Source organism: Nocardioides sp. (assembly GCF_035503875.1).
Lineage (GTDB): Bacteria > Actinomycetota > Actinomycetes > Propionibacteriales > Nocardioidaceae > Nocardioides.
This window is the reverse complement of the sequence record NZ_DATJTA010000079.1, coordinates 1-56,445: the sequence shown is the minus strand read 5'-3', so window position 1 is coordinate 56,445 and position 56,445 is coordinate 1. Positions and strand designations below refer to the sequence as shown.

Here is a 56,445-nt window from a genome sequence, read left to right as displayed (position 1 = left end):
ACGCGGTCCACGACGACGCCCTGGGGCTGCTCGCCTCGGGCACGAACGCGACCTTGACCTACGGCCCCGACGGGGAGCGCCGGGGCGAGGGGATGCGGGCCTTCGTGTGGGCGTTCGCCCCGCACCCGCGGATGCTGGTCTTCGGCGCCATCGACTTCGCCGCGGCGGTCGCGCGGGTGGGGAGCTTCCTGGGCTACCGGGTGACCGTCTGCGACGCGCGCCCGGTGTTCGCGACCGCGAGCCGCTTCCCCGAGGCCGACGAGGTCGTCGTCGACTGGCCGCACCGCTATCTCACCGCGCAGCTGGAGGCCGGCGCGATCGACCCGCGCACGGTGATCACGGTGCTCACCCACGACCCGAAGTTCGACGTACCCCTGCTGGAGGTGGCGCTGCGGCTCCCCGAGGTGGCGTACGTCGGCGCGATGGGCTCGCGTCGTACCCACGACGACCGGATGGCCCGGCTGAAGGAGGCCGGGCTGACCGACGACGAGCTCGCCCGGCTCGCGAGCCCGATCGGCCTGGACCTCGGCGCCCGGACTCCCGAGGAGACCGCGATCAGCATCGCCGCCGAGATCATCGCCGGCCGCTGGGGTGGCACCGGGGAGCGGCTCGGGCACACCCAGGGCCGGATCCACCGGGAGGGTCCGCTCGCATGAGGCGCGTCGGTCGAGGTACGACGCTCGCCGCGCTGATCCTGCTCGCCCCGCTGGTCGCCTGCAGCGACGACGGTTCCGACGAGCCGGCCGCCCCGCCGTCGACGTCGTCGGGAGAGGCCAGCGGATCCACGAGCCCGTCTCCGGGCCCCACCCAGCCCCCCACCCCCACCGAGCAGAACGAGACGCTGCCACCCGTCACCGACAGGACCTCCCTCCCGCAGCTGATGCGCGAGGAGTTCCGCGGCAGCCGGATCCGGTTCACGGCGCTCGAGGGCGAGACCGCGTCGTACACGCGGCACCGGGTGGTCTACCGCAGCGGCGACGTCCGGGTCTCCGGCGTGCTGCTGCGCCCCAAGGGGAGGGGGCCGTTCCCCGGGATCGTGCTCAACCACGGCTACATCGACCCGGCGATCTACGTCCCCGGTCAGGGCCTGGCGCGCGAGCAGGACTGGCTGGCGGACGCCGGCTTCGTGGTCCTGCACACCGACTACCGGGGCCACGCCGACTCCGACCCGGCCACGCCGCTGGAGCGCGAGAGCCGGCTCGGCTACACCCGCGACGCGCTCAACGCCGTGCAGTCCCTCAAGCGCGAGCCGTACGTCGATCCCGACAAGATGGCCATGCTCGGACGCTCGATGGGCGGCGGGGTCACCCTCAACGCGCTGGTCGCGCAGCCGGGGATCGTCGACGCGGCGGTGGTGTACGCCAGCGTGAGCTCGCGCTACCTCGACAACCTGCGGCACTTCACGGCCCGCAGCCGGCCCGAGGCGGTCGACGCCGTCTTCGAGCGGTTCGGCACCCCGCAGGAGGAGCCCGGGTTCTACCGCGGCCTGTCCTCGCGGACCTACTTCGACCGGATCACCGAGCCGGTGCTCATGCACCACGGCACCGACGACGAGCAGTGCCCGTTCCCGTGGGCGCGGACGACCCAGCGACTGCTCACCGAGGCGGGCGTCGAGAGCCGCCTGGAGGTCTACCCCGGGGAGCGGCACTCGTTCACCCCGCAGTGGCAGGCCTCCATCGAGGAGACGGTGCGGTTCCTGCGTCGCCGTCTCGACGTCTGAAGATCCGCGTTTGCCGGGCGGCGTCCCGGGAACGTTCCTGACGTTCGCACCAGCAGGACGGGCCCGCTGGTCGCGCGATCACGGAGAGCAGGCGATGACCGACATCCAGATGTCCGACGAGGTCGCGGCGCAGATCAAGGACCGGTTCAACAACCTGAGCAACGAGTTCGCCAACGAGAAGGTCTTCATCTCCTCCGAGGCCGGGCGGATCAGCTCCGGGTGCGGGGAGTTCTCCGGATCCGTCGACGGCGGGACCGCGATCTTCGAGCTCGGCTGGCGCGACGTGATGGACGTCGGCACCACCGCCGCGGGCCTGATCGCCGGCAACACCAACGCGCTGCACGTCGACCTGACCGCCATGGACCAGGACCTCTCCTGGTCGATCTCGATCTGAGGACTCTCCGATGGCCGACGACCACTTCACCCTCGACATCCAGCCCGACGTGCTGCGCGGCGTCGAGACCCGTCTCGGCACCCTCGCCGACCACCTGAAGACCAAGGGGACGACGGTCGCGGGCACGCCGGGCGAGATCGGCAACCAGTGGACCGGCATGGCCGCCGACACGATCAAGACCGAGATGACCGGTCTCGGCGAGCTGATGAAGGGGTTCTCGACCAAGGTCGAGGCGATCTCCGGCGCCGTCGGCAGCCTGGCGAAGGACTACGAGGACGCCCTCGAGCAGCTGCCCAGCCTCAACCAGCGCTACCAGCAGGCCCAGACCGACTACGACACGGCGATGACCCAGGCCGACAACGCCCACGCCGAGCGCCGCAGCGACGCCACCGAGGACGGCGAGCCGCTCACCGAGGACCAGCGTCAGCAGCTCGAGAGCCAGCGCCAGGGCGACTACGACGCGGCCTTCGAGGACCGCCGCCAGACCTGGCACGAGCTGGAGACGAGCTTCGGCTACCTCAAGCAGTGGCTCGGCTACCAGACCCGCGCCCTGTCCACGACGCTGGAGGAGCAGACCCCGGTCGAGGTCCCGGAGAGCGCGCTGGAGGACCTGGAGAAGGGCAAGCTCCCCGTCCACCCGTTCGACCACTCCGAGCTGCTCGCCGGGATGACCCTGGTCCGCCAGTACGAGAACGCCGAGATCGCGGCGACTGAGCAGGAGGCCCAGGACGACGTCGAGGAGCTCCAGGAGCTGCTCGAGGACGTCGACCTCTCCGACAGCGAGGCCGTGCGCGACGCGCTCGCCGAGCTCGAGGGCAAGGCCGACGACCCGGTCTACGCCGAGGCCTTCGCGAAGGCCGGCGGCCCCGACCTGGTCAACCGCGTCTACGACGTCGCGCAGTACTACATCAACACCGGCGAGAGCGACGAGGACGACTGGACCGAGTCCCTCCAGGTCTTCAACGACGTCATCGCCTCCGGCCTCGGCGAGTACTCCGACGTCGACCTGGCCGCCTACACCCGCCACTTCGCCAACACCGAGCAGGCGTCCCGGCTGGCCGCCATCACCGGCTCGGACTACGCCGACGACCGGCTCCCGGGGATCGCGCTCGCGCTCAGCTGGTACATGCGCTACGACGTCCCGATCGACAACGACGGGTCGATCGACATCGGCCGGCACATGCAGTCGCAGGCCTACCCCGACGGCTACGAGGCGATGTTGCAGTCGTTCACCGACAGCACCGACCCCGAGACCCTGGCCCGGGTCCTCAACAACGCCAACCCCGAGGACCGCGAGGCGCTGCTCGACGAGCTCGCGAACCTGCACACCTACGACCACCGCGCGGTCATCGACCCGGACGGCTACCAGGTCCGGATGGACATGCTGAAGGAGCTGCTGGAGACCTCCCGCGACAACAACTTCCCGGAGACCTTCGAACAGGTCCTGCAGACCATCCAGGACCGCCAGGACGACATCGACCTGAGCCAGTACGACCTGGAGCTGGACGAGTTCTTCACCGACCCCGACACCATCGACTACCTGGCCCAGTCCAGCAGCGAGGTCGACCAGGAGCTCATCGCCGAGATGTTCAAGGACCATCTCGGCGACGAGGACGTCCAGGCGATGCTCGAGGAGCTGATCGCCCGCAACGGCGAGGCCGGGGTGCTTGACGAGGCCACCGCCCGCAACGTCGGCTACCTCCTCGGCCTGGCCGACGCCGCCGAGGTGAACCTCAACGTCGGCGAGGCGATGCAGCCGATGATCGACAAGGCCGTCGAGTCGCTGCTGAAGCTGACCGGGAAGGCGGCCGGCCCCGCGGGGGTCGCGATCGACATCCTCGAGGCGTTCAACGAGCAGTACGCCGAGGCCGCCGAGAACCGGGAGAACTTCGGAGACGACTGGAGCGAGAACCAGGTCCACGAGAACCTCGCCTGGATCATCTACCTCCAGAACCACGGCGCTCCGGACTCCTACCAGCAGTGGCTGGCCGATGCCGACGCGCAGAACTCCGTGTCCGACAGCGATCCGCTCAGCACCGCCAGCCAGTACCTCAACTGGTTGGAGGACCCCGCGAACGGTGACCAGGCGACCGCGGAGGAGATCCGGCGGATCCAGGAGATCATCAACCAGACCCGCGACATCGCATGAGGCTCCTGCGCCTGGTCCCCGTCGCGCTGGTGCTCGGGCTCGCGACCGCCTGCTCCGGAGGCGTCGAGGCGCTGCCCGACGACGAGGCGTTCACCTCCTGCCTGGAGTCGGCGGGCGTCGACCCCGACTCGGCGGACGACGAGGACGGTCGCCGCGACGCGTTCTCCGAGCCGGCGGCGCTGGACTGCGTGCTCGACCTCGACGACCTCGACGAGCGCCGGGCGGTGCTGGGCGGGGTGTTCACCGACGAGCACCTGTGGCCGGTCCTCCAGGACTGGGTCGCCACCCGCACCGAGACCGCCGAGGTCGTCGCCCGCGAGAGCGGCGAGCTGCTGGCCGCGACCGACGACGGCGACGACGACGAGCAGGGCGAGGGCTGGGCGAAGGAGCAGGTGCACGAGAACCTGGCGCTGGTGATCTTCGAGCAGGCCGGCGGGCCGCCCGCGTCGTACCAGACCTGGCTCGACGACCCCGACGCCCAGCAGTCGGTCTCCGACAGCGACCCGCTGAGCGCCGGCAGCCAGTACCTCAACTGGCTGGAGGACCCGGCGAACGGCGACCAGCAGACCGCGCAGGAGATCCGGCGCCTGCAGGACACGATCCGCGAGACCCGGGAGGGTTAAGCCACTCCCGGCGCTCGTGACGCGTGTCACAGGCCCGGCTACAGTGCCGGTAGACCGGACCCGGGGGAGTCGCGATGGCCGCCAACGACCTGCGCAGCAGGCGGTACGACGCCGTCCGGGCCTGGAGCGCCTTCGTCGAGCACGGTGACGGCGCCGAGCCGCTCGTCCGGCCGGAGATCCTGAGCAGCTGGACCCGCTCCGAGGCCGCGGTCTCGCCCGACGTCACCGAGGCCCCGCTCGCCGACGAGTCCGAGACCGCCTCGATCTGGCGGGGCTCGCCCCTGCAGGTCGCGGTGGAGAGCGTGGAGGCCGAGCTGCGCCGTACCGCCGAGGACGGCGACCTCGTCGTGGCCGTCACCGATCCCCAGACCCGGATCCTGTGGACGTACGGCGGCCGGGTCATGCGGCGCAAGGCCGAGACGGTCAACTTCGTCCCGGGTGGGCGCTGGGACGACCAGTCGGTCGGCACCAACGCCCTCGACCTGGCGACCCGCCTCGACGCGCCGGCGATGGTGTTCAGCGCCGAGCACTACGCCTCGATCGTCCACAACTGGGTCTGCTGGGCGGCGCCGGTGCACGATCCCGTGACCGGGGCCGAGCTGGGCGTCCTGGACCTGTCGACGACCTGGGACCGCACCCACCCGATCGGGCTCGCGACCGCCCGGGTGATGGCGCGACTGATCGAGTCGGCGGTGCCGCGCTCCTCGGCCGCCGGCGCACCCGACGACACCGGCGACCCGGGCCTGGTGATGACGCTCCTCGGCACGGTCGAGACCCGCCTCGACGGCCACCGCCTGCTGCTCAACCGGCGCCAGTCGGAGATCCTCGCGCTGCTCGCGATGCACCCCGAGGGGTTGTCGCTGGAGCAGCTGCACGCGTGCGTGTACGGCGACCAGCAGGTCACCTTCTCGACGCTGAAGGCCGAGGTGTCCCACCTGCGCGCGGCCCTCGGCGGCCAGCTCTCCTCGCGCCCCTACCGGCTGCTGATGCCGGTCGCCACCGACGTCGACCACGTCCTCGGCCTGCTGCGCCGCGGCCGCGTCGCTGCCGCCGTCGAGGCGTACGGCGGCGACCTGCTCCCCGGCACCAACAGCCCCGCGCTCGGCGAGCTCGCCGAGTACGTCGCCGTCGCGGTCCGCGAGGCGCTGCTGACCGACCCGCAGCCCGACGCCGTCGTCCGCTACAGCGAGCGCGCGCCGTACGACGCGGAGGTGCTGGAGGTCTGCCTCGCCCACCTCGCCGGCCGCCCGCACCCCGCCGTACCCCTGCTCAAGGGACGCCTCGCCGTCGCCCGCCGCTGACCCCCGGGTTTCGAGGCTCGCTCCGCTCGCACCTCAACCAGCGTCGGGTCGGCGGCTGTTTGACGCTGGTTGAGGTGTGAAGGACGAAGTCCTGAGCCTCGAAACCCGTCTTGTCGAGAGTCGGCGTGGTTCGGGGCTCGCTCCGCTCGCGCCTCGACCAGCGTCGGGGCCGCCGGTGGTCGAGCAGCGAAGGACGGAGTCCTGAGCGCCCGTCGGGGCCGCCGGTGGTCGAGCAGCGAAGGACGAAGTCCTGAGCGCCCGTCGAGACCCCAGGAGGTCGCTGGCGGCGGGGGTCTCGACGGACGTTCGTCGCTGGCGCTCCTCACTGCTCGACCAGCGTTCGGGCTCGACCAACGCAGCACCAACCATCGCTCCCTAGTGTGACCTGCACCACACTGCGATGGGAGACTCGATGACCCGGATCAACCTCACGGTCGACGGCGCGAAGGTCGCCGACGACGTCGAACCGCGGATGCTGCTGGTGCAGTACCTCCGCGAGCGTCTCGGGAAGACCGGCACCGTGATCGGCTGCGACACCAGCAACTGCGGCGCCTGCACAGTCCACCTCGACGGCACCAGCGTGAAGTCGTGCAACGTGCTCGCGGTCCAGGCGGACGGCGCCGAGGTGACCACCGTCGAGGGGCTCGCGCAGAACGGCACGCTGCACCCGGTGCAGGAGGCGTTCCGGGAGTGCCACGGCCTCCAGTGCGGCTTCTGCACGCCGGGGATGATCATGCAGAGCATCGACCTGCTGAACGAGAACCCGCAGCCCTCCGAGGAGGAGATCCGGCTCGGGCTCGAGGGCAACCTGTGCCGCTGCACCGGCTACCACAACATCGTGAAGGCTGTTCAGCACGCCGCCGGGAGCGCGTCGTGACCGCCGTCCAGGACGCGCCGGCCGACGAGACCCGCAGCGAGATCGGTCGCGACCGGCGGCGCAAGGAGGACCAGCGGCTGATCACCGGCCGGACCCGCTGGACCGACAACATCGCCCTGCCCGGGATGCTGCACCTCGCGATGGTGCGCAGCCCGTTCGCGCACGCCACGATCACCAGCATCGACACCAGCGCCGCCAAGGCGGCCACCAACGTCGTCGACGTCGTGACCGGTGAGGACCTCGGCGACGCCCAGGGCGTGCTCATCAACGCCTGGCCGATCACGCCCGATCAGAAGACGCCGACCCACCTGCCGGTCGCGACCGGACGGGTCGCGTTCGCGGGCGAGATCGTGGCGGTCGTGGTCGCCCGCTCGGCCGCCGAGGCCCGGGACGCGGCCGAGCTCGTCGACGTCGAGTACGACGAGCTGCCGGCGGCTCTCGACCTGAAGGAGGCGGCGGACGACGGCGTACTCGCCCATCCCGACCTCGGCACCAACAAGTCGGCGCTGTGGGTCTTCGACTCCGGCGAGGCCGGCACCGGCGGCGACGTCGAAGCGGCGATCGCCGCGGCCCGGACCGACGGGATCGTCATCGAGCGGGAGTACCGCCAGCAGCGGCTGATCCCCGCCTTCATGGAGCCCCGCTCGACCGTGGTCGACCCGACGGGCGAGCAGCTGACCGTGTGGTCGGCGACCCAGATCCCGCACATCCTGCGTTTCGCGCTCGCTGCCACGACCGGCATCCCGGAGTCCAAACTGCGGGTGATCGCCCCCGACGTCGGCGGCGGCTTCGGCGGCAAGCTCCAGACCACGCCGGAGGAGTGGATCACGGTCGCGATGGCCCGACGGCTCGGCAAGCCGGTGAAGTACACCGAGACCCGCAGCGAGTCGCTGATGAGCGCCCACCACGGGCGCGACCAGTGGCAGCGGCTCACCCTGGCGGCCGACAGGCAGGGCAACGTCAAGGCGCTGAAGGTCGACCTGCTGGCCGACCTCGGGGCGTACGTGTCGCTCGTCGGCGGCGGCGTACCGGTGCTCGGGGCGTTCATGTTCAACGCCATCTACAAGTTCCCGGCGTACCGCTTCGCCGTCCAGACCGTGCTCACCAACAAGACCTGGACCGACGCCTACCGCGGCGCGGGCCGGCCCGAGGCCACGTTCGCGATCGAGCGGCTGATGGACGAGCTGGCCGCCGAGCTCGGCGAGGACCCGCTGGCGGTGCGCGAGCGGAACTGGATCAAGCACGAGGAGTTCCCGTTCACCACGGTCGCCGGACTGGAGTACGACTCCGGCAACTACGAGGCGGCGACCGCGCGGGCCAAGGAGATGTTCGGGTACGACGAACTGCGGGCCGAGCAGCGCCGCCGCCGCGAGTCCGGCGACCCGGTCCAGCTCGGCATCGGCGTCTCGACGTTCACCGAGATGTGCGGCCTGGCGCCCTCCCGCGTCCTCGGCTCCCTGGACTACGGGGCCGGCGGTTGGGAGCACGCGAGCGTGCGGATGCTGGCCACCGGCAAGGTCGAGGTCGTCACGGGCGCGAGTGCGCACGGGCAGGGCCACGAGACGGCGTTCAGCCAGATCGTCGCCGACCGGCTCGGCGTGCCGTTCGAGGACGTCGAGGTCCTGCACGGCGACACCCAGGTGGCGCCCAAGGGCCTGGACACCTACGGCTCCCGCTCGCTGGTCGTCGGTGGCGAGGCGCTGGTCAAGGCGACCGACAAGGTGCTCGAGAAGGCCAAGGTCGTCGCGGCCCACATGCTCGAGGCGTCCGCGGACGACCTGGAGTTCGGGGGCGGGCGGTTCACGGTCCGCGGCACCGACCAGGGGGTGGCGATCCAGGAGATCGCGACCGCCGTCTTCGCCGCCCATGACCTGCCGGACGGGATGGAGCCGTCGCTGGACAGCGACGCGACGTACGACCCCGTCAACTTCAACTACCCGCACGGCACCCACCTGTGCGCGATGGAGGTCGACACCGAGACGGGCGCGCTGAAGATGCGCAAGTACGTCTGCTGCGACGACATCGGCAACGTCATCAACCCGCTGATCGTCTCGGGTCAGGTGCACGGCGGGCTGGTGCAGGGCATCGCCCAGGCGCTGTGGGAGGAGGCGGTGTACGACGACTCCGGCACGCTGGTCAGTGGCTCCTTCGTCGACTACCTGCTGCCCACCGCGGCCGACACGATCAGCTTCGAGGTCGACCACACGACGACACCGTCGCTGACCAACACGCTCGGCACCAAGGGCGTGGGCGAGGCGGGCACCATCGCCTCCACGCCGGCCGTCGTGAACGCCGTGGTCGACGCCGTACGCCACCTCGGGGTCGACGACATCAGGATGCCCTGCACCCCCGAGCGGGTGTGGCGGGCGATCAACGGCGCCGGCGACGGTGGTGCCACCACGGAGGACGCGATGCCCCACTTCGACCCGGAAGGAGGCCAGGCATGATCCCGGCCCCGTTCGACTACGTCGCCCCGACCTCGGTCGAGGAGGCGCTCACCGCGCTCTCCCAGCACGGCGACGACGCCAAGATCATCGCCGGCGGGCAGAGCCTGCTGCCGGTGCTGCGGATGCGGCTCAACGCGCCCGAGATGGTCATCGACCTCGGCCGGATCCCGTCGCTGCGCGGCGTGCGCGAGGACGGCGACGCGATCGTGATCGGGGCGATGACCCCGCACTCCGTCGTCGGGGCCGACCCGCTGGTGGCCCAGCACGCGGCCCTCATCTCCGCAGCGGTGGAACACCTCGCCGACGCGCAGGTGCGGCACCGGGGGACCTTCGGCGGGGCGTTGGCGCACGCCGACCCGGCGGGGGACCTCGGTGCCCCGGCGCTGGCGCTCGAGGCGACGTTCGTGATCGCCGGGCCGGGCGGCACCCGGACCGTGGCCGCGGACGATTTCTTCGTCGACCTCTTCGAGACCGCCATCGGCGACGACGAGATCCTCACCGAGGTCCGGATCCCCAAGCGCACCGGCTGGGGCGCGCACTACGAGAAGTTCGTCCGGGTGGCCCACCAGTGGCCGATCGTGGCCGTCGCGGCGGCGGTCCGGGTCGAGAGTGGCAGGATCGCCGAGGCCCGGGTCGGGCTGACCAACATGGGCTCGACGCCGCTGCGGGCTCGGGCGGTCGAGGAGGCCCTGACGGGACAGCCGCTGTCGGAGGACGCCGTACGCACGGCGGCCGAGCGGGCGGCCGAGGGCACGAACCCGCCCTCGGACCTCAACGGCGACGCGGACTACCGCCGGCACCTGGCCCGGGTGTTGACCCGGCGGGCGGTGCTGGCCGCGGCGGGCGCCTGATGGACCTCCAGCACCGGTTCAGCGTCCCCACATCGGTCGAGGAGACCTGGGCGCACTTCAACGACATCGCCTCGGTGGCGGAGTGCTTCCCGGGCGCCACGGTCACCTCGGTCGAGGCCGACACCTTCGCGGGGTCGGTGAAGGTGAAGCTCGGTCCGATCGCGCTGGTCTACAACGGATCCGGAAAGTTCGTGGAGAAGGACGAGGCGGCGCACCGGTTCGTCGTCGAGGCCAAGGGCAAGGACAAGCGGGGCAACGGCACGGCCGGCGCCACCGTCACCCTCTCGATGGCGGCCGGCGACGCCGGGACCGACGTCGAGGTGCTCACCGACCTCGCCATCACCGGCAAGCCGGCCCAGTTCGGCCGTGGCGTCATGCAGGACGTCTCCGACAAGCTGCTCGGGCAGTTCGTCGCGTGCCTGGAGCAGCGGCTCTCGGGCGACACGGCGACTCCGGCTGACGCGGACAGCGGTGAGCAGGCAACCGAACCCGTCGCGGAGACGGTTCCCAGCCCACCGCCCGCCCCGAGCGGCGGTGAGCAGGCAACCGAACCCGCGCCGCGGACGGTTGGCAGCTCACCGCCCTCCCGGGCGCACGCCGCGGACTCGGTCGACCTGGGGGCGGCCGTCGTACCGGTGCTGCTCAAGTCGTACGGCAACGTCATCGCGGCGGTCGTGATCGGGATCATCCTGGGCTGGGTGCTCGGGCGGCGCCGGGGATAGCGGTCGATCCGGCTCAGCGCCGGTCGCGCCGGACCCGGCGGCGTACCTGGAGCATCCGCAGCGTGGCGGCCAGGATCGCGATCACCATGCCGGCGGCAGCGGCGATCAGCAGGGCGGCGGCGAGTGGTGCCGATCCGTTCCAGCCGAAGTACGACACCTGCACCGACTGGGTGTTCTGCACGATGAAGACCACGAGCAGGACGAGGAGTACGGCGGCCGCGACGACCGCGAGCCAGACGCCGCTCGTGCGCGACCCGCGCAGGGGGTCGCGCCCGGGCGGCGCGTCGGCCGGGGTCTCAGGTCCTGCGGTTCCCGGCTCGGTGGACACGGGATCGGTCGGCTCGCTCATGCTCCCCGGTGCCCGACGGCACCGGGGAGCACACGCTCCAGGGGTCAGGCGACGGCGGCGGAGAGCCGCTCGAACTCCTCGTCGCTCAGCTGCAGCCCGGCGGCGGCGGTGTTCGACTCCAGGTGGGCGACCCGCGACGTGCCGGGGATCGGCAGCATCACCGGGGAGCGCCGCAGCAGCCACGCCAGCGCCAGCTGCGACGGCGTCGCGCCGTGCTCGCGGGCCGCGTCGGCCAGCGGGCCGTCGTCCTTCGACAGCGCGCCGGTCGCGAGCGGGAACCACGGGATGAAGCCGATGCCCTCCGCCTCGCAGTGGTCGAGCAGGGCCTCGGCCGAGCGGTCGGCGAGGTTGTAGAGGTTCTGCACCGAGACGATCGGCGCGACCTTCTGGGCCGCCTGCAGCTGCTCGACGTCGACCTCGGAGAGTCCGAGGTGGCGGATCTTGCCCTCCTGCCGGAGCGCGTCGAGCTCGCCGACCTGGTCCTCCAGCGGCACGGTCGCGTCGATGCGGTGCAGCTGGAACAGGTCGATGCGCTCCAGACCGAGCCGGCGCAGGCTGGTCTCCACCTGCTGGCGCAGGTACTCCGGGCGCCCGCAGGGGATCCAGACGTCAGGTCCGGTCCGCAGCAGGCCGGCCTTCGTCGCGACGACCACGTCGTCGGCGTACGGGTGCAGCGCCTCGCGGATGACCTCCTCGGAGTAGAACGGGCCGTAGGAGTCGGCGGTGTCGATGAAGGTGATGCCCAGCTCGACCGCCCGGCGCAGGACGGCGACGGCCTCGGCGTGGTCGCGCGGCGGACCCCACACGCCGGGACCGGTCAGCTGCATCGCGCCGTACCCGAGACGGACGACGGGCAGGTCGCCACCCAGGCGGAAGGTGCCGCTGGCGGCGGCGAGGTTGTCGGTGGAAGTGGTGGTCACTCAGATCTCCTGTTCGGAGCGGTCGCCCGCCCAGAGGGTGTGGAAGGTGCCGTCGCGGTCGACCCGACGATAGGTGTGCGCCCCGAAGTCGTCGCGGAGGGCCTGGATCAGGGCGGCGGGCAGGCGCTCGCGGCGCAGCCCGTCGAAGTACGACAGCGAGGAGCCGAACGCCGGCACGGGTACGCCGCCGCGGGCTGCGGTCGCGACCACCTCGCGCCAGGCGTCGACCCCGTCCTTCACCGCGTCGGCGAAGTACGCCGTGGTCAGCAGGGTGGTGAGGTCGGGCTCGTCGGCGTACGCGTCCTTGATCCGGTCCAGGAACTGCGCGCGGATGATGCAGCCGCCGCGCCAGATGGTCGCGATCGACCCGAGGTCGATGTCCCAGCCGTGCTCCTCGGCGCCGGCGGCGATCTGGTCGAAGCCCTGGGCGTAGGCGACCACCTTGGAGGCGTAGAGCGCGGCCCGCACCTGGTCGACGAAGGTGTCGCGGTCGACCTCGACGCGCTGCTCGTCGGGGTCGGTGGTGAAGACCTGTCGCGCCGCCGCGCGCTGCTCGGCGTGGCCGGAGAGGCTGCGCGCGAAGGTCGCCTCGGCGATGCCGGTCACGGGTACGCCGAGGTCGAGCGCGCTCTGCACGGTCCAGCGACCCGTGCCCTTCTGCTCGGCCTCGTCGACGACGACGTCGACGAACGGCTGCCCGCCCGCGTCGGTGTGGCGCAGCACGTCGGCGGTCATCTCGATGAGGAACGACTCCAGGTCGCCGCGGTTCCACTCCTCGAAGACGTCCGCGATCCCGGCCGGGTCGAGACCGGCGATGCTGCGCAGCAGGTCGTACGCCTCGGCGATGAGCTGCATGTCGGCGTACTCGATGCCGTTGTGCACCATCTTCACGAAGTGGCCGGCCGCGTCCGGGCCGACGTGCGTGGCGCAGGGCGTCCCGTCGACCTGCGCGGCGATCGAGGTGACGATCGGACCGAGCCGCTCGTAGGCGTGGTCGGAGCCGCCGACCATGATCGAGGGGCCGTTGAGGGCGCCCTCCTCGCCGCCGGAGACGCCCATCCCGACGAAGTGCAGGCCGCGCTCGCTCAGCGCCTGCTCGCGGCGGAGGGTGTCGGCGAAGTGCGCGTTGCCGGCGTCGACGACGATGTCGCCCTCGTCGAGCAGCGGGACCAGCTCGTCGATGACGGCGTCGGTCGCCTCGCCGGCCTTCACCATCACGATGATCGCGCGTGGCTTCTCGATGCTCCGGACGAAGTCCTCGAGCGACTCGCTCGGCACGAAGGTCCCCTCGTCGCCGAACTCCTCGACGAGGGCCTGCGTCCGCGCCGCGGTGCGGTTGTGGATGGCGACGGTGTGGCCGTGCCGAGCGATGTTGCGCGCCAGGTTGCGCCCCATCACCGCGAGGCCGGTCAGTCCGATGGTTGCGGTCGGTTGCCCCATGGGTCCAGACAACTACGGCGGGCCAAATGGTCGTCCCGGGGTGTGTCGCTTCATCACGGTATGCAGACCAGCTGACACCTCCCACGGTGGGTACGCCGAGGTAGGCGCAGGCTCGTCTGCATACCGTGATGAACCTGCACCCCCGAGACACCCCCTCAGAACACGTTCAGCGGCCGGAACTGCACCGAGATCCGCGGACCCGCGTGCGCGACCTTGGGTACGGCGTGCTCCCAGGTGCGCTGGCAGGACCCGCCCATCACGACCAGGTCGCCGTGCGCCATCTCGACCACCACGCCGTCCCCGCCGTTGCGCGGCCGCAGGTGCAGCTTGCGGGGGTCTCCGAGCGACACGATGGCGACCATCGTGTCGTGGCTCCTGCCGCGGCCGATGGTGTCGCCGTGCCAGGCGACGCTGTCGCGGCCGTCGCGGTAGTAGCAGCACCCGGCGGTGCGGAACGGCTCGCCGAGCTCGGGGAGGTAGTGCGCGCTGAGCGCGTCGCGCGCCTCCTCCAGCACGGGGTGGGGGAGCGGGTCGCCGATCATGTAGGTGTGCACGAGGCGGGGGACGTCGACGACGCGGTCGTACATCTGGCGGCGCTCGGCGCGCCACGGGACGTCGGCGACCAGCCGCGCGAACACGTCGTCGGCCTCGGGCACCCAGGCGCGCAGGACGTCGACCCAGGCGCCGCGGGTCAGCGCGCGGCGCTCGATGCCGGAGAGGTCGGCGACCCCGGCGGAGGCCGCCTGGAACAGCGAGCTCTGGAAGTCCATGCGCCTCATGCTATCGAACAGACTTTCGATCCGCGAGTGTGAAGATCCGGGAACCTTCGGGGTCGATCCGGTGGCGCACTGTCGGTGCGACACGGGAGCATCTGCACATGAGCGCCACGCCCGAGACCTCGACGATCGCCTGCCGGGTCCGCAACCTCACCAAGACCTACGGCACCGGACAGGCCGAGGTGCGGGCCCTCGACGACGTCACGGTCGACATCCACGACGGCGAGTTCACCGCGGTGATGGGGCCGAGCGGCTCGGGCAAGTCCACGCTCATGCACTGCCTGGCGGCCCTCGACCGGCCCGACGGCGGCCAGGTCTTCGTCGGCGACCAGGAGCTCAGCGCCCTCGACGACAAGGCCCTGACGAGGCTGCGGCGCGACGAGATCGGCTTCGTCTTCCAGTCGTTCAACCTGGTGCCGACGTTGAGCGCCGAGGAGAACCTCCTGCTCCCGCTGGCCATCGCGGGCCGCAAGCCCGACCCGGAGTGGTACGCCGCCATCGTCGACACCGTCGGCATCCGGGACCGGCTGCGGCACAAGCCCAACGAGCTCTCGGGCGGCCAGCAGCAGCGGGTGGCGGTCGCGCGGGCGCTGGTCAGCCGCCCGCAGATCGTCTTCGCCGACGAGCCGACCGGCAACCTCGACTCGCACTCCGGGGCCGAGGTGCTCGACCTGCTCCGCCGCAGCGCCGACGCGGGCCAGACCATCGTGATGGTGACCCACGACCCGGTCGCGGCCTCGTACACCGACCGGGTGCTCTTCCTCGCCGACGGCCGGGTCGTCGACGAGCTCCGCTCGCCGACCCGCGAGCAGGTCCTCGAGATCATGACCCGGATGACCGCCTGATGCTCCGCGCCGCCCTCAAGAGCCTGCTCGGGCGCAAGGTGCGCCTGCTCATGAGCACCTTCGCCATCGTGCTCGGCGTCGCGTTCGTCGCCGGGACGCTGGTCTTCTCCGACACCCTGAGCCGCAGCTTCACGGCCCTGTTCGCCTCGACGGTTGGGGACGTCGTCGTCCGTCCCGAGGGCGCGATGACCGCCATGGGCGACTTGTCCACGCAGACGGTGCCCGCGAGCCTCGTCGACCGGTTGGCGCAGGTCGACGGTGCCGCACGTGCGGACGGCAACGTCTCGGCGACGAACGTCGTCGTGCTGGACACCGACGACAAGGTCGTCGGCGGCTTCGGGCCGCCGTCGCTCGGCTCGAACTGGACCGGCGCGCCCGCCGGCCACGACCTGGCGGGTCTGGTCATCACCGAGGGGCGCGCGCCCGCCGGGCCGACCGAGGTGGTGCTCGACGACAGCACGGCCGAGAAGGCCGGCTACGCGCTCGGAGACGCCGTCTCGCTGAACACCGCGGGTGCCGTCGCGACCCTCGAGCCGACCCTGGTCGGGATCGCCGGCTTCCCGGAGGGCGGCTCGCTGAACGGCGCGACGCTCGCGGTCTTCGACACCGCGACCGCGCAGGACCTCTTCCTCGCCGGGGCGGACGCGTACTCCGACCTCTGGGTGACCGCCGAGGACGGCGTGTCCCAGGAGGAGCTGCGCGACCGGGTCGAGTCGGAGCTACCGGACGGCCTGGAGGCGGTGACCGGCGACGAGGCCGCCGACGAGGCGGCCTCCGACCTGCTCGAGGCGATCTCGTTCCTGACGACCTTCCTGCTGGTCTTCGCCGGCATCGCGCTGGTCGTCGGCGCCTTCCTGATCGTCAACACCTTCTCGATCCTGGTCGCCCAGCGCAGCCGTGAGCTCGCGCTGCTGCGTGCCCTGGGGGCCTCCAAGCGGCAGGTGCTCGGCTCGGTGCAGCTCGAGGCGCTGGTGCTCGGGCTGCTCGGTGCGACGCTCGGCCTGGGCCTCGGCGTACTGCTGGCGATGGTGCTGCGCGCCCTGTTCGCCCAGATCGGCCTCGACCTGTCCGGCCAGCCGCTGATCTTCGCGCCGCGCACCGTCGTGGCGTCGTACGCCATCGGGGTGCTGGTCACGATGGCCGCCGCGCTGCTCCCCGCGCTGCGCACCACCCGGATCGCGCCGGTGCAGGCGCTCCGCGACGACGTCGTGCTGCCGGAGTCGTCCATCCAGCGCCGGCTGCAGGTCGGCGTCGTGCTGGTCGTCCTCGGTGCGGTGTCGCTCTTCGCCGGGCTGGGGGACGTCGTCGAGGTGCCGCACGGCGGCTGGTTCGTCGGCGCCGGCGTACTCGCGATCCTGCTCGGCGTCGCCGCGGCCAGCCCGGTCATCAGCCGCCCGTTCCTCGCCCTGGCCCGCTTCGTCTTCGCCCGGCTGTTCGGCACGGTCGGCAACCTCGCCGGCCAGAACTCCCTGCGCAACCCGCGGCGTACGACGGCGACGGCCTCCGCGCTCATGATCGGCCTCGCCCTGGCCTGCACGATGGCGATCGTCGGTGACTCGGCCAAGGCCTCGGTCGACAAGTCCATCGAGGAGAACTTCGTCGGCGACTACGTCGTGAGCAACGTCGTCGCCGGGTCCTTCTCGCCCGAGGTCGCCGAGCGGCTCGCCGCGGTCGACGGCGTCGACCAGGTGGTGCGCCAGCGCTACACCGGCGGCCTGATCGACGGCTCGCCGCAGGGCCTGGTCGGCATCGACCCCGACGGCGTCGAGTTCCTCGAGCTGCGCTCGGCGGCCGGCGACGTCACGGCCCTGCGCGACGACACCGTGCTGCTGCAGGAGACGTACGCCGACGACGAGGGCCTCGAGGTCGGCGACGACCTGGAGATCGAGATGCCCACCGGTGACCAGAGCTGGGAGGTCGTCGGCATCTACGAGGACAACCCGGTGCTGTTCTTCCCGGTCGTCACCACGGTCGACACCCTGCTGGCGACGGGCGCGCAGGACAAGGACAACGCGCTGATCATCGACGCCGACGAGTCCGCGACCGGCGTCGGGCAGCGGCTGGAGGACGCGATCGCCGACCTGCCGATCGTCACCGTCAAGAACCAGGCCGAGTTCGCGGAGGAGCAGCGCGAGCCGATCGACCAGTTCGTGCTCCTGATCTTCGCGCTGCTCGCCCTGGCCCTGGTGATCGCCGTGCTCGGCATCGTCAACACCCTGGCTCTCTCCGTCATCGAGCGCACCCGCGAGGTCGGGCTGCTGCGTGCCATCGGGCTCTCACGCCGCCAGCTGCGCTGGATGATCACCCTCGAGTCGGTCGTGATCTCGGTGCTCGGGGCGGTGCTGGGCGTGCTGCTGGGCGTGTTCTTCGGCATCGTGCTGATGTACGCCCTGCGCGACGAGGGGCTGGAGGTGATCAGCGTGCCGGCCGGCCAGCTGGCGATCTTCCTGGCCCTCTCGGTGGCCATCGGCGTGCTCGCCGCGGTGCTCCCCGCACGCCGCGCGGCGCGTCTCGACGTCCTGCGGGCCATCGCGACGGAGTAGGGATGTGGCCGCCGTCGCGCGGCCAGATCAGCGATTCGGCTGACGGAAGGTGTCTAGTCCATCTACCCTCCCGCTTGTGGAGGAAGTACTCGTACCGGATGGGCGGTCGCTCAAGCACGTCCAGGTGCGGGAGTACGTCCGGTCCCTGGTGACGGGCAGTGCCCCCGGGTCGCCCGCCCCGTCGGAGCGCGAGCTGGTGCACCGTTTCGGCGTCGCCCGGATGACGGTGCGCCAGGCGATGGACGCCCTGGTCGTCGAGGGACTGCTGGAGCGGATCCCCGGCCGTGGCACCTTCGTCGCGCGCCCGCGGCGTACCGCCAGCCGGATCACCAGCTACACCGAGGAGATGGCGCGGCGCGGCATGCTCGCCGAGTCGCAGACCCTCCTCGCGCGCCGTGAGCAGGCCGGTCCCGGTGTCGCCCGCGCGCTCAGCCTCACCGAGGGCGACGCGGTCATCCACTGGCGCCGGCTGCGCCGCGCCGACGGCGTACCGATGTGCCTGGAGGACGCGTACCTCAACGAGGTGCTGCTGCCCGGGTTCCTGCAGGGCGGCATGCCGACCAGCCTGTACGACGCCCTCGAGTCGCGCGGGCTGCGGCCTTCGTGGGCCGAGGACTCCATCAACGCCGACGGCGCCACTCCGGAGGAGTGCTCGCTGCTCGAGATCGAGCCGGGCGCCGCGGTCCTGAGGCACTCGCGACGGGCGGTCTCCGGCGACAAGATCGTCGAGGTCTCGCGCACGGTCTACCGCGCGGACCGGTTCACCCTGTGGGTGCAGCTCGGCCAGGACGGCTGAGCGACCGCCGTCTAGAGCCGACCGAGGGCCGCGACCGGCTCGCCGGTGTCCTCGCACACCCAGACCGGATCCGGACCGCCGAGGTCGGGCTGGATGTAGAGGGTGTGCACCGGCCCCTCCTCGCAGATCGAGCACACCGGCCAGCGACCGGACGACTCGAAGAGCGCGTCCTGGACGTCCTGGGCGACCAGCCCGGCGACGTACACCTCGCCCTCGGGCCACTGCTCGGCCCACCACTTCCGGGCCGAGACGGCGTCCTCGAGGGCACTGACGGCGGCGGCGGTCGCCTGCCCGCGGGCCGACAGGTCAGCGAGCACCCGAGCCCGCGCATCGAACAGCAGCGCGTTGTCCACAGGCCCATTGTGCTCGGGTTTCAAAGGGCGGCCGGGCCGGGCACGCGTCGGGCGCCGGCCGCGACGGGTGGCCGCGGGTCTCGGGAGGTCAGGATGGGCGTGTACGACGCGGGCGGAGAGCTGTTCGTCGAGCAGTGGGTGGATCTGCGGCGGCTGCCGCTGGTGATGGACGACGTGGCGGAGCAGGCCGAGCGGATCGTGGCGCACGCGACGACCTGGGTGGCCGACCGATCCGGGTTCGAGCCGAGTCCCGTGTGCCTGCTCCGTCCGCTGGCCGGCGCGATGGACGTGATCGCGGCGGCGTTCGAGGCGCTGGGGGAGGAGTTCGCCGAGTCGTGGGCGGGCGTCCGGGCGGGGGTCGTGCTCGCCGAGCGCGAGCTCGCCGCCTCGGAGGAGCGCGCCGTCGAGGCGAGCGCCGCGATCGCCCGCGCCCTGATCGGGGTGGCCTGATGCCGCTGCCCACCCTGGACCCCATCCCGCTGGACGCCCCCGAGAAGGGGGAGGCCCAGCTCGCGCACGACACGACCTTCACGGCCTGGGACGGCGCGTTCACCAGCATGCGCGACGTCGTGAACCAGGGCATCGACGCCCTCAACCAGGTCGGCGCCGGGCTGCCGCGGCTGCCCGAGGAGAGCCTGGAGACGTTGCTGATCCTGCCCCTCACCGGCGACTACGCGGCGATCCGGCGCAACGCGAACGCCTGCGGCGACGTGCGCGACGCGCTGCACACCTGGGGCGACAACATCCTGCGGATCTCGCTCGGCGTCGGTCCCGGCTGGAGCGGGCAGGCCGCCGCGGCGTACCTGCTCCGCGTCAACGCCTTCGGCCTGGCCGCCCGGGCGGTCGGCGAGACGGTCGGGCTCGGGGCCGCCGTGTTCGACCAGATCGCCCGGGTCTCCGAGCGGATCGGGATCCAGGTCGAGCGACTGGTCGTCGAGCTCGGCAAGACGCTGGCCCGGCTCGGTCGGCGGCTGCTGTCGAAGGTCGCCGGTCCGGCCGGCTGGGCGGCGTTCGCCGGGGAGCTGCTGCTGAAGGGACTGGTCGCCGTCACCGACATCATCGACGACGTACGACGGGTGCTGGAGCTGATCGAGGCGCTCCGGGACCTGCGCGATGTGGTGACCACCTGGGTCGGCGAGCAGCGGGAGCGCCTGGAGCTCTTCCGCGAGCTGCCTTCCCTGCTGCGGTCGTGAGCGACCTCGACGGCGCCCTGGACCGCGCCGCGGTCGTCACCGAGCGAGCCGCGGACGCGTCACGCCGGTCTCCCGTCGACCCCGCCATCCGCGTCGCGCTCGCCGAGGCGGCAGCCGCGCCGGAGGCGACCGGCGAGCGCGCGATCGCCGAACGGGTCCGCCTCGGCCTGCTCGACTGGGACGACCTCTGGCGCGGCCCGCAGGGCCTCGGCCCCGAGGGCGTGCGCCTGGTCCAGCGCGCCCTGGTCGTCGCGGCCCGTGAGATCGAGCGCGAGGCCCCCTGACCGACCGCCGACCCGTCACTTTCTCGGCATTTTCCGCGGTGTGTCGACGCAGGATCGACGGCTCGGCGAACGCCGTACGCCGTCCGCTCGTCGCCGGTCGTCCGGTCGTCGTTCGCGGCGGATTCACGTCCGGTTCTCCGACGGCCACGACAGTGCAGGAGCCCTGATGGACAGCGCCGACTCGGGCCGGCCGTACCCGTAGAGGACCTCACTTCGTGCCATCGCGCCACCGCACCCTGCGTCCTGCCCTGCTCAGCACCCTCGTCGCCGGCGCCGTCGGGCTGGTCCCGCTCGTGGTCGCCCTGGCCCCGCCGGCGTCGGCCGCCGCCACGGACGTCCGGATCAACGAGATCATCACCAACAGCTCGACGGTCGCGGACTCCATCGAGCTGACCAACGTCGGCACCGCACCGGTCGACGTGTCGGGCTGGATCGTCAAGGACGACAACGACACCCGGACCCTGGCGATCGCCACGGGATCCGTGGTCGCGCCCGGGGGCTTCCTGACGGTGACCGTGGACGGGGTGCCGGGCGGCTTCGGCCTCGGCAACGGCGACGCGGCGCGGGTCTTCCTCCCCGACGGTACGACGCTGGTCGACGGCCACACCTTCCCCAGTCACTCCAGCCCGTCCTGGTCCCGGTGCCCCGACGGCACCGGCGAGTTCGTCCAGGCCGTCGCCGAGACGCTGGGCGCGGCCAACAGCTGCACGACCCCGGACACCGCGGTGCGGATCAACGAGGTCGAGTCCAACCATGACACCACCGACTGGGTCGAGATCGTCAACACCGGCAGGGGACCGGTCGACGTGTCGGGCTGGATCGTCCGCGACGACAAGGACGCCTCGGCCGCCACCGTGCCCGCCGGCACCGCACTCGCCGCGGGCGCCTTCCTCGCGATCGACACCGACGTCGCCGTCGGCTCGACCAACTTCGGCCTGGGCGGTGCCGACCAGGCGCGGCTGTTCTCCGACGACGGTACGACGCTGATCGACTCCCACTCGTGGAGCGCCCACGCGTCCACGACGTACGGCCGCTGTCCCGACGGCGTCGGCGACTTCACGACGACCCTGGCGGCCACCAAGGCGGCGGCCAACAGCTGCCCGGTCCCGGCCGGGGCGGACGCCCTCGAGATCAACGAGGTCAAGTCCAACCCCAACCCCGACTTCGTCGAGGTGCGCAACGTCAGCGACTCGCTGGTCGACGTCGCGGACTTCTGGGTCGCCGACTCCACGGCGAGCCCGGTGCGGATCACGACCGAGTCCACGCCGCTGCAGCCCGGCCAGCTCTTCGCGTTCGACCCGGACGCCATCCCGGGCGGCTTCGGCCTCGGCGCCTCCGACCAGGTCACGATCCTGCTGTCGGACAAGACGACGGTCGTCGACTCGTACTCCTGGACCAGCCACCGGCTCCCGTCGTACGGCCGGTGCCCCGACGCCGAGGGTCTGGTCGAGAACGCCGCCCCGAGCCCCGGCGCGGAGAACGTCTGCCAGCCGGTACGCCTCAACGAGATCGAGTCCAGCGGCGGCACCCCCGGTGACTGGATCGAGCTGGTCAACGTGACCGACGCCCCCGTCGACGTGTCGGGGTGGGTCCTGAAGGACGACGACGACAACCACGCCCACGCGCTCGCCGCCGGGACGACGATCGCCGCGGGCGGCTACCTCGTGGTCGAGGAGGCGGCGCTCGGCTTCGGCCTGGGCCAGCCCGACGCCGCCCGGCTGTTCCGCGCCGACGGCACCACCCTGGTCGACTCCTACGCGTGGACCACGCACGCGACGACGACGTACGGCCGCTGCGCCGACGGCGCCGGCGACCTCGTGACCACCCGGACGCCCACCAAGGGGGCGGCGAACGACTGCCCGCCGCCGTACTTCGGCGTCGACACCGAGCCGTGGCCGGGTAGCCAGGACGTCACCGAGTCCGACGCGCCGAACGCGTTCGTGTCCGACGTCAGCGCCGGTGACGTCAGCGGTCTCGCCTTCGACCCGACCGAGCCCGGCGTGCTGTGGGCGATCAAGAACAAGAACCGGCTCTTCAAGCTGACCAAGGTCGCGGGCCTGTGGACGCCGCTCACCACGGACGGCTGGGCCGGCGGCAAGGAGCTGCGGTTCGCGAACGGCGCGGGCGAGCCCGACACCGAGGGCGTCACCGTCGGCCCCGACGGCGCGATCTACGCGACCTCCGAGCGCGACAACGTCAGCAGCAGCGTGCCGCGCAACACGGTGCTGCGCTACGACCCGGCCGCGCCCGGGCCGCTGACCGCCACCCACGAGTGGGACCTCACCGCAGACTTCCCCGAGCTGGCCGGCATCCCCGGCGGCTCGAACCTCGGCTTCGAGGGCCTGACCTGGGTCCCGGACAGCTACCTCGTCGCGAACGGCTTCGTCGACGAGAGCACCAGCGCGGCGTACCGGCCGGCCGACTACGCCGGTCACGGCACCGGGCTGTTCTTCCTCGCCCTGGAGAACGACGGCGCGCTGTACGCCTACGCGCTCGGCAGCGGTACGCCGCACCGGGTGGCCAAGGTCGCCAGCGGCTTCCCGCACGTCATGGACACCTCGTTCGACCCCGAGCGCCAGCAGATCTGGGCGGTCTGCGACGACACCTGCCAGGGTCAGGTCTCGGTGCTCCGGATCGGCGGCGACGGCCGGTTCGCGGTCCAGGGCGGCTACGACCGGCCGACCGGCATGCCGAACCTCAACAACGAGGGCTTCGCGATCGCCCCGCAGGCCACCTGCGCGAACGGCGTCAAGGAGGTCGTCTGGGCCGACGACACCGGGACCGGCGGCCACTCGCTGCGTTCCGCCACGCTGCCGTGCACTCCGCCCGTGGCCCCGCCCGCGCAGCCCGTCGCCGCGCGGGTCACGGCCGGCGACGCGTCCGTCGTCTACGGCCGTGGTGCCCGGGTCACGGTGCAGGTCGCGGCCGCAGGTGTGGTGCCCAGCGGCACGGTCGCCCTCACCGCCGGATCGGTCCCGATCGGCTCGGCTCGGCTGGCCGCGAACGGCACCGCCACGGTGACGGTTCCGCCCCGCGCGCTGGCGCCGCGGAGCACGCCGTACCCGATCAGCGTGCGGTACGCCGGCGACGCCGCCGTCCTCCCCGGCTCCGGGACCGCCCGCCTGACCGTCCGCAAGGGCGCCGTACGCCTGGCCGTCTCGGTGAAGCCGGGCAAGGTGCGGGCGAAGCGGACCCGGGCCACGGTCGCCGTACGTCTCGTCAACGCCGACGGCGTCCCCGTGACCGGCCGGGTCCGGGTCTCGGGGCCGGGCGTGAAGGCGCGCACGGTCGCGGTGTCCGGTGGCCGCGCGACCCTGCGTCTCCCCGCCTTCGCCCGGCCGGGGACCCGCAAGCTCGTCGTGGCGTACGCCGGGAGCCCGCTCCTGGAGGCGAAGCGCACGACGGTCCGGCTCCGGGTCGTCCGCCGCTGACCCTCGCCCGCCGACCCGTCACTTTCTCGGGGTTTTCTGCGGTGTGTCGTCGCAGGATCGACGGTTCGGTGGGCGGCGTACGACGTCCGCTCGGCGAACCGTCAGTCCTGACGCGACACGCCGCGAAAGTCGCCGAGAAAGTGACGGGTCGGCGAGCGGGGGCGCCCTAGCATCGGGACATGGGCGAGGTGCTCCTCGAGGTGACGGCGCTGCACGAGCGTGACGTCCCGGGCGCCTGCGAGGGTGGGGCCGACCGGCTGCACCTGGTCGCGGGGAGTCCCGACGAGCCGACCTCGCCCGAGCCGGCGCTGGTCTCGGCGGTGGCCCGGGCCAGCGACGTACCCGTCTTCGTGCTGCTGCGGCTCAACGACTCCTGGACCACGACCGGCGGCGAGCTCGCGCGGCTGCTCGGGCTCGCGCACGACTACCTCGGCGCGGGAGCCGCGGGACTCTCGTGGGGGTTCCTCGACAGCGGGCTCGACGTTGACGCCGAGGTATGCGCGCACCTCGCCGAACGGCTGCCGAACGTGCCGTGGACCTTCCACGAGGCGTTCGACCACGCTCTGGAGCCTGAGCGCTCCTGGAGGCGGGTCCTTGATCTGCCGGGGCTCGTGGCGGTCCGCTCGGCGGGTTCGCCGCGCGGCATGGAGGTCGGCGGCGAGGACCTGCTCGCCACCGCCGAGTCCGACCCCGCCGTCGCGCGGCTGCTGATGCCCGGCGGGGGACTGCTCGCCGAGCACGTGCCGTGGCTGGTCCGGGCCGGCGTACGGCAGTTCCACGTGGACCTGCAGACGCGGCCGGGCGCGTCGTACCGCTCGTACGTCGACGCGGGCCACGTCCGCTCCTGGCGGCGGCTGCTCGACGACTCGCTGCAGCGCATCTGAGACCCTGTCGGGGAGATGACGATCCTCATCGACCCGCCGAACGTGCCCGCGCACGGTCGCTTCTGGTCCCACCTCGCCAGCGACGAGTCGTACGACGAGCTGCACGCCTTCGCCCGCTCCCTCGGCATCCCCGAGCGCGGCTTCGACCGCGACCACTACGACGTCCCGTCGGAGTGGTACGACGACGTGCTCGCCGCCGGCGCGACCGCGGTGACCTCCCGCGAGCTGGTCGCCCGGCTGATCGCCGCGGGTCTGCGACGCCGCAAGCAGGCCCGACCGCGCTGATCCGCGGTCAACTTCTGCCGACTCGACGCGCAAGTTCTGCCGACTCGGCGGTGGGTCAGAAGTGGGTCAGGGGTGGGTGAGCTCGGTGAGCTCGCGCTCGAGGTTGGCGCGGGCGGCGGCCTCCCAGTGCTCGCGCGCGTACGCCGTGTGGAAGAGGTGCTCCTTCTCGGCGAGGCTCTCCAGCACCTGCGCGCGTCCGTCGCGGAAGACGTCGTCGTCGAGGTGGGCGTACTCGCGGCGTACGGCGGCGGTGTACGCCGCGTACCGGTCGCCGGGCGCAGCCAGGATCGCCAGGTCGGCGTCCGAGAGGGCGCAGCCGTTGGGGTCGTCGTCGGTCGGTCGGTGGGTCTCGGTCAGCCGGACCAGCCGGGCGACCTCCTCGACCACCTCGGCGGGAGCCAGGCCCGGCAGGGCGTCCTCGGCCCACGTCGCGGAGCGCTCCTCGGCGTCGCGCTCGCCGTCGTACACCGCGTCGTGGAACCACGCGGCGAGCACGACAGGCGCGGCGTCGTACGGCGTCCCGGCGGCCGCGAGCTCGTCCAGCCGGTTCAGCACCTCGGTCAGGTGTCGGGTGTCGTGGTAGCCGCGCGACTCGTCGGCGTACGCCGCGAGCAGCTGGTCACGCAGGTCGATCGATCCGGAAAGGGGCCATCTGTCACCGAGGTCCACCCGCCTATCTAAGCAAGAGAGCGCTACGGTGACTCGAAACGAGAACCTGTTGCAGAAATGGGAAGAACATGGCAGCGAGCAACGAGCGCATCCGCGAGGTCGTCGAGCAGTACGTCACCCTGGTCGGCACCGGTACGTCGGCGCAGGTCCTCGACCTGTACGCCGAGGGCGCCACGGTCGAGGACCCGGTCGGCACGGACGTGTTGAAGACCCGGGAGCAGATCGCGGCGTTCTACGCGACCCTCGACGACCTCGACCAGGAGACCCGGCTGGTCGAGGTGCGGATCGCGGGTGGAGAGGCGGCGTTCCACTTCGAGATCGTGACCAAGGTCGGCGACGCCCGCTACGTGCTGGCGCCGTTCGACGTGATGACCTTCGACGACGACGGCAAGATCACATCGATGCGCGCCTTCTGGGGCGACGCCGACATGGTGGTGCAGTAGCGCGGACCCGCGGCTCAGACCCGCATGGCCGGCAGGGTCAGCGCGGTGGCGGAGCCGAAGTCGACCGCGGCGGGGCGGGTACGCCGGGTCCGCCGCGGGCCGGCGTTGCGGGGCAGGGCCAGGTCGCCGAGGTCGTGCCAGCTGCCGTCCGTGACGTCGAGTCCACCGCGGTGCAGGCGCAGGTGGTCGTTGCTCGCCGGCGCGGGCCGGACCACCAGCTGCAGGTCCGACATGGTCGTCAGCGCCTCGAACGCGAAGTGTCCGCCGGCCCCGGTCCGCGTCCGGCCGACCAGGCGGCCGTCCGCGTCGAGCAGGCGGACCTGGGCGCCGGCCAGCGGCGTCGCGGCGTCGGCGCCGTCGACCACGCGGCCCTGGAGCACGCCCGTCGGGGCGGCGGTCTCGACGGCCCGGCCCGCGGCCGAGCGCCGGGTCTCGCGGGTCAGGCGCTGGTCGAGCTCGGAGACGTAACCGGACCGGACCACCACGGCGGTGGTGTTCGACGTGAACCGGGTCGGGTCGGACTCCGGACGCTCGTCGGTGACCTCGACGAAGTAACGGCCGGCCGGGAGGCGCAGGGACCAGGTGCCGGCGTACGACCGTTTGCGGCCGAGGCAGCGGCCGTCCACGGCGTACCACCGGATCTGGACGACGCACGGTCCGGGGGCGTGGATCCTGCCCCGGATGCATCCTGGCTGCGCTGCGTTCATGGCCCTCTCCCGAAATCGTGCCGACGGGCGCCGTCGGCCCGATGGGACGAACCTAGGAAGCGGGCATCAAGACTGCGTGCGCGATTTCGTCAGGTCTCGCGCAAGAAAGCCACAAGGGCGGATCAGGCGGGCAGGCAGGTCGCCGGCTGGCCGGAGGCCGTGGAGCGTTGCAGCAGCACCGGCTGCGGCAGCGAAGTTTGGCGGCCGGTGGTGATTGACAGTCCGCCCCTATCGCCTCGCGTGAACAGGCAGTAGCTGCTTCGGGTGGTCATCCAGCCGCCGCTGTTGGCCTTCGGCAGTGCTACGACGGCCAACCCCGACTGGGTGGTGAGCTGGCCACCGAAACGGAAGCCTCCGGAGCCGTTCGCGACAGTGCTACCCACCTGGCGGCCGGTCTTGTCGAACAGCAGCACCTGGGCGTCCGCGAGGCCGTAGGTCTGGTCCGACCCGTCGACGACGCGTCCCGTGATCGACCCGCCGCGCTTCGTCCACACGAACCGCGAGGCCAGGTCGGCGCGGCCGGAGCGGACGTTGGCGCCCTGGATCGGGCCGGTGCGGGGCAGCCAGTCGCCGTTGCCGGGAGCGACGAGCCGGTAGCGGCCCGGGTAGAGACCTCGGAAGGTGACCTTCCCGCCGCGGGCCGTCGCGGTCCACCACTGACCGGTCTTGCGGCTGACCGCGGTCACCGCGAACTTGCCGGTGGCCCGGCTGCCGTCGGCGTAGAAGAGGTCGACCAGCAGGCTGCCGCCCTTCTTGGTCAGCCGGATCGACAGGTTCTTGGCCTTCCCGCGCTTGATCCGGCCGGCGTACGTGCTCTTGCCGACGTAGGTGCTGCGGCGGTCGTAGGTGAACACGGAGTACTTGCCGGTGGGCAGGCCGCCGATCGCGAACTGGCCCTTGCCGTTGGCCTTGGTCTCGTAGGACTGCTCGTAGGTGTTCGCGGCGACGACCCGCGCCCCCTTGCCGGCCTTGCCGGCGACCTTGACGGTGCCGGTGATCGCGGCGCCGCGCCTCATCCGCACGTCCTTCTGCACCGTGCGGTCCCCGACGCGCACCGCGATGTCGGCGGGGGCGTACTTGGTGACGTCGTACGCCGGGCGCTGGTCGACGAACTGCAGGCGGTAGCTCCCCGGGGCCAGGCTCAGCGTGTAGATGCCGTTGCGGACGCGCTTCTCACCCAGGTAGGTCCAGTTGCGGGTGAACCAGCGGACCTTGATCCGCCCCACCTCGTCGCCCGGACCGGTGACCTGTCCGCGCACCTCGTAGGTGCGCGCGGCCGCCTCGGCCGGAGCCGTCGCGCCGACGGCGAGCAGCAGCGAGGCGAGCAGTCCGACGACGAGGGCCAGGGCGAGGCCGGTGCGACGGGTGGTGATGGTCCCCATGTGGCGAGCTCCGAGAGGGCAGTCGGGTCTGGTCGTTCCTCATCGTAGGCGGGTGCCCCGACAGTCCCTTCAAGACCGACGCAGGGTTCGATCAAGAATCGGCGACGGGTCGGCCGGGCCGCATCGCCCACCGGATGGTGCCGGTGGCGGCGACGCCGAGCGCGCGCACGACGGTGCGCTCCGAGACCGGCAGCCACGGCAGCCGCAGCGGCGGGCGGGTCCAGGCCGGCATCAGGCCGACCGCGGCCGCCACCAGGACGGCGTACGGCGCCCGCGCGGCCAGCGGCAGCGGCGGGTGTACCAGGACGTAGCGGACCGCCTCGCGGGCCTCCGGCGTCCCGCGGAGCTCGGGGCGGTACGACGCGACCGCCTCCCGCAGCTCGTCCTCCGTGGTCGGCGGGTCGAGGACGCCGAGCCGGCGGGCGACCTCGGCCGTCTGGGCGACGTACTCGTCACGCTCCGCGCCCCGCAGCGGCTCCTTGCCGTACACAGTGTGCGCCCGCAGGAAGCTGTCGATCTCGGCGACGTGCACCCAGCGCAGCAGGTGCGGGTCGGAGGCGGCGTACGGCGTGCCGTCGGGCATCGTGCCGGTGACCCGCTCGTGGATGCGGCGGACGACAGCGATGGAGCGCTCGACGTCCTCGACGTGGCCGAAGGTCGTGGTCGCGATGAACGTGCTGGTGCGGGCGAGCCGGCCCCACATGTCGCCGCGGTAGCCCGAGTGCTCGGCGACGCCGCGCATCGCCGCCGGGTGCAGGGTCTGCAGGAGCAGGGCGCGGATGCCGCCGACGAACATCGAGGCGTCGCCGTGGACGCGGGTGACCGGGCTGCCCGGCTCGTAGAGGCGCGGGCCGGGCCGACCGTGGATCCGGTCCCGCTCGCGGGCGCCGTCGGGTCCCGCGACCCGGTCGAAGAGGGCCGCGCCGAGCCGCCCGCGGACGTCGATCACGCCTCGACCCTACGGCGCACGTGGTCAGAGGCCGAGGGTGTTGGCGGTGTCCTCGACCAGCGCGGCGAAGAGCGCGTCGGCCGGCTCGAAGCCGCCGACGAAGTGGCCGTTGAGCTCGAGGGTGAGGGCGCCGACGAGGTGCGCGAACGCCTCGACCAGCGCCAGCGTCGCGCTCGGAGGGAGATCGAGCTCGAGGGCCGCGGCGGTGGTGCGCAGCTGCTCGGCGAGCGGGCGGGCGAGCGAGCGGCGTACGGCAGGGAACCCGTCGGCGACCACGGGTGCACCCAGGGCGCGGACGACGCGCGCCGCGGGCACGATGGTGTCGGCAGGGGCGGCGTACCCGGGGATCGCCGAGCCGTAGATGAGGGCGAACCGGTGCGGTGCCGCGACCGCCCACGCCCGCAGGGCCAGGCACGTGTCGACCCAGCGGCCGCGGGCTCCTCGCCGGGTGTCGCCCGCCGTCTCGAGGGCGTCGGCGAGGTCGTCGTACGCGTCGAGGATGAGCGCGGTGATGAGGTCGTCGCGGCTCGCGTAGTAGCGGTAGATCGCGCTCGAGACGAGGTTCAGCTCCCGCGCGATCGCGCGCAGCGAGAGCGACGCGGCCCCCTCCGTCGCGAGCTGACGCAGGGCGAGCTCCTTGATCCGCTCGATGTTCTGCGCCTTGGCGAGCTGTCGCGGGGTGAGGGTCTCGGGCATGACCCGAGCATGCCAGACGAGAGAGCGGCAGTCACATAAGAGAGCACCGCTCTTGCATTTTCGGAGAGCACCTGTCACTGTTCAGGAACCAGTGAGCGGTGCTCACTCAAATCGCTCTCGAAAGGAGCCGTCATGAAGACCACCCGCGCTGCCTTCGTCGTGGCCGGCCTCGCCCTCGCCGCCTACCCCGTCCTGCGTCCCTGGGGCTCGGAGGTCGGGCAGGAGGGTGCCGAGACCTTCGGGTCGACGGCCTGGCTGGTCTCGCACGCGCTCGGGATGCTGGGCTTCGTCGCTCTCGCCTTCGGTCTGAGAGCCGCCGCGGCCGCCGGTCCCGCCTGGCACGGAGTGATGCCGCTGCGCCGCGTGGAGACCCGGGCCTGGGTGGCGGTGGCTCTGCTGCTGCCCTACTACGGCGCCGAGGCGTACGGCCTGCACGCGCTGGGCCGTCACGTCGGCGAGACCGGCGACCTCGGCGCCCTCGAGATCGCCGACGCGTTCCGCTACGCACCGTTCGAGATGACGACGTTCGCGCTGGGCCTGGGCGCCCTCGCGCTGGTGGGCGGCAACCTGGTGCTGGGGCACTGGCGCGACGGGGGCGCGGCGCGGTGGGGCGGCGTGCTCGCCGGGCTGGGGCTGCTGACCTACCTGCCCCAGTTCTTCGGTCCCGCCGAGCTGCGGGTCGCGCACGGCGTCGTCCTCGGCGCCGGACTGCTGATGGTCGCCGTCACGCTCCGGCCCGGCCACCGTGACGAGGTGACCGGACCGGAGGCGACTCAGTCGCCCTTGACGTTGACCAGCTGACGCAGGACGTGGCGGACCTCGACCAGGTCCGCAGCGTCGGCCATCACCCGGTCGATGTCCTTGTACGCCGCGGGGATCTCGTCGATGAACGCGTCGGTGTCGCGGTACTCGATGCCGGCCATCGCCTCCCGGAGCTGCTCCCGGTTGAAGGTCCGACGGGCCTTGGACCGGGAGTACTCCCGTCCCGCACCGTGCGGGGCGGAGTTCAGCGCCTCGGCGTTCCCGCGGCCGACCACGACGTACGACGCGGTCCCCATCGAGCCGGGGATCAGCCCCGGCCGCCCGGCGCTCGCGTCGATCGCACCCTTGCGGGAGAGCCACACGTCCTCGCCGTAGTGGTGCTCCTGCTCGGTGTAGTTGTGGTGGCAGTTGATCTCCTCCCGCCGCTCCACCGGGCCGCCGACCCACTCCTCGAACTGGCGCACCAGCCGGTCCATCATCTCCTCGCGGTTGAGCAGCGCGTAGTGCTGCGCCCAACGCATCTCGCGGATGTAGGCGTCGAACTCCGGCGTCCCCTCCTCCAGCCAGGCCAGGTCCCGGTCGGGCAGGTCCTCGCCCTCGCGCAGCCGCCGAGCGACGGCGATGTGGTGCTGGGCGATCCGGTTGCCGACGCCCCGCGAGCCGCTGTGCAGGAAGAGCCAGATCCGGCCCTTCTCGTCTTGGGACACCTCGATGAAGTGGTTGCCCGAGCCGAGGGTGCCGAGCTGCAGCTCCCAGCGCTTGGCGTACGACGCGGGCTCGAACCCGGCCTCCTCCGCCCGGCGGGTCAGCTCGGCCAGCCGCTCGCGGGTGTGCTCGCGGCTGACCTTCCGGTTGCTGCCGCCGGCCGAGAGCGGGATCGCCCGCTCGATCGCCTCGCGCAGCGGCCGCCGCTCGGCGGGGAGCTGGGCGGCGTCGTACTGGGTGCGGACGGCGATCATCCCGCAGCCGATGTCGACGCCGACGGCGGCCGGCATGATCGCGCCGAGCGTGGGGATGACCGATCCGACGGTCGCTCCCAGGCCCACGTGGGCGTCGGGCATCAGCGCCAGGTGCGGGTGGATGAAGGGCATCGTGGCTGCCGTCATCGCCTGCCGGCGGGTGCCGTCCTCGAGGATCGAAGCCCAGCTGATGAGCTTCGCAGTGATGTGCTCCATGGTCCTTTCCTTCTTAGGTGGTCGCCGGCCCGTTGGCCGGCGACCACCGAAGGTAGGTGCCCCGAAACTGCTTGCTCGATCTGTTTTCCGTGTGCTGTCCGGGCTAGCCGACCCGGACCTTCTTGCCGACCTTGAGCGTGTCGGTCTGGGTCACCGACCGCTTGCTGCCCCGGCGCAGCGCCTCGTCGAAGGTCATCGTCGAGTTCTCGTCGAGCGACATCAAGTCCCCGCGGGCGTACCCGGCGCCCGCGCGCACCCAGGTCGGCGAGCCGAGGCAGGTGCGCGGAATCGTGATCGTGATCCGGTCGCGGCGGTTGTCGTACGACGCCCGCTTGCCGCGACAGGGCAGCTCCTCGGTCTCATCGGCGGTGTCGACGAGGCTGAAGACCCGCAGGTCGGCGGAGCGCAGGACGGTCGCCTGGTAGTCGTTCGTCGGCGTGACGAGGCGGCCGAGCGTCATGGCGGAGCCGCCCCGGAGGTCGCGCAGGCTCAGGGTGAGGGTGACCTTCCGCGCGGAGTGGCGGACGCCGAACCGGGTGATGTCGGAGGTTCGGTCGGCCGGGTCGGCGGTGGCCACGGCGTCGCTCATCGACGCTCGGAACACGTCCCCGCGGGCGTCGCGGTGCGTCCAGCTGCCCGCGTGGGCGGTGCCGGCCGTGGCGAGGAGGGTCAGGGTGGTGGTGACCAGGGCGACCGTCGTGGTCAGGGAGCGTCTCATCCGACCCGGACCTTCTTCCCGACCTTGAGGGGAGCCTCCGAGTTGGCGGCACGCTTGCTGCCGCGGCGCAGGGCCTCGTCGAAGGCCAGCGACGCGTTCTCGTCGGACGAGAACGCGTTGCCCCGTGCGTACCCCGCGCCTGCACGCACCCAGGTGGGCGAGCCGAGGCACGTACGCGGGATGGTGATCCTGATCCGGTCACGACGGGTGTCGTACGACGCCCGTTTGCCGCGGCACGTCAGCTCCTCGGACTCGGCGGCGGTGTCCACCAGGCTGAACATCCGCAGGTCGGAGGAGCGCAGGATGGCGAGCTCGTACTCGTTCTGCGGCGTCACGACGCGGCTGACCAGCATGCTGTCGCCGCTCCGGAGATCGCGCAGGCTCAGGGTGAGGGTGACCTTCCGTGTGGAGTGGCGGACGCTGAACCGGGTGATGTCGGCGGTCCGGTCGGCCGGGTCGGCGGTGGCCACCGCGTCATCGCTCATCGACGACCGGAACACGTCGCCGCGGGCGTCGCGGTGCGTCCAGCTGCCCGCGTGGGCGGTGCCGGCCGTGGCGAGGAGGGTCAGGGTCGTGGTGACCATGGCGACCGTCGTGGTCAGGGAGCGCCTCATCCGACCCGGACCTTCTTCCCGACCTTGAGCATGTTGATGCCGTTGACGGAACGCTTGCTGCCTCGACGAAGCGCGTCGTCGGTCGTGAGATTGTCGCCCTCTCCCATCAGGTCGCCTCGAACGAGGACGGCGCCGGCCCGCACCCACGCCGGGGACTGGAGACAGGTGCGGGGGATCGCCACTCGGATCCGGTCACGCCGGCTGTCGAAGGTGGCCTTCTTGCCGCGGCACTTCACGCTGAACTCATCCTCGTCGACGGCGAGGTTGGAGATGCTGAACATCCGCATTCCGGGGCTGCGCATCAGGTTGACCAGGTAGTCGCCATCCGGCGTCACGATCCGGCTGGTCAGGACGGTGTCACCACCCTGCACGTCCCGGACCTTCAGCGTCACGGTCACCTTCCCGCGGCTGTGGTTCACGCTGATGCGGGTGATGTCGGTGGCCTTGTCGGACGGGTCCTTCTCCACCTCGCCGACCTCGGCGAGGGACACGCGCATCACGTCGCCCCTGGCGTCCTTGTGGGACCACGAAGCGGCGTGGGCCGACCCTGCGGTGACCACCGGTGTCGCGATCAGGGTGAGGGCGGTCAGGAGCGTGGCGGCGCGAGTACGCCGTCGCGAGGTGAGAAGCACGTGGTTCCCTTCGGAGCTGGTCGAACTCGAAGGTTAAGTAACCGTGCTGACCACCGCTGGCGAACGCCCGAATGACCGGGAATCGGTACGAATGTCCAGTCCAGCCCAGGTCGTGGACAGGGGCGGCGGCATGTTCTACGGCCGCAATTGCGGCCGTAGAACATGCCGATCCGCCGCCAGCCTGCACAACGGCCGCAATTGCAGCCTCCAGACGACCGCGACCCGCTGCGCGCGGCCGCCTCAGGCCGGCAGGTCCTCCGCGTCCACGATCCGGTAGGCGTACCCCTGCTCGGCCAGGAACCGCTGCCGGTTCTGCGCGAAGTCGGCGTCGACGGTGTCGCGGGAGACGACCGTGTAGAACCGGGCGACCTTGCCGTCGTGGCCGGGGCGCAGCAGGCGGCCGAGGCGCTGGGCCTCCTCCTGGCGCGAGCCGAACGAGCCGGAGACCTGGATGGCGACCTCGGCGTCGGGGAGGTCGATGGAGAAGTTGGCGACCTTCGAGACCACCAGCAGCTTCACCTTGCCCGAGCGGAAGGCGTCGAAGAGGCGCTGGCGCTCCTTCACGCTCGTGTCGCCCTTGATGACGGGGGCGTCGAGGGTGGCGGCGAGCTCGTCGAGCTGCTCGAGGTACTGCCCGATCACCAGGGTCGGTTGGCCCGCGTGCTGGGCGACCAGGTCGCGCACCACGCGGGTCTTCTCCGCCGTGCAGGACGCGAGCCGGTAGCGCTCCTCCGGCTCCGAGGTCGCGTAGACCAGCCGCTCGTCCGTTGGCAGCGTCACCCGCACCTCGATGCAGTCGGCGGGCGCGATCCAGCCCTGCGACTCGATGTCCTTCCACGGGGCGTCGTACCGCTTCGGGCCGATCAGCGAGAACACGTCGCCCTCGCGCCCGTCCTCGCGGACCAGGGTCGCGGTCAGACCGATCCGCCGGCGCGCCTGCAGGTCGGCGGTCATCCGGAAGATCGGCGCGGGCAGCAGGTGCACCTCGTCGTACACGATGAGGCCCCAGTCGCGCGCGTCGAGCAGCTCCAGGTGCGGGTAGGCGCCCTTCCGCTTCAGTGTGAGGACCTGGTACGTCGCGATCGTGACCGGCCGGATCTCCTTGACCGCGCCGGAGTACTCGCCGATCTCGTCCTCCGTCAGCGACGTACGGCGGATCAGCTCGTCCTTCCACTGCCGGGCGGAGACCGTGTTGGTCACCAGGATCAGCGTGGTCGCGCGGGCGTGCGCCATGGCCGCGGCGCCGACGATCGTCTTGCCCGCACCGCACGGGAGTACGACGACGCCCGAGCCGCCGTGCCAGAACGAGTCGGCAGCGTCGCGTTGGTAGTCGCGCAGCGCCCACTCGTCCTGCACCAGGTCGATGGGGTGCGCCTCGCCGTCGACGTACCCGGCGAAGTCCTCGGCTGGCCAGCCCAGCTTCAGCAGCGCCTGCTTGAGGTTGCCGCGCTCGGAGCCGTGCACCACGACGGTGTCGTCGTCGATCCGCGCGCCGAGCATGCCCGCGACCTTCTTCGCGCGCAGTACCTCCTCGAGCACCGGCCGGTCGCTGCTGACCAGCGTCAGCCCGTGGGTGGGGTGCTTCTCCAGCCGCAGCCGCCCGTAGCGGGCCATCGTCTCGGCGACGTCGACGAGCAGCGCGTGCGGGACGGCGTACCGGCTGTACTCCAGCAGGGTGTCGACGACCTGCTCGGCGTCGTGCCCGGCCGCGCGGGCGTTCCACAGGCCGAGGGGCGTGAGCCGGTAGGTGTGGATGTGCTCGGGGGAGCGCTCCAGCTCCGCGAACGGCGCGATCGCCTTGCGGCAGTCCTGCGCGCGCTCGTGGTCGATCTCGAGGAGGAGGGTCTTGTCGGACTGGACGATGAGGGGTCCGTCGTTCACCTGACGAGTGTACGGACGCCGGTGGAGGTGCTCCGGCGCGAGGAAGGGATGCGCTGGTTGAGGTGCTCCGGAGCGAGGAACGAGCGGAGGAGCCTCGAAACCCGGTGTGTCGAGAAGCAGCCTCGATCGAGGTCGTCGTACGGCTTGCGGGGTTTCGAGGCTCGGGCCTGGAGGCCCTCGCACCTCAACCAGCGTCAGGAGAGGGCGGCCTCCGCGCGCAGCCGGGCGCGGTACGACGCGACGCTGGTGGAGGAGCCTCGAAACCTGGTGAGTCGAGGAGCAGCCTCGATCGGGGTCGTCGTACGGGTTGCGGGGTTTCGAGGCTCGGGCCTGGAGGCCCTCGCACCTCAACCAGCGTCAGGCAGGCCTGGCGGCCCTCGCACCTGAACCAGCGTCAGGAGAGTGCGGCCTCCGCCCGCAGCCGGGCGCGGTACGCCGCGACGCTGGCGCGCGAGGAGCAGCGGTCGGAGCAGTAGCGCCGGGAGGCGTTGGGGGAGACGTCGACGAAGACGGCCAGGCAGGGGGAGGCGGCGCAGGTGCCGAGGCGGGTCGGGCCGAGGTCGCAGACCAGGGCGGCCAGCCCGAGCAGCGCCTCGCCGGTGAGCAGCTCGGCGACCGAGGCGGTCCGGGCGCCGACGTGCAGGTGGAGGGCACCGGTGTGGTCGGAGATCCGGGGTGTGACCGGGTAGCGGACCAGCAGCTCGTTGAGGATGGCGACGACGGCCTGCGGGTCGTCGTGGGCCGCGGCCTCGAACGCCGGGCGGAGCTCGCGCTGCAGCTTGCGCAGCAGCATGCAGTCGCGGTCGGTGGCCCGCGGGTGCAGCGACTCCCGGTCGGCCAGGTGGGCCACGAGCGCGGGTACGCCGTCGATCTCCGCGTTCAGCAGCGCGGCCGACTGCTCGGCGTACCGGAGGAAGTCCACGGCCGCAGTCTAGGAAGAGGCGACCGGCCTCACGGTGGAGATCCGGTGCACCGCGAACGTGCGGACGTCGTCGGAGCGGTGGTCGTGGGCGGTCAGCTGGCCGCCCTCGACGGAGAGCGGGTCGACGATCCGCTCGGTGGCCGTGCCGTGGTTGTCGACGAAGCCGATCAGCACCGTCGCCCGGCTCTCGACGGCCTCCCGGAGCGCGGCGAGCGAGCCGCTGGGGGTGAGCGACTCGGTCGCGGGTCGGCTGAGCGCGGCCCGGTCGCCCGCGCGGATCGCGGTCACGACGGAGGTCGTGACGGCCGCGGCCCGGGCGGCGGACGCGCCCGCGCCGCGGCGGTGCTCGCGGGGGGTGCGGGCGCGCAGCAGGTCGGGCCGGGTGACCCGCACGGTCCCGTCGGGGGCCTCGACGACGGGCGCCGCGCCCAGCTCGCGCAGCCGGGGGAGCAGTACGTCGATCGGGGTGCTGCTGATCAGCACGGTCGGCGCCAGCCGCCGCAGCCCGAGCGACTCGGCCTTCGGGTGATGCAGCAGCTCGGTCAGCGCCGTCTCGTCGTCGGCGCGCAGGAACGCCTCGGCGTGGCCGACCCGGATGGTGCCGTACGTGCGCGCGGTGTCGTCGACCAGGTAGTCCAGCGGCTGCGGCACCGGCGTCCGCGAGACCGAGGCCAGGAACCCGTGCAGCTCGGCCGCCGTCCAGCCGGTGTCGAGGGCGCGGCGTACCGACGCCGGCGTGAAGCGGTACGTCGTCGCGCCGCCGCGGGACTCCACGTCGGCGACCAGCGCGAGGGTGCGGGCCAGCCCGGACTCCAGCGGCCCGGGCGCGACGGCGGTCAAGTCGGCCTGGAGCAGCACGTGGTCGACGGGCTCCGGCAGCAGTGCCGCCAGCCCCGGGACGGGGTCGTCTCCCGCGACGAGCGCCCGCGCGTACGACGCCGGCCCGCCCATCCCGACCAGCCCCAGGACGGAGGCCTCGCTCAGCGCCCAGATGAGCTGGTCGGCGCGACTGCGCGGCCGGCGGGGCCGCAGCCACGAGACCAGGGCGACCAGCGACGGGGTGCCGGTCCCGGTCGCGAGCACCTCGCCCTCCGGCAACGTCACCAGCGCCTCCAGGGCCATCCGCCGGCTCTCGACCTGGTGCAGGCCGGTCAGCTCGGGGGCCAGCGCGTTCCACGGCTTGCCGGCCGTGTCGCGCTGCCCGACCAGGCCCGGCATGCGCGGCGAGGCCAGCCAGGCCCGGACCAGCGCGGCCCAGCGCTCGGCACCGGGCAGTGCCGACCACGTGTCGTACGCGTCGGTCGGGATCCAGGCGGGGTCTCCGTCGGCGTCGGCGGCGGTGGCGAGCAGCCCGGCGGCGTACGCCGTCTCGACGATCAGGGCGGCGCTCGGCTCGTCGACGTGCAGCTGGGTCGCGGTCGCCTTCAGGTCGCGCACGCCGAGCCCGCCGCTGCGCAGTGCGCCCGGCGGGTGCATGCCCCAGTGGTCGAGCAGCAGCTCGACGCGTCGTACGGCGTCGAACGCGGCACCCGCCGCGGCCCGGTCGACGATGCGGGCCGAGCGCTCGGAGGTGACCAGCGCCGGGACGGCGTCGACCGGCTCGGTGGTCGTCCGGCCGCCGCGCAGCACCAGGCCGACCTCGCCCGGCAGCACCACGACGCCACCGGACCGGGGCACCAGCAGCCGGCGGGAGAGCAGCTCCTCGGCGGGGGTGGCGGCGTCCTCGGGCGTCACGTGGTGTCGGGAGGTCCCGGTCGTCGCCTCGCCACCGTGCGCGGCGACGTGCTCGAGCAGGGCGCGGGCAGGCTCGGAGAGCTCGCCGATCCGCTTCTTGATGTCGGCCGGGGCGGCCCGGTCGTCCGGGTCGGCCGTCACCTGCTGCAGCCCGCTCGACCCCGGACCGCCGGCGAGGCTCTCCGCGACCCCGCTCAGCGGACGCAGCCCCGCGGTGCTGCGCCACACCAGGGCGAGGTCCTCCAGTCGGGCGAGGGCGTCCGTCACCGTCGCGGGCTGCGCGTGGACGGTCGCCGTGAGAGTCTCGGGGGTGGTTTGACCGAGGACCACGAGGGCATCGAGTACGCAGAGCTCGGCCCGGGTCAGCTGGTCGAGCGCACGGAGCAACGAGGACCGGACGGCCGACCTGGACGCCAGCTGGCCGGAGTCGTGAGGGGCGGGCGTGGCGAGATCGGGGCGGGCGGACAGCAGGCGGGCGAGACGCTCGTCGGGCCACGCGCGCAGCTGGTCGGCGAGCGAGCGGAAGCCCTCGGCGGTCGACTCGGCGGTCGCCCCGTCTGGCGCACGGTGTCCGGACATCGTTCCCACGCTATCGGCCCCGCGGGTGACGCGGAGCGCGGTCCGATGAGCGGCGTCGAGCTCCGGTACGGCGGCGCGACCGACGTCGGCCTGGTCCGTGAGGTCAACGAGGACGCCTTCCTGGCCCGGCCGCCGGTGTTCGTGGTCGCCGACGGGATGGGCGGCCATGAGGGCGGCGACGTCGCGAGCGCGATCGTGGTCGAGGAGTTCGACCGGCTCGCCGAGTCCGGCTACGACCCCACCCGCGGCCCCGAGGCCGTCGCGGCCACGCTCGACGCCTGCCACACCCGGATCCTCGAGCACGTCGCCCGGCAGCGCGCGGCCGGGCACTCGTCGTACCAGTCGGGGACCACGGCGGTCGCCGCCCTGCTCGTGGAGGTCGACGGCGAACCGCGCTGGCTGGTCGCCAACGTCGGCGACTCGCGGGCCTACCGCGTGGTCGAGGGCCGGCTCGAGCAGGTCAGCGTCGACCACAGCCTGGTGCAGGAGCTGGTCGACGCCGGCTCGATCACGCCCGCCGACGCTGCGCACCACCCGGAGCGCAACGTCGTGACGCGGGCGCTCGGCGGGCCGGCCCGCCCCGAGGCCGACTACTTCCTGCTCCCGCTCGCCGACCACCCGCGCCTCGTGCTCTGCTCCGACGGCGTCAACGGCATGCTCGACGACGCCGAGATCGAGCGGGTCCTGGCCGCTGCTCCCGATCCCGCCCAGGCCGCGACCGACCTGGTCGCGGCCGCGGTCGAGGCGGGAGGGGAGGACAACGCGACGGTGACCGTGGTCGATGTGGTGGGATAAGCGATCGACGAGACAGGGGAGACGAGATGACGAACGACGCCGCCACAGGTCTCCGGTCCTACCGACCCGGTGACTGGTACGCCGTCCTCGGCGACGAGGTCGCCGTCCTGGTCCCGCCCTCGGAGCGGTCCCGGGTGGCCGGGCTCTGGGAGCTGGTCGACGGGGGCGCCGACGCCGACGAGGTGCTCGACGCCCTGATCGCCGGCGGGCTGCGCTCGCTGCCCGGCTTCGTGCTCCTCGCCGACGTCGGCGACCGGCAGCGCATCGTGCTGCGCGGCGCGGTCCGTGCCGGCATCGACACGTTCGACGGCCCGGTCGCGCTCGACGGCTCGGACGCCACCACGTGGGTCGAGCGGGTGCTCACCGGCGTGCGCGCGGTCCGCATCGAGGTCGCCGACCGTGCCGACGGCCCCGACCGGCCGATCGACGCCGGGCTGGTGCGGGTCGGCCGCCTGGACCAGCCGCCGTACGTCGAGGCCGCCCCGGACGTCGCTTTGGTGCCCACGCCCGAGCGGGCCGAGGTGCCGCCGCCTCCTCCGCCTGCCCCGCCTGCCCCGCCGGCCCCGCCCGTCGAGCCGCGCGAGTCCCACGTCTGGGGTGACGAGCCCACCGAGGCGATCGCCCTCTCCGACCTGCCGCCCCCGCCGCCGTTCCCGCCGCCGCCCCCGCCCGCTCCGCCGGTCCCGCCGACCTTCCCGCCGCCGGCCCCGCGTGAGCCCGAGTTCGAGCCCGAGCCCGAGTTCGAGCCCGACGCGGCGCCCGAGGCCGACCCGGCGGTGGCGGTGCTGACCTTCGCCGGGGGAGACGTCGTGGAGGTCGACCGCGCCGTACTCGTCGGCCGCGCGCCCGAGGCCGGGCGGTTCAGCACGGCCGAGGACCCGAGGCTGGTGACCGTCCCGAGCCCGCACCAGGAGATCTCCTCGACCCACCTGGAGGTCCGGCCCGGCACCGGCGCCGACCACGGCAGCGCCGTCGTGACCGACCTGGGCTCGACCAACGGCACCGTGCTCGTGCAGCCGGGCGAGCCGCCGGAGGTGCTGCAGCCGGGGGTCGCCGTCCAGCTGCTGCCGGGTGCCGTGATCGACCTCGGCGACGGGGTCACCATCGAGGTCGCCCGGCCCTGAGGTCGACGCCCCGGGACGGGCGATGGCCGCCGATCTGGAACCTGTTCTAGATTGCCGGTCATGACCTTCGCCTACGAGCAGACCGTCACCACCTCCGCCACTCCCGCCGACGTGTGGGCGCTGTGGAGCGACGTCGGGTCCTGGCCGGCCTGGGACCCGGCGGTGCAGAGCGTCGCGCTCGAGGGCCACTTCGCCGAGGGCGCCGCCGGGACCATAGAGCTCGCCGGCCCGATCCGGGCGCCGTTCGTGCTCGAGATCGTCGAGCCGGGAGCGCGCTACCTCGACCGGCTGTCGATCGGCGACCTGGTCATCCGCATCGACCACCTGGTGGCGGCGACCGACACGGGGGCGGAGGTGACCGTGCGGACCACCGTCGAGGGACCGGGTGCCGACGACATCGGCCCGATCGTCACCCAGGACACCCCGGTCGCGCTGGCCAAGCTCGTCGAGCTCGCCGAGCGGAGTGCCGGCTGACTCCAGGCGGAATGTCGTATCGGCCCGGTCCCGTTCGTGGAGAGGATGACAGCACCCCTACGAGAGGACCGATCATGCGCGACATCGTCACCACCCACTTCGTCTCCCTCGACGGGGTCGCCGAGGCGCCCGGCGGCGAGCCGGGCTTCCGCCACTCGGGCTGGGTCTTCGACGTGCCCGCCGACCCGGCGGCGTTCGAGAACAAGGAGCGCGAGCAGCAGGAGGCCGGCGCCATGCTGATGGGCGGGCGCACCTACGAGGCGTTCTCCGCTGTCTGGCCGTCGATGGAGGACTTCGCCCGTTGGAACAGCCTGCCCAAGTACGTCGTGTCCTCGACCGTCACCGACCCGCAGTGGCACGACACGACTGTCATCTCCTTCGACGACGTCGCGAAGCTGAAGGAGGGCGACGGGGGCCCGCTCTACGTGCAGGGCAGCATGGCCCTCACGCAGTCGCTGCTGAAGGCGGGACTGGTCGACGAGGTGCGGCTGATGGTCTTCCCCGTCATCCTGGGCAGCGGTCGCGGCCCGTTCCCGACCGACGCCGAGGACAAGGTCGCCCTGAGGCTCGTCGACTCCACGACGTACGCCAACGGGGTGCAGTTCCAGGTCTTCCGTCCACAGCACTGAGGGCCTAGCGTCCCGGGATGGAGTCGTACGCGAAGGGCGAGACCACCCCGGACCTGCTGGACGAGACCATCGGCGCCAACCTGGCCCGCACCGTCGCCCGTCACCCCGACCGGGAGGCGCTGGTCGAGGTCGCGACCGGTCGTCGCTGGACCTGGGCCGAGCTGGACCGCGACGTCGACGCCGTCGCGCGGGGACTGGTGGCGGCGGGGCTGGCGGTCGGCGACCGGGCCGGGGTCTGGGCGCCGAACTGCGCCGAGTGGACGCTGGTGCAGTACGCCGCCGCCCGGATCGGCGTCGTGCTCGTCAACGTCAACCCGGCGTACCGCACCCACGAGCTGGCCTACGCGGTGAACCAGTCGGGGCTGCGGCTGCTGGTGGCGGCCGAGCGGTTCAAGACCTCCGACTACCGGCGGATGGTGGAGGAGGTGCGCGGCGACTGCCCGGGCCTGGAGCGCGCGGTCTTCCTCGGCACGCCCGACTGGGACGCGCTGCTGGCCGGTGGCGCGGACCTGCCGGCCGACGTGCTCGCCGAGCGGGCCGCGGGACTGGGCCCGGACGACCCGATCAACATCCAGTACACCTCCGGCACCACCGGGTATCCCAAGGGCGCCACGCTGAGCCACCGCAACATCCTCAACAACGGCTTCTTCACCACCGAGCTGATCGGCCTCGGGACGGAGGACCGGCTCTGCATCCCGGTGCCCTTCTACCACTGCTTCGGCATGGTGATGGGCAACCTCGGCTGCACCTCGCACGGCACCACGATGGTGATCCCCGCCCCGGGCTTCGACCCGGCGGCGACGCTGCGTGCGATCCAGGACGAGCGCTGCACGGGCGTGTACGGCGTACCGACGATGTTCATCGCGATGCAGAGTGCGCCGGACTTCGCCGACTACGACCTCTCGTCGCTGCGCACCGGGATCATGGCCGGCTCGATCTGCCCGGCCGAGGTGATGAAGCACTGCATCGAGGACATGCACATGAGCGAGGTGTCGATCGCCTACGGCATGACCGAGACCTCGCCGGTCAGCTGCCAGACCCGCGCCGACGACGACCTGGACCGCCGTACCGCCACCATCGGGCGCGTGCACCCGCACGTCGAGGTCAAGGTCGTCGACCCCGTCTCCGGCGAGACGGTGCCGCGGGGCACGCCCGGCGAGCTGTGCACCCGTGGCTACAGCGTGATGCTCGGCTACTGGGAGGAGCCCGAGAAGACCCGCGCGGCGATTGATGCCGACGGGTGGATGCACACCGGCGACCTCGCGGTGATGCGCGAGGACGGCTACTGCCTGATCGTCGGCCGGATCAAGGACATGGTCATCCGCGGTGGGGAGAACATCTACCCGCGCGAGATCGAGGAGTTCCTCTACTCCCACCCGGACATCGAGGACGTGCAGGTCGTCGGTGTCCCGGACGAGCGGTACGGCGAGGAGCTGTGCGCGTGGGTCCGGATGCGGGCCGGTGCCGCCCCGCTCGACACCGCCGCCGTCCGTGCGTTCTGCGAGGGCCGGCTCGCTCACTACAAGATCCCGCGCTACGTCCTGGTCGTGGACGCCTTCCCGATGACGGTCACGGGCAAGGTGCGCAAGGTGCAGATGCGGGAGGAGTCGCAGGAGCTGCTGGGGTTGTGATGCGTCGGGCGGCGGCCCGGGGGTGTGCAGGCTCATCACGGTATGCAGGCCGGTTGTTACTCCCCATGGTGGGTACGCCGTGGGAGGTGCGAGTTCGTCTGCATACCGTGATGAGCCTGCAGCCCCCCCCGCCCCCGCAGCCGGCCGTCAGCGCGTGAGCAGCACCGGGATCCGCGTGACCGTGCCGTCGCCGCTGGTCCAGGTGACCCAGCCGTCGTCGAAGGGGCGCGGGTCGGGGCCGGTGATCCGCAGCGTCCAGGTCGCGGACTCGCCGGGCTTCAGCCGGACCGCGGCGGGCGTCAGGGTGACGCCGTGCTTGCGGAACCCGGAGGTCGACGAGGAGAAGTAGCGGGTCTTCCGGCCGACGTTCGTGATCGTGCGCCGGACGACGTCCTGGCCCTCGTGGAGGACGGCCGAGGGGGTGTTCAGCCGGAGCTGCCGGCCGTTCAGCCAGCGCCGGTAGTCGGCCGGGTCGACGTCGTAGGCCAGGCCCGGCCGCAGGGCGACCTCGGGCCGGGCGCGCCCGGCGCCCGTGCGCAGCACCGAGCCACCGGTGGCCGAGCCCGCGGTCGTCGCGAGCGCGGAGCGGACCGTCGCCGCGGACCAGTCGGGGTGCCGGGCGACGAGGAGCGCGGCCGCGCCGGCGACCTGGGCGCTGGCGACGGAGGTGCCGGAGGCGAGGTCCCAGCGTGAGGACCGCACCCGGGCGGGGACGGCGCCGAGCTGACCGGTCGCGGGTGCGACGACGTCGGGCTTGAGGACCGGGGACGTCGGGTCGCCGGACCGGGACCAGCTCACGACCCGGCTCGGGGCCGGGCTCGCCCCGCGCGGACGGAGCGTCACCTCGCGGGCGGGATGCTGACGGGCCCAGCGGCGTACGACGCGTCCGTCGCGGGCGTCGAGGTGGACGGTGGGGACGCTGTGCAGGTCGGCGTTGCGGGTGCCGGGGCCGGTGTTGACCAGCACCATCCCGACCCCGTCGGCGCGGCGGACGGCGGCCGACTTGTCGACCCGTCCCACCCCGCCGCGCTCGCAGAGCACGATCCGGCCGGCGACCCGGCCGGCGTCGAGGCTCCCGGGCTCGCAGGCGCGCGCGGCCGCGGGGGACGCTCCGCGCGCGGGCGCGTCGGCGCCCAGGACCAGGCGGGCGGGGCCGACGGAGCGGGCGGACAGCATCGCGCCCTGGAGCCGCGGGCCGCGGTCGATCCGGACGGTGCCCCGCAGCTCGACGCCGGTGCTGCCGCCGACGGTCGTCACCCAGGGCGACGGGTGGGCGGCGTACCGGCTGGCGCCCTGGTTGCCGGCGGCGGCCACGACGCTCACCCCGGCCTCGGCGGCGCCGAGCAGCGCGCGCTCGACGGTGTCGACGTGGGCGGGACCGCCGACGGAGAGGTTGAGGACGTCGACGCCGTCGGCCGTCGCCCGGTCGATCGCCGCCACCAGGTCGGCCGTGGCGCAGCCGTCCTCGCGGGGGTCGGGTGCGGTCCAGCAGGCCTTGTAGACGGCGAGCCGGGCGTCCGGGGCCACGCCGGAGAACCGGCCGAGCGTCCCGGAGTCGGTCCGGACCCGGACGCCGGCGTTGCCGGCGGCGACGGAGGCGAGCAGCGTCCCGTGCCCGTCGTTGTCGCGGGCCGAGAGCTGCTCGGAGCTGCGGGTGCGGTCGGCACCGAAGCCGTCCACGAACCAGCGTGCCCCCATCACCTTGTCGGTGCAGGCGGAGGCGGCCCAGCCCTCCCCCGTCTGGCAGGTGCCGGTGAAGCGCGCGGGCGCCCGGTCCAGCCCGGGGGTGCTCGCGAACAGCGGATGGTCGGCGTCGAGCCCGGTGTCGACCATCCCGATCACGACGCCGGCGCCGCCGCGCTGCTGGCCGGACCCGGCGAGCTCGGCCGGGAGGCTCTCGGCCGCCGTGCCGGCCAGCGGCCGGATCTCGTTGCGCTCGACGGAAGCGACCCGCTCGTCGGTGTCGAGCAGCGCGGCCTGGTCGTCGGTGAGCTCGACGGCGAAGCCGTTGAGTGCGGTGGTCCACCGGTACGCCGGCGAGGTCGCGCCCGCGGCGGCCAGGAGGGTGTCCTGCTCGACGGTCATCCGGAGCCGGTCGAGCGCTGCGGGCAGCCCCCGCGACCGGCCCGCGACACCGGGGGAGTCGAGGGTGACGAGGTAGAGGGCGGTCGGCTCGTCGGACGGGGCGTCCTGTGCGGTCGCAGGCGGTGCGGCGAGCGTGAGCGGTGCGGCCACCAGGGCCGCGAGCGCACCCAGCACGGTGGTACGGCGCGCCCCGGTCCGGTCCTCGCGCCTGCCTCGCATCATGACTCGCATCGTCGTCCCCCCGTCCGACCCGTTCAGTGGCGGTGTCCCGCAAACGCCCAGGGTGACAGGGGCCGGGGCACCGTGCCAAACGTGTCTCCCCAGACGGATAGCCTGCAGGCATGTCCAGCCCGGTCGCCGCAGCTCCCCTGGTGGTCGGCTTCGACCTCGACATGACCCTGATCGACACCGCCCCCGGGTTCGGATCGGTCCTGCGTGCCCTCGGGGGCGAGCTGGGGGTGGACTTCCCGGTCGAGGAGATGACCGCGAGGCTCGGGCCGCCGCTCGACCTGCTGCTGGCGCCGTACCTCCCGGCGGACGTGATCGCCTCCGCGGGCGACCGGTTCCGGGCGCTCTACCCCGACCACGCGATCACCTCCGTGCCCGCGCTCACCGGCGCGCACGACGCGATCGCCGCCGTACGCCGCCACCGCGGCCGGGTGCTCGTGGTGACCGGGAAGTTCCCCGACAACGCCCGGCTGCACCTCGACCACGTCGGCTTCGACGTCGACCACCTGGAGGGCTGGGTCTGGGGCGTCGGCAAGGCGGACGTGCTGGTGCGGGAGGGTGCCTCGATCTACGTCGGCGACCACGTCCACGACGTCGAGGGCGCGCTCGCCGCGGGCGCGCTGAGCGTGTCGGTGCTGACCGGTGGCTGCACCCGCGAGGAGCTGCTCGACGCCGGGACCCACGTCGTCCTCGACTCGCTGGTGGACTTCGGCCCCTGGCTCGACGAGCACCTGCTCACCCTGCGGCTCGCCGCCCTGGAGGAGGACCTGCGCGAGCGCGACTCGGTGCTGGTCGCCTACAGCGGCGGCGCCGACAGTGCGCTGCTGCTGGCCGCCGCGGTCCGCGCGCTCGGACCGGACCGGGTCGCGGCCGCGACCGGCTACTCCCACTCTCTGCCGCAGGCCGAGCGGGACCCGGCGCGCGCCTTCGCGGAGTCGCTCGGGGTCCGCGTGCTCACCCCCGAGACCCGGGAGATGGAGCGCGAGGGCTACCGCGCCAACGGGGCCGACCGCTGCTTCTTCTGCAAGGCCGAGCTGCTCGACGTCCTGGTCCCGCTCGCCGCCGAGCTCGGGCTGGCGCACGTCGCCACCGGCACCAACGCCGACGACGCGGTCGCCGGGTTCCGTCCGGGGATCCGTGCGGCCGCCGAGCGCGGGGCCATCGCCCCGCTGCGCGACGCCGGGCTGAGCAAGGCCCAGGTGCGCGAGGCCTCGCGCCGGTGGGCGCTCCCGACGTGGGACAAGCCCGCCGCGGCCTGCCTGTCCTCCCGGGTCGCGTACGGCGTCGAGGTGAGCCCCTTCCGCCTCGGCCGGATCGAGCGCGCCGAGAGTGCGGTGCGGGCGGCGCTGCACGGCGTACCCCTGCGCGACCTGCGGGTCCGCGACCTCGGCGACCGGGCGTCGATCGAGATCGACGCCGCGCTGCTGCCGCTGCCCGGCGAGCTCGACGCGGCGGTGCTGGCGGCCGCTCGGGACGCCGGCTTCCCGGACGCCACGGTGGACGCGCGCGGATTCCGTTCGGGATCGATGAACGAGTCCCTATAGGCTCTGCCGTCCGCAGCAGCCCGACACACGATCGATCCGGAAGAGGTCAGCCCCGTGCCCACTGGCAAGGTGAAGTGGTTCGACGCCGACAAGGGGTTCGGCTTCCTGTCCCAGGACGGGGGAGCCGACGTCTACGTCCGGACCGAGGCGCTGCCCGAGGGCACCACGAGCCTCAAGGCCGGCACCCGCGTGGAGTTCGGGATCGCCCAGGGCCGCCGCGGCGAGCAGGCGCTGCAGGTCCGGGTCCTCGACGCGCCCGCCTCGGTGTCCCGTGCCCAGTCCCAGGCGCGGCGCCGCAAGCCCGAGGAGATGGCCCCGATCGTCGAGGACCTGATCCGGCTGCTCGACGGCGTCGGCGAGGCATACCGCCACGGCCGGCACCCCGACCCGAAGGCCGCCAAGCCGACCGCCAAGCTGCTGCGCGCGCTCGCCGACGAGCTGGAGATCTGAGCCCTACCCCGGCGAGGGAGTGGGAGTACGCCGCTCCGGCCTCCGCTGGGCGCGCTTGACCAGGACGAACACGGCCCAGGCCGCCAGCACCGAGAACGCGACGGCCATCCCGAGCCGGGCCGGGTCCAGGGGCATCGCGATGCCGACGAACCCGCCGATCACCCACGCCAGCTGGAGCGTGGTGTCGCTGCGCGCGAACGCGCTCGCCTGCACCCGCTCGGGGACGTCGCGCTGGATCGTGGAGTCGAGGCAGAACTTCGCCAGCGTCTGCGCGGCACCGGCGGTGAGGCCCAGCAGGGCCAGCGTGAGCACGCCGTAGAACAGCGCGGCGAGCAGCGCGACCGCGGCGTCGAGCAGCAGCACGAGGACCACGGTCACGGACGGGTTGATCCTCTTCAGCAGTGCGGCGCAGGCGACGCCGACGGCGTTGCCGGCCCCGGCGGCGCCCACGACGAGCCCGATCAGCAGTTCGGCGGAGAGGTCGCTCGGGGGCGGGTTCTCGCGCAGCAGGAAGGCCATGAACATCAGCAGGAACCCGGACAGGAACCGCGGCCCGCAGTTGGCCTTGAGCGCGAACGCCACCGCGGGAGGGATCCGCGTGCGGGGCCGGCCGGGACGAGCGTCGGCGACGTCCTCGTCGCGGAACGCGAGCGTGCCCTCACCGGCGGACGAGTCGACGGCCTCGGGGAGCCGGATCGCGCAGACCGTCGCGATCGCGAAGAGCAGGAACGCGTAGCGCAGCGACCACTCCGGCCCGATCAGCGAGGCCAGCCCCGCGAACGGGGCCGAGACCGACACCCCGACCAGGCCCGCGACCGAGACCCGGCCGTTGGCCTTGACGAGGGTGAAGTCCTGCGGGAGGAGACGGGGTACGGCGGCGGCCCGCGTCACGCCGTACGCCTTCGAGGAGACCAGGACGCCGAGCGCGGCGGCGAACAGCCAGGGCGACGTACCGCCGCTGATGCCGCCGGCGAGCGCCCAGCACAGGAACGCGCGGATCGCCATGGTGGCGCCGATCGCCCAGCGCCGGCCGTGGCTGAACCGGTCGAGGAACGGCCCGATCAGCGGCGCCACGATCGCGAACGGCAGCATCGTCAGGCCGAGGAACAGCGCGACCTGGCCCCGCGCCTCGCCCGACGGGACCTGGAAGAACAGGCTCCCGGCCAGCGAGATCGCGACCGCCGCGTCGCCGGCGGTGTTGAAGAAGTGCAGGTAGATGAGGCGGTTCAGCCCGGACTGCTCGGCGCCCTGGGCGCCGGCGGCCCGGCGTGCGTTGCGGCCGACCGCGCGTCCCATCCGTCCGGTCATCCGCCCGGCGCCGGCCATCCCGCGCGCGGTGGCGCGGGCACCGGTGCCGATCCCGCGACCGACCGTCCGGGCCTTCTGGGACCGGTCCGCCGGGCCGCCGGCGCCCGGGTGAGGGTCCCGCCAGCGCTGCTCGTCGGCATCGGGGCGCTGCGACGTCATGCGCCCATCCTGCCTTGGCGGTGCCCCCGACCTGACAGCGCCGCGGCCGATGGGTCATGATGCCGCCGTGACCACGACGCTGCGCGCCAAGCCCGACTCCGCCGCCGTGGCCGCCGTCGACGTGGCCCGGGACGCCCTGCTCCTCGAGGCGGCCTCCACCGACGTCGGCGACCACCTCGGCCACGTGGTCGAGGGCGACCGCGTCGTCACGCACCTGTTCGCCTGCACCCGCCCCGGGTACGTCGGCTGGCGCTGGTCGGTCACCGTTGCCCGGGCGCCGCGGCAGAAGCAGATCACCGTCGACGAGGTCGTCCTGATCCCCGGCGACCAGGCGATCGTCGCGCCCGACTGGGTGCCCTACCGCGAGCGGATCAAGCCGGGCGACATGTCGCCGGGCGACCTGCTCCCCGTCGACGACGACGACCCGCGGCTGGTCCCGACGTACTCCTTCGGCGACGACCCGCTCGACAGCGACGAGAAGGCGCAGATCCGTGCGGTCGCCAAGGACCTCGGCCTCGGCCGGGTCCGCACGCTGTCCCCGACGGGCCGCGAGCTCGCCGCCCAGCGGTGGTACGACGGCGACGCCGGCCCGGCCGCGCCGATCGCCCAGTCGGCCCCGGACCGCTGCTACAGCTGCGGCTTCCTGGTCCGGATCGCCGGTCCGATGGCCGAGACGTTCGGCGTCTGCGCGAACGGCGACGCCAACGACGACGGCCGCGTGGTCTCGTTCGATCACGGCTGCGGCGCCCACTCCGAGGTGCGCCTGGCCAAGAAGCACGAGCCCCAGCCGCTGCCCGATCACGTCGTCGACACGGTCAGCCTCGACGAGCTCGAGCGCTTCTAACTACCGTCGGGAGCCGCCTCGGCGGCCTCGGTCCGGGTACGCCGGCGCCGCCGGCAGTACTCGTAGCCGAACAGGCCCAGCCCGAAGCCCGCGAGGCAGGTCCACAGCCACCAGGTGCGACCGCTCTCCTCGAGCTCGCCGTAGAACGGCAGCAGCGCCACGAACGCGACGGCCCAGGCGATCGAGCCGACGAGCACGGTCCGGACGCCGTCGACGTCGAGCGGCTCGACGTCGGCCACCAGATAGGTGCGTCGGCCGATCTCGTGCTGCGTCGGCTGCTCGTCGCGGAACTCCACGGGGGCAGGTTAACCGGGCGAGACGGTGCGCTGACATGCTGGTGCACCGTGACCAGGGTTCTCGACAGCTACTTCCAGATCGGCCAGCGCGGCTCCACCGTCGGGCAGGAGGTCCGCGGCGGCGTCGTCACCTTCCTGACGATGTCCTACATCATCGTGCTGAACCCGCTGATCCTCGGCTACATCCCGGACTCGGAGGGGGCCTTCCTCGGCGGCGGCAGCGGCGACGGTTCCAACCTGCCGGCCATCGCCGCCGGCACCGCGCTGGTCGCGGGCTTGCTGACGATCCTGATGGGCTCGGTCGCGAACTTCCCGCTGGCCCTGGCCACCGGCCTCGGCCTGAACGCCTTCGTCGCGGTCGCCATCGCGTCGCAGTCCACCTGGGCCGACGCGATGGGTCTGGTGGTCCTGGAAGGCATCGCGATCCTGATCCTGGTGCTGACCGGGTTCCGGACGGCCGTCTTCCACGCCGTGCCCGGGCAGCTGAAGGTCGCGATCTCCGTCGGGATCGGCCTGTTCATCGCCCTGATCGGCTTCGTCGACGCCGGCTTCGTGAGCCGGATCCCCGACGCGGCCGGGACCTCCGTGCCGGTCCAGCTCGGGCAGACCGGGCAGCTCTCCGGGTGGCCGGTGCTGGTCTTCGCGTTCGGCCTGCTGCTGCTCATCGCGCTGTGGGTGCGCAAGGTCCGTGGCGCGATCCTGCTCGCGATCCTGGGCACCACCATCGTCGCGGTCGTCGTCGACGCGATCCTGGACCTGGGCCGGCGCGGTGCGGACAACCCCGGTGGCTGGGCGCTGAGCGTCCCGCACCTCGACGGGTTCGTCGACGTACCCGACTTCGGCACGCTGGGCGAGTTCTCCCTCTTCGGCGCCTTCGAGTCGATCGGGGTGATCGCCGCCCTGCTGCTGATCTTCTCGCTGATGCTCGCGGACTTCTTCGACACCATGGGCACGATGACGGCCATCGGGGCCGAGGCCGGCCTGAACGACGAGGAGGGCATCCCGCCGCACACCGAGCGGATCCTGGTCGTTGACTCGATCGCCGCGATCGCCGGTGGCGCCGCCGGCGTCTCCTCGAACACGTCGTACGTCGAGTCCGCGTCCGGCGTGGGGGAGGGGGCCCGCACCGGGCTCGCCTCGATCGTCACCGGCCTGCTGTTCCTGCTGGCCACGTTCTTCACGCCGCTCGTCCGGATGATCCCGTCCGAGGCGGCCGTGCCCGCCCTGGTCCTGGTCGGCTTCCTGATGATGCAGCAGGTCACCGAGATCGCCTGGTCCGACGTCGAGATCGCGATCCCGGCGTTCCTCACGATCGTGCTGATGCCGTTCACCTACTCCATCAGCGTCGGCATCGGCGCCGGCTTCCTGGCCTTCCTGCTCATCAAGGTCGTGCTCGGCAAGACCCGCGAGATCCACCCCCTGATGGCCGTGGTCGGCCTGCTGTTCGTCGTCTACTTCGCGATCGACCCGCTCACCGACTGGCTGACCTGAGCTCCGCCGTACGGCCGCAATTGCGGCCGTTGGGCGACCCCCAAGCCGCCGCGAGACCGACGTCACCTCTCCGCTCGGGAATCGTTAGCAAGGGTAATGACTTATGCTAACGATATGCCTTCCGCAGCCCTGGTCACCCGCACCGACGCCGGACTCGCCTCCGAGCTCCGGATCTCGGTCATGCGCCTGCGCCGCCGGCTCGCCAGCGAGGTCGACCCGACCAACGAGCTGAGCATGAACTCGATGGCCGTCCTCGCCGCGCTCCACCGCCACGGAGAGCTGAGCGTCGGCGACCTCGCCGCCCGCGAGCGGGTCAAGGCGCCCAGCATGACGCGGACCGTGAAGTGCCTGGAGGAGGGCGGGCACGTCACCCGCCGGCCGCACGAGACCGACGGCCGCCAGGTCCTGGTCGCCCTCTCGGACACCGGCCGGGCCACGCTGCTCGCCGACCGTCGGCGCCGCGACGAGTGGCTGGCCCGTCGGCTCCGCGACCTCACGCCCGACGAGCGCGACGTCCTCCGCCGCGCCGCCCCCATCCTCGAACGACTCTCCCAGGAGGACTGACACCCGTTTTGAGCCCCACGTTCCGCTCGCTCCACAACGCCAACTACCGCCGGTACGCCGCCGGCGCCGTGGTGTCGAACACCGGTACCTGGATGCAGCGCGTCGCGCAGGACTGGCTGGTCCTCCAGCTGGCCGTCAACGGCGGCACCGCCGTCGGCATCACCACCGGGCTGCAGTTCCTCCCCGCGCTCCTGCTCTCGCCGCTCGCCGGCGTCGTCGCCGACCGGGTGTCCAAGCGCAAGCTGCTGCAGGTCACCCAGGTGATGATGGCCGTCCCGGCCTTCGTGCTGGGCGTGCTCGCGGTGACCGGCGTGGCCGAGGTCTGGCACGTCTACGTGCTCGCCTTCGTCTTCGGCGTCGGCACCGCGTTCGACGCCCCCGCGCGGCAGTCCTTCGTCAGCGAGATCGTCTCGCCCGACGACCTCACCAACGCCGTGGGGCTCAACTCGGCGTCATTCAACGCTGCCCGGATCGTCGGCCCGGCCATCGCCGGCGTCCTGATCGCCGCGCTCGGCGGCGGGGCGGAGGCCACCGGCTGGGTGATCGTCGTGAACGCGGTCAGCTACCTGGCGCCGATCCTGGCCCTGCGGGGGATGGACGCCTCCCGGCTCAACGTCGTCGAGCCCGCCCGGCGCTCGAAGGGCATGGTGCGCGAGGGCCTGCGCTACGTCCGCAGCCGCAACGACCTGGTGCTGGTCCTCGTGATCGTCTTCGTGGTCGGCACCTTCGGGCTGAACTTCCAGATGACCTCCGCGCTGATGGCGACCGAGGTCTTCGACAAGGGCGCGACCGAGTACGGACTGCTCGGCACCTTCATGGCGGTCGGCTCGCTGACCGGCGCCCTGCTCGCCGCCCGTCGTCCCACGGTCCGGCTGCGGCTGGTCGTCGTCGCGGCCCTGCTGTTCGGGGCCGCGGAGGTCGTCGCCGGGCTGCTGCCCACGTACGTCTCCTTCGCCGTCTGGATGCCCGTGCTGGGTCTCTCCGCGCTGACCATGATCACCGCGGCCAACACCCTGATGCAGGTCTCGACCGCGCCCGAGCTGCGCGGCCGGGTGATGGCGCTCTACCTGATGATCTTCATGGGCGGCACGCCGCTCGGCGCGCCGGTCGTCGGCTGGGTCGGAGAGACGTTCGGCGCCCGCTGGACCCTGGTCGGCGGTGGCCTGATCACCCTGGCGGGGGTCGGGCTGGCGACGATCGTCTTCCTGACGCGCGAACAGGGGCGTCAGCGCGTTTTGACCCGTGTCGGGGCGGCCGGTAGCCTCTTTCCTCGTGTCTGGGACGACCAGGCCGTTGCGCGTGCTCGGAGGTAGTCGCGGGACCAGACCGCGACTCCGCAGCACGCAAAGCCGATGCCACTGAACCATGGTGGCAGCCGTACGCCGGGCGACACGCCCGACCTCGGGGGCGAGCAGCGCCGGTTGGTTCGCACCACCCGGACACGCAGCAGTTCGATCGTGTGCGGCACCGTGCCGGGCACTGAGAGTCACAAAGAAGGGGAACCGCCAGGTGCCCACGATTAACCAGCTGGTCCGCAAGGGCCGCCAGGACAAGGTGTCCAAGAACAAGACGCCTGCGCTCAAGGGCTCGCCCCAGCGCCGCGGGGTCTGCACCCGCGTCTACACCACCACCCCGAAGAAGCCGAACTCCGCCCTCCGCAAGGTCGCCCGTGTGCGCCTGAGCAGCGGCGTCGAGGTCACGGCGTACATCCCGGGCGTCGGTCACAACCTTCAGGAGCACTCGATCGTGCTCGTTCGCGGCGGCCGGGTGAAGGACCTCCCCGGTGTCCGCTACAAGATCATCCGCGGCACGCTCGACACCCAGGGCGTGAAGAACCGCAAGCAGGCTCGCAGCCGCTACGGCGCCAAGAAGGAGAAGAGCTGATATGCCGCGCAAGGGTCCCGCTCCCAAGCGGCCGATCGACGTCGACCCGGTCTACGGGTCGCAGCTGGTCTCCCAGCTCGTCTCCAAGGTCCTCCAGGACGGCAAGAAGCAGGTCGCTCAGCGCATCGTCTACACCGCGCTCGAGGGCTGCCGCGAGAAGACCGGCACCGACCCCGTCGTCACGCTGAAGCGCGCGATGGACAACGTGAAGCCGGCCATCGAGGTCAAGTCCCGCCGCGTCGGCGGTGCGACCTACCAGGTCCCGATCGAGGTCAAGGGCACCCGCGGCACCACGCTCGCGCTGCGCTGGCTCGTCGGCTACGCGGCCGACCGTCGTGAGAAGACCATGCACGAGCGGCTGATGAACGAGATCCTCGACGCGTCCAACGGCCTCGGTGCCGCGGTGAAGAAGCGTGAGGACACCCACAAGATGGCCGAGTCCAACAAGGCCTTCGCGCACTACCGCTGGTGATCTCGGTGGGAGCCGACCGGCTCCCACCAACACCGGACTTCCTACTTTCTAAGGAACGCACAGACAGTGGCTGTCGACATCACCACGGACCTCAACAAGGTCCGCAACATCGGCATCATGGCGCACATCGACGCCGGCAAGACCACCACCACCGAGCGCATCCTCTTCTACACCGGCATCACGTACAAGATCGGTGAAGTCCACGAGGGCGGCGCCACGATGGACTGGATGGAGCAGGAGCAGGAGCGCGGCATCACCATCACGTCCGCGGCGACGACCTGCTGGTGGAAGAACCACCAGATCAACATCATCGACACCCCCGGCCACGTGGACTTCACGGCCGAGGTCGAGCGCTCGCTGCGCGTCCTCGACGGCGCCGTCGCGGTGTTCGACGGTGTCGCCGGCGTCGAGCCGCAGACGATGACGGTGTGGCGGCAGGCCAACAAGTACTCCGTGCCCCGGATGTGCTTCGTCAACAAGCTGGACCGCACCGGCGCGGACTTCTTCCGCTGCGTCGACATGATGGTCGAGCGCCTCAACTCCACCCCGCTGGTCCTGCAGCTGCCGATCGGCGCGGAGTCCGACTTCCTCGGTGTCGTCGACCTGGTCGGCATGCGTGCCCTGACCTGGCGCGGCGAGACCAAGATGGGCGAGGACTACGACGTCGAGGAGATCCCCGCGGAGCTGGCCGAGAAGGCCGCCGAGTACCGCGAGAAGCTTCTCGAGACGCTCTCCGACGCCGACGACGACATCATGGAGAAGTTCCTCGACGGCGGGGAGTTCACCGTCGAGGAGCTCGAGGCCGCGATCCGTCGCGCCACCCTGGCCGACAAGGTCAACCCGGTCCTGTGCGGCACCGCGTTCAAGAACAAGGGCGTGCAGCCCCTGCTCGACGCCGTCGTGAAGTTCCTGCCGTCGCCGCTCGACGTCGAGGGCATCCAGGGTCACGCGGTCAACGACGAGGACGAGGTCATCGTCCGTCAGCCCAGCGACGACGAGCCGTTCGCCGGACTGGCCTACAAGATCGCGACCGACCCGCACCTCGGCAAGCTGATCTACGTCCGGGTCTACTCCGGCAAGCTCGAGGCCGGCTCGACCGTGGTCAACTCGGTCAACGGCCGCAAGGAGCGGATCGGCAAGGTCTACCAGATGCACGCCAACAAGCGTGAGGAGATCCAGTCGGTCGGCGCCGGTCAGATCGTGGCGGTGATGGGTCTGAAGGACACCAAGACCGGCCACACCCTGTGCGACCCGGCCAACCCGGTCGTGCTCGAGTCGATGACCTTCCCGGCCCCGGTGATCGAGGTCGCGATCGAGCCCAAGACCAAGAGCGACCAGGAGAAGCTGGGCACCGCGATCCAGCGCCTCTCGGACGAGGACCCGACCTTCGTCGTCAAGACCGACGAGGAGACCGGCCAGAC

The 56,445-nt window shown here is 72.3% G+C and carries 55 protein-coding genes (1 of these 55 only partly in view); 35 read left to right on the top strand and 20 right to left on the bottom strand.

Annotation, left to right across the window (positions count from 1 at the left end; genetic code table 11):
* The 10 genes from VMF51_RS18705 to VMF51_RS18660 form a co-directional block, all read left to right on the top strand.
* A protein-coding gene (locus tag VMF51_RS18705; RefSeq protein WP_325475976.1) for an XdhC/CoxI family protein crosses the window boundary here: on the top strand, positions 1-656 show its 3' portion. It extends 478 nt beyond the left edge of the window; only the last 656 of its 1,134 coding nucleotides appear in the window; its start codon lies beyond the left edge, outside the window; it ends in the stop codon at positions 654-656.
* Positions 653-1,720, top strand: a complete 1,068-nt coding sequence (locus VMF51_RS18700; protein WP_325475975.1) for an alpha/beta hydrolase family protein — start codon at positions 653-655, stop codon at positions 1,718-1,720. The genes VMF51_RS18705 and VMF51_RS18700 overlap by 4 nt, the downstream gene beginning before the upstream one ends.
* A gap of 94 nt (positions 1,721-1,814) precedes the next feature.
* On the top strand, positions 1,815-2,114 hold the full coding sequence (locus VMF51_RS18695) for a hypothetical protein (RefSeq protein ID WP_325475974.1): 300 nt from the start codon (positions 1,815-1,817) through the stop codon (positions 2,112-2,114).
* Positions 2,115-2,124: 10 nt separating this feature from the next.
* A complete protein-coding gene (locus VMF51_RS18690) occupies positions 2,125-4,263 on the top strand; it encodes a WXG100 family type VII secretion target (RefSeq protein ID WP_325475973.1) in 2,139 nt (712 codons plus the stop codon).
* Positions 4,260-4,886, top strand: a complete 627-nt coding sequence (locus VMF51_RS18685) for a hypothetical protein (protein WP_325475972.1) — start codon at positions 4,260-4,262, stop codon at positions 4,884-4,886. Before VMF51_RS18690 ends, VMF51_RS18685 begins: the two co-directional genes overlap by 4 nt.
* Positions 4,887-4,960: 74 nt before the next feature.
* Positions 4,961-6,187: a transcriptional regulator gene (locus tag VMF51_RS18680; protein WP_325475971.1), complete on the top strand. Its 1,227-nt coding sequence runs from the start codon at positions 4,961-4,963 to the stop codon at positions 6,185-6,187.
* A gap of 412 nt (positions 6,188-6,599) precedes the next feature.
* Positions 6,600-7,064 (top strand): (2Fe-2S)-binding protein, encoded by a 465-nt coding sequence (locus VMF51_RS18675; protein WP_325475970.1) that lies wholly within the window; start codon positions 6,600-6,602, stop codon positions 7,062-7,064.
* Complete coding sequence (locus VMF51_RS18670; protein WP_325475969.1) at positions 7,061-9,511, top strand: xanthine dehydrogenase family protein molybdopterin-binding subunit; 2,451 nt, start codon at positions 7,061-7,063, stop codon at positions 9,509-9,511. The genes VMF51_RS18675 and VMF51_RS18670 overlap by 4 nt, the downstream gene beginning before the upstream one ends.
* Positions 9,508-10,362 carry a xanthine dehydrogenase family protein subunit M gene (locus VMF51_RS18665; protein ID WP_325475968.1) on the top strand — a complete coding sequence of 285 codons (855 nt, stop codon included), beginning with the start codon at positions 9,508-9,510 and terminating at the stop codon, positions 10,360-10,362. The genes VMF51_RS18670 and VMF51_RS18665 overlap by 4 nt, the downstream gene beginning before the upstream one ends.
* Complete coding sequence (locus tag VMF51_RS18660; protein ID WP_325475967.1) at positions 10,362-11,084, top strand: SRPBCC family protein; 723 nt, start codon at positions 10,362-10,364, stop codon at positions 11,082-11,084. The genes VMF51_RS18665 and VMF51_RS18660 overlap by 1 nt, the downstream gene beginning before the upstream one ends.
* Positions 11,085-11,097: 13 nt before the next feature.
* Here the strand turns inward: VMF51_RS18660 and VMF51_RS18655 are convergent, their stop codons facing one another.
* From VMF51_RS18655 to VMF51_RS18640, 4 genes are all read right to left on the bottom strand, one after another.
* Positions 11,098-11,433, bottom strand: a complete 336-nt coding sequence (locus VMF51_RS18655) for a lipopolysaccharide assembly protein LapA domain-containing protein (RefSeq protein WP_325475966.1) — start codon at positions 11,431-11,433, stop codon at positions 11,098-11,100.
* 44 nt (positions 11,434-11,477) lie between these two features.
* A complete protein-coding gene (locus VMF51_RS18650) occupies positions 11,478-12,353 on the bottom strand; it encodes an aldo/keto reductase (RefSeq protein WP_325475965.1) in 876 nt (291 codons plus the stop codon).
* Positions 12,354-13,793: an NADP-dependent phosphogluconate dehydrogenase gene (gndA, locus tag VMF51_RS18645; RefSeq protein ID WP_325475964.1), complete on the bottom strand. Its 1,440-nt coding sequence runs from the start codon at positions 13,791-13,793 to the stop codon at positions 12,354-12,356.
* 155 nt (positions 13,794-13,948) lie between these two features.
* Complete coding sequence (locus VMF51_RS18640) at positions 13,949-14,563, bottom strand: alpha-ketoglutarate-dependent dioxygenase AlkB (RefSeq protein WP_325475963.1); 615 nt, start codon at positions 14,561-14,563, stop codon at positions 13,949-13,951.
* A 107-nt stretch (positions 14,564-14,670) separates the two neighbouring features.
* On the opposite strand from VMF51_RS18640, the gene VMF51_RS18635 reads away from it, so the two are divergent.
* The 3 genes from VMF51_RS18635 (at position 14,671) to VMF51_RS18625 (ending at position 18,753) form a co-directional block, all read left to right on the top strand.
* The gene (locus tag VMF51_RS18635; RefSeq protein ID WP_325475962.1) at positions 14,671-15,414 is read left to right on the top strand and encodes an ABC transporter ATP-binding protein; all 744 of its coding nucleotides are present in this window, start codon (positions 14,671-14,673) and stop codon (positions 15,412-15,414) included.
* The gene (locus VMF51_RS18630) at positions 15,414-17,957 is read left to right on the top strand and encodes an ABC transporter permease (RefSeq protein ID WP_325475961.1); all 2,544 of its coding nucleotides are present in this window, start codon (positions 15,414-15,416) and stop codon (positions 17,955-17,957) included. Before VMF51_RS18635 ends, VMF51_RS18630 begins: the two co-directional genes overlap by 1 nt.
* A gap of 76 nt (positions 17,958-18,033) precedes the next feature.
* Positions 18,034-18,753, top strand: a complete 720-nt coding sequence (locus VMF51_RS18625; RefSeq protein ID WP_325475960.1) for a GntR family transcriptional regulator — start codon at positions 18,034-18,036, stop codon at positions 18,751-18,753.
* Between the two features lie 11 nt (positions 18,754-18,764).
* Here the strand turns inward: VMF51_RS18625 and VMF51_RS18620 are convergent, their stop codons facing one another.
* Positions 18,765-19,106, bottom strand: a complete 342-nt coding sequence (locus tag VMF51_RS18620; protein WP_325475959.1) for a hypothetical protein — start codon at positions 19,104-19,106, stop codon at positions 18,765-18,767.
* Between the two features lie 93 nt (positions 19,107-19,199).
* Here VMF51_RS18620 and VMF51_RS18615 point away from each other — a divergent pair, with 93 nt between their 5' ends.
* The 6 genes from VMF51_RS18615 (at position 19,200) to VMF51_RS18590 (ending at position 25,183) form a co-directional block, all read left to right on the top strand.
* A complete protein-coding gene (locus tag VMF51_RS18615) occupies positions 19,200-19,556 on the top strand; it encodes a hypothetical protein (protein WP_325475958.1) in 357 nt (118 codons plus the stop codon).
* Positions 19,556-20,299, top strand: coding sequence for a hypothetical protein (locus VMF51_RS18610; RefSeq protein ID WP_325475957.1), 744 nt, complete (start codon positions 19,556-19,558; stop codon positions 20,297-20,299). The genes VMF51_RS18615 and VMF51_RS18610 overlap by 1 nt, the downstream gene beginning before the upstream one ends.
* Entirely contained in the window at positions 20,296-20,583 is a 288-nt protein-coding gene (locus VMF51_RS18605; protein ID WP_325475956.1) for a hypothetical protein, read from the top strand. The genes VMF51_RS18610 and VMF51_RS18605 overlap by 4 nt, the downstream gene beginning before the upstream one ends.
* Positions 20,584-20,798: 215 nt before the next feature.
* Positions 20,799-24,014: a lamin tail domain-containing protein gene (locus VMF51_RS18600; RefSeq protein WP_325475955.1), complete on the top strand. Its 3,216-nt coding sequence runs from the start codon at positions 20,799-20,801 to the stop codon at positions 24,012-24,014.
* 179 nt (positions 24,015-24,193) lie between these two features.
* Complete coding sequence (locus VMF51_RS18595; RefSeq protein WP_325475954.1) at positions 24,194-24,898, top strand: copper homeostasis protein CutC; 705 nt, start codon at positions 24,194-24,196, stop codon at positions 24,896-24,898.
* A 15-nt stretch (positions 24,899-24,913) separates the two neighbouring features.
* Positions 24,914-25,183 carry a DUF4031 domain-containing protein gene (locus VMF51_RS18590; protein WP_325475953.1) on the top strand — a complete coding sequence of 90 codons (270 nt, stop codon included), beginning with the start codon at positions 24,914-24,916 and terminating at the stop codon, positions 25,181-25,183.
* 66 nt (positions 25,184-25,249) lie between these two features.
* Here VMF51_RS18590 and VMF51_RS18585 read toward each other — a convergent pair whose 3' ends face one another.
* Positions 25,250-25,852, bottom strand: a complete 603-nt coding sequence (locus tag VMF51_RS18585) for a hypothetical protein (protein ID WP_325475952.1) — start codon at positions 25,850-25,852, stop codon at positions 25,250-25,252.
* Between the two features lie 68 nt (positions 25,853-25,920).
* Here VMF51_RS18585 and VMF51_RS18580 point away from each other — a divergent pair, with 68 nt between their 5' ends.
* Complete coding sequence (locus VMF51_RS18580) at positions 25,921-26,295, top strand: nuclear transport factor 2 family protein (protein ID WP_325475951.1); 375 nt, start codon at positions 25,921-25,923, stop codon at positions 26,293-26,295.
* Positions 26,296-26,309: 14 nt separating this feature from the next.
* Here VMF51_RS18580 and VMF51_RS18575 read toward each other — a convergent pair whose 3' ends face one another.
* The 4 genes from VMF51_RS18575 to VMF51_RS18560 form a co-directional block, all read right to left on the bottom strand.
* On the bottom strand, positions 26,310-27,002 hold the full coding sequence (locus VMF51_RS18575; protein WP_325475950.1) for a carboxypeptidase-like regulatory domain-containing protein: 693 nt from the start codon (positions 27,000-27,002) through the stop codon (positions 26,310-26,312).
* Between the two features lie 122 nt (positions 27,003-27,124).
* Entirely contained in the window at positions 27,125-28,384 is a 1,260-nt protein-coding gene (locus tag VMF51_RS18570) for a carboxypeptidase-like regulatory domain-containing protein (protein WP_325475949.1), read from the bottom strand.
* A 91-nt stretch (positions 28,385-28,475) separates the two neighbouring features.
* A complete protein-coding gene (locus VMF51_RS18565; protein WP_325475948.1) occupies positions 28,476-29,333 on the bottom strand; it encodes an oxygenase MpaB family protein in 858 nt (285 codons plus the stop codon).
* Between the two features lie 24 nt (positions 29,334-29,357).
* The gene (locus VMF51_RS18560) at positions 29,358-30,029 is read right to left on the bottom strand and encodes a TetR/AcrR family transcriptional regulator (protein WP_325475947.1); all 672 of its coding nucleotides are present in this window, start codon (positions 30,027-30,029) and stop codon (positions 29,358-29,360) included.
* Positions 30,030-30,161: 132 nt separating this feature from the next.
* On the opposite strand from VMF51_RS18560, the gene VMF51_RS18555 reads away from it, so the two are divergent.
* Positions 30,162-30,830, top strand: coding sequence for a hypothetical protein (locus VMF51_RS18555; protein WP_325475946.1), 669 nt, complete (start codon positions 30,162-30,164; stop codon positions 30,828-30,830).
* Here the strand turns inward: VMF51_RS18555 and VMF51_RS18550 are convergent.
* The 7 genes from VMF51_RS18550 to VMF51_RS18520 form a co-directional block, all read right to left on the bottom strand.
* On the bottom strand, positions 30,803-31,966 hold the full coding sequence (locus VMF51_RS18550; protein ID WP_325475945.1) for an RtcB family protein: 1,164 nt from the start codon (positions 31,964-31,966) through the stop codon (positions 30,803-30,805). The two genes, VMF51_RS18555 and VMF51_RS18550, sit on opposite strands and share 28 nt — an antisense overlap.
* Before the next feature lie 103 nt (positions 31,967-32,069).
* Positions 32,070-32,684 carry a hypothetical protein gene (locus VMF51_RS18545; RefSeq protein WP_325475944.1) on the bottom strand — a complete coding sequence of 205 codons (615 nt, stop codon included), beginning with the start codon at positions 32,682-32,684 and terminating at the stop codon, positions 32,070-32,072.
* Positions 32,681-33,298 carry a hypothetical protein gene (locus VMF51_RS18540; RefSeq protein WP_325475943.1) on the bottom strand — a complete coding sequence of 206 codons (618 nt, stop codon included), beginning with the start codon at positions 33,296-33,298 and terminating at the stop codon, positions 32,681-32,683. Before VMF51_RS18540 ends, VMF51_RS18545 begins: the two co-directional genes overlap by 4 nt.
* The gene (locus VMF51_RS18535) at positions 33,295-33,930 is read right to left on the bottom strand and encodes a hypothetical protein (RefSeq protein ID WP_325475942.1); all 636 of its coding nucleotides are present in this window, start codon (positions 33,928-33,930) and stop codon (positions 33,295-33,297) included. Before VMF51_RS18535 ends, VMF51_RS18540 begins: the two co-directional genes overlap by 4 nt.
* A gap of 240 nt (positions 33,931-34,170) precedes the next feature.
* Positions 34,171-35,811, bottom strand: a complete 1,641-nt coding sequence (locus VMF51_RS18530) for a DNA repair helicase XPB (RefSeq protein WP_325475941.1) — start codon at positions 35,809-35,811, stop codon at positions 34,171-34,173.
* Positions 35,812-36,205: 394 nt separating this feature from the next.
* A complete protein-coding gene (locus VMF51_RS18525) occupies positions 36,206-36,733 on the bottom strand; it encodes a CGNR zinc finger domain-containing protein (protein WP_325475940.1) in 528 nt (175 codons plus the stop codon).
* Between the two features lie 9 nt (positions 36,734-36,742).
* A complete protein-coding gene (locus tag VMF51_RS18520) occupies positions 36,743-39,046 on the bottom strand; it encodes a helicase C-terminal domain-containing protein (RefSeq protein ID WP_325475939.1) in 2,304 nt (767 codons plus the stop codon).
* A 45-nt stretch (positions 39,047-39,091) separates the two neighbouring features.
* On the opposite strand from VMF51_RS18520, the gene VMF51_RS18515 reads away from it, so the two are divergent.
* The 5 genes from VMF51_RS18515 to VMF51_RS18495 all read left to right on the top strand — a co-directional run bounded on the left by VMF51_RS18515 (position 39,092) and on the right by VMF51_RS18495 (position 43,699).
* Positions 39,092-39,841, top strand: a complete 750-nt coding sequence (locus VMF51_RS18515; protein WP_325475938.1) for a PP2C family protein-serine/threonine phosphatase — start codon at positions 39,092-39,094, stop codon at positions 39,839-39,841.
* Between the two features lie 26 nt (positions 39,842-39,867).
* Positions 39,868-40,965: an FHA domain-containing protein gene (locus VMF51_RS18510; protein ID WP_325475937.1), complete on the top strand. Its 1,098-nt coding sequence runs from the start codon at positions 39,868-39,870 to the stop codon at positions 40,963-40,965.
* Between the two features lie 60 nt (positions 40,966-41,025).
* A complete protein-coding gene (locus VMF51_RS18505; protein ID WP_325475936.1) occupies positions 41,026-41,439 on the top strand; it encodes an SRPBCC family protein in 414 nt (137 codons plus the stop codon).
* A gap of 74 nt (positions 41,440-41,513) precedes the next feature.
* Positions 41,514-42,068, top strand: coding sequence for a dihydrofolate reductase family protein (locus VMF51_RS18500; protein ID WP_325475935.1), 555 nt, complete (start codon positions 41,514-41,516; stop codon positions 42,066-42,068).
* Positions 42,069-42,085: 17 nt separating this feature from the next.
* Positions 42,086-43,699: an AMP-binding protein gene (locus VMF51_RS18495; RefSeq protein WP_325475934.1), complete on the top strand. Its 1,614-nt coding sequence runs from the start codon at positions 42,086-42,088 to the stop codon at positions 43,697-43,699.
* Between the two features lie 147 nt (positions 43,700-43,846).
* Here the strand turns inward: VMF51_RS18495 and VMF51_RS18490 are convergent, their stop codons facing one another.
* On the bottom strand, positions 43,847-46,006 hold the full coding sequence (locus tag VMF51_RS18490; RefSeq protein ID WP_325475933.1) for a S8 family serine peptidase: 2,160 nt from the start codon (positions 46,004-46,006) through the stop codon (positions 43,847-43,849).
* Between the two features lie 119 nt (positions 46,007-46,125).
* Between VMF51_RS18490 and VMF51_RS18485 the strand changes: the two genes are divergently transcribed.
* Entirely contained in the window at positions 46,126-47,556 is a 1,431-nt protein-coding gene (locus VMF51_RS18485) for a haloacid dehalogenase-like hydrolase (protein ID WP_325475932.1), read from the top strand.
* Positions 47,557-47,610: 54 nt separating this feature from the next.
* Positions 47,611-48,006, top strand: a complete 396-nt coding sequence (locus tag VMF51_RS18480) for a cold-shock protein (RefSeq protein WP_325475931.1) — start codon at positions 47,611-47,613, stop codon at positions 48,004-48,006.
* Positions 48,007-48,009: 3 nt separating this feature from the next.
* On the opposite strand, the gene VMF51_RS18475 is transcribed toward VMF51_RS18480, so the two are convergent.
* A complete protein-coding gene (locus tag VMF51_RS18475) occupies positions 48,010-49,473 on the bottom strand; it encodes an MFS transporter (protein WP_325475930.1) in 1,464 nt (487 codons plus the stop codon).
* A gap of 67 nt (positions 49,474-49,540) precedes the next feature.
* Here VMF51_RS18475 and VMF51_RS18470 point away from each other — a divergent pair, with 67 nt between their 5' ends.
* Entirely contained in the window at positions 49,541-50,317 is a 777-nt protein-coding gene (locus VMF51_RS18470; protein WP_325475929.1) for a DUF3027 domain-containing protein, read from the top strand.
* Here the strand turns inward: VMF51_RS18470 and VMF51_RS18465 are convergent.
* Positions 50,314-50,613, bottom strand: a complete 300-nt coding sequence (locus VMF51_RS18465; RefSeq protein WP_325475928.1) for a DUF2530 domain-containing protein — start codon at positions 50,611-50,613, stop codon at positions 50,314-50,316. The two genes, VMF51_RS18470 and VMF51_RS18465, sit on opposite strands and share 4 nt — an antisense overlap.
* A gap of 48 nt (positions 50,614-50,661) precedes the next feature.
* Between VMF51_RS18465 and VMF51_RS18460 the strand changes: the two genes are divergently transcribed.
* The 6 genes from VMF51_RS18460 to fusA all read left to right on the top strand — a co-directional run.
* Positions 50,662-52,104, top strand: a complete 1,443-nt coding sequence (locus VMF51_RS18460; RefSeq protein ID WP_325475927.1) for an NCS2 family permease — start codon at positions 50,662-50,664, stop codon at positions 52,102-52,104.
* Between the two features lie 114 nt (positions 52,105-52,218).
* Positions 52,219-52,668 (top strand): MarR family transcriptional regulator, encoded by a 450-nt coding sequence (locus VMF51_RS18455; protein WP_325475926.1) that lies wholly within the window; start codon positions 52,219-52,221, stop codon positions 52,666-52,668.
* 8 nt (positions 52,669-52,676) lie between these two features.
* Positions 52,677-53,981 carry an MFS transporter gene (locus tag VMF51_RS18450; protein WP_325475925.1) on the top strand — a complete coding sequence of 435 codons (1,305 nt, stop codon included), beginning with the start codon at positions 52,677-52,679 and terminating at the stop codon, positions 53,979-53,981.
* 196 nt (positions 53,982-54,177) lie between these two features.
* The gene (gene rpsL / locus VMF51_RS18445; RefSeq protein WP_028636428.1) at positions 54,178-54,552 is read left to right on the top strand and encodes a 30S ribosomal protein S12; all 375 of its coding nucleotides are present in this window, start codon (positions 54,178-54,180) and stop codon (positions 54,550-54,552) included.
* A gap of 1 nt (position 54,553) precedes the next feature.
* Positions 54,554-55,024, top strand: a complete 471-nt coding sequence (rpsG, locus tag VMF51_RS18440; protein WP_090849676.1) for a 30S ribosomal protein S7 — start codon at positions 54,554-54,556, stop codon at positions 55,022-55,024.
* 66 nt (positions 55,025-55,090) lie between these two features.
* Positions 55,091-56,445 (top strand): elongation factor G (gene fusA / locus VMF51_RS18435; protein ID WP_325475924.1); only part of this gene is annotated, 1,355 nt, incomplete at its 3' end.

What these genes read in the sequence shown, in the direction of transcription:
- VMF51_RS18700 (WP_325475975.1), top strand. Translation starts at nt 653, where the DNA reads ATGAGGCGCGTCGGTCGAGGTACGACGCTCGCCGCGCTGATCCTGCTC.
- VMF51_RS18695 (WP_325475974.1), top strand. Translation starts at nt 1,815, where the DNA reads ATGACCGACATCCAGATGTCCGACGAGGTCGCGGCGCAGATCAAGGAC.
- VMF51_RS18690 (WP_325475973.1), top strand. Translation starts at nt 2,125, where the DNA reads ATGGCCGACGACCACTTCACCCTCGACATCCAGCCCGACGTGCTGCGC.
- VMF51_RS18685 (WP_325475972.1), top strand. Translation starts at nt 4,260, where the DNA reads ATGAGGCTCCTGCGCCTGGTCCCCGTCGCGCTGGTGCTCGGGCTCGCG.
- VMF51_RS18680 (WP_325475971.1), top strand. Translation starts at nt 4,961, where the DNA reads ATGGCCGCCAACGACCTGCGCAGCAGGCGGTACGACGCCGTCCGGGCC.
- VMF51_RS18675 (WP_325475970.1), top strand. Translation starts at nt 6,600, where the DNA reads ATGACCCGGATCAACCTCACGGTCGACGGCGCGAAGGTCGCCGACGAC.
- VMF51_RS18665 (WP_325475968.1), top strand. Translation starts at nt 9,508, where the DNA reads ATGATCCCGGCCCCGTTCGACTACGTCGCCCCGACCTCGGTCGAGGAG.
- VMF51_RS18660 (WP_325475967.1), top strand. Translation starts at nt 10,362, where the DNA reads ATGGACCTCCAGCACCGGTTCAGCGTCCCCACATCGGTCGAGGAGACC.
- VMF51_RS18655 (WP_325475966.1), bottom strand. Translation starts at nt 11,433, where the DNA reads ATGAGCGAGCCGACCGATCCCGTGTCCACCGAGCCGGGAACCGCAGGA.
- gndA (WP_325475964.1), bottom strand. Translation starts at nt 13,793, where the DNA reads ATGGGGCAACCGACCGCAACCATCGGACTGACCGGCCTCGCGGTGATG.
- VMF51_RS18640 (WP_325475963.1), bottom strand. Translation starts at nt 14,563, where the DNA reads ATGGACTTCCAGAGCTCGCTGTTCCAGGCGGCCTCCGCCGGGGTCGCC.
- VMF51_RS18635 (WP_325475962.1), top strand. Translation starts at nt 14,671, where the DNA reads ATGAGCGCCACGCCCGAGACCTCGACGATCGCCTGCCGGGTCCGCAAC.
- VMF51_RS18630 (WP_325475961.1), top strand. Translation starts at nt 15,414, where the DNA reads ATGCTCCGCGCCGCCCTCAAGAGCCTGCTCGGGCGCAAGGTGCGCCTG.
- VMF51_RS18615 (WP_325475958.1), top strand. Translation starts at nt 19,200, where the DNA reads ATGGGCGTGTACGACGCGGGCGGAGAGCTGTTCGTCGAGCAGTGGGTG.
- VMF51_RS18610 (WP_325475957.1), top strand. Translation starts at nt 19,556, where the DNA reads ATGCCGCTGCCCACCCTGGACCCCATCCCGCTGGACGCCCCCGAGAAG.
- VMF51_RS18595 (WP_325475954.1), top strand. Translation starts at nt 24,194, where the DNA reads ATGGGCGAGGTGCTCCTCGAGGTGACGGCGCTGCACGAGCGTGACGTC.
- VMF51_RS18590 (WP_325475953.1), top strand. Translation starts at nt 24,914, where the DNA reads ATGACGATCCTCATCGACCCGCCGAACGTGCCCGCGCACGGTCGCTTC.
- VMF51_RS18580 (WP_325475951.1), top strand. Translation starts at nt 25,921, where the DNA reads ATGGCAGCGAGCAACGAGCGCATCCGCGAGGTCGTCGAGCAGTACGTC.
- VMF51_RS18575 (WP_325475950.1), bottom strand. Translation starts at nt 27,002, where the DNA reads ATGAACGCAGCGCAGCCAGGATGCATCCGGGGCAGGATCCACGCCCCC.
- VMF51_RS18570 (WP_325475949.1), bottom strand. Translation starts at nt 28,384, where the DNA reads ATGGGGACCATCACCACCCGTCGCACCGGCCTCGCCCTGGCCCTCGTC.
- VMF51_RS18560 (WP_325475947.1), bottom strand. Translation starts at nt 30,029, where the DNA reads ATGCCCGAGACCCTCACCCCGCGACAGCTCGCCAAGGCGCAGAACATC.
- VMF51_RS18555 (WP_325475946.1), top strand. Translation starts at nt 30,162, where the DNA reads ATGAAGACCACCCGCGCTGCCTTCGTCGTGGCCGGCCTCGCCCTCGCC.
- VMF51_RS18550 (WP_325475945.1), bottom strand. Translation starts at nt 31,966, where the DNA reads ATGGAGCACATCACTGCGAAGCTCATCAGCTGGGCTTCGATCCTCGAG.
- VMF51_RS18545 (WP_325475944.1), bottom strand. Translation starts at nt 32,684, where the DNA reads ATGAGACGCTCCCTGACCACGACGGTCGCCCTGGTCACCACCACCCTG.
- VMF51_RS18540 (WP_325475943.1), bottom strand. Translation starts at nt 33,298, where the DNA reads ATGAGGCGCTCCCTGACCACGACGGTCGCCATGGTCACCACGACCCTG.
- VMF51_RS18520 (WP_325475939.1), bottom strand. Translation starts at nt 39,046, where the DNA reads ATGTCCGGACACCGTGCGCCAGACGGGGCGACCGCCGAGTCGACCGCC.
- VMF51_RS18515 (WP_325475938.1), top strand. Translation starts at nt 39,092, where the DNA reads ATGAGCGGCGTCGAGCTCCGGTACGGCGGCGCGACCGACGTCGGCCTG.
- VMF51_RS18510 (WP_325475937.1), top strand. Translation starts at nt 39,868, where the DNA reads ATGACGAACGACGCCGCCACAGGTCTCCGGTCCTACCGACCCGGTGAC.
- VMF51_RS18505 (WP_325475936.1), top strand. Translation starts at nt 41,026, where the DNA reads ATGACCTTCGCCTACGAGCAGACCGTCACCACCTCCGCCACTCCCGCC.
- VMF51_RS18500 (WP_325475935.1), top strand. Translation starts at nt 41,514, where the DNA reads ATGCGCGACATCGTCACCACCCACTTCGTCTCCCTCGACGGGGTCGCC.
- VMF51_RS18495 (WP_325475934.1), top strand. Translation starts at nt 42,086, where the DNA reads ATGGAGTCGTACGCGAAGGGCGAGACCACCCCGGACCTGCTGGACGAG.
- VMF51_RS18490 (WP_325475933.1), bottom strand. Translation starts at nt 46,006, where the DNA reads ATGATGCGAGGCAGGCGCGAGGACCGGACCGGGGCGCGCCGTACCACC.
- VMF51_RS18485 (WP_325475932.1), top strand. Translation starts at nt 46,126, where the DNA reads ATGTCCAGCCCGGTCGCCGCAGCTCCCCTGGTGGTCGGCTTCGACCTC.
- VMF51_RS18475 (WP_325475930.1), bottom strand. Translation starts at nt 49,473, where the DNA reads ATGACGTCGCAGCGCCCCGATGCCGACGAGCAGCGCTGGCGGGACCCT.
- VMF51_RS18455 (WP_325475926.1), top strand. Translation starts at nt 52,219, where the DNA reads ATGCCTTCCGCAGCCCTGGTCACCCGCACCGACGCCGGACTCGCCTCC.
- rpsG (WP_090849676.1), top strand. Translation starts at nt 54,554, where the DNA reads ATGCCGCGCAAGGGTCCCGCTCCCAAGCGGCCGATCGACGTCGACCCG.